The following is a 49,785-nucleotide window of genomic DNA, read 5'->3' as shown; positions in this document are numbered from 1 at the left end:
CCACCGAGCACGAAATCGTCGGCCCCGCTTTGGAAGCCGAGGACTTGGGCCACGCCACCTGCCTCACCCCGGATCTCGAACCCACGATCCGTGCCCTGGCCGACCTCGAGCCGCGGATTCTGGCCACCATGCACGCACCGACGTACTACGGTGACTGCGTCACCACGCTTCACGATCTGGCCGACTCGTACGCAACACGTTTCGCGGCCGAAACCGAAAAATGGAAGTCAGACTAGAGCTTGCGCCTTCGACGTGATTCGCGCTGCCACGGACAGCGCAACGTGCTCGCGGAACGGTCTCGCCACCACCTGCACCCCGATCGGTAACCCGTTGGGGGAGAGCCCTACCGGAACAACGACCGACGGGAGGCCGAGCACACTGATCGCCCGGCAACTCGCGAGCGCGTCCATCCAGGTGAGTTCGCGACCACCCACCTCGAAGCTCTCCACACCGAGCGGCGGAGCGAGCACCGACGCAACCGGCAGAAGCAGAACGTCTCCCATCTCGCCGAGGAATTCGCTGATCAACACCGCGCGATCCGCCCACAGCGCTTCCACCTCGGCGGAGCTCCGATCACGGCCTGCCGCAAGCATGGCGGTGATGTCCGCGTCGAAAGCGTGCGCTGAACCTTCGGTGAGAGCGTGGATGTCCGCGTGAGTCTCGACCGATCGCAACGCACCGAAAAGCGCGTTGGCCCGGGGCAGAGCCAGGCCGTCGTACTCGCTCGCGTCCAGGCTGATCGCCACCGTCCGAACCGCCGCCAGGATTTCTTCGTCGACGGGCATCGTTCCCTCGCCGGGGGCCCAGCGGATGTCGAGGTCGTCGACGTCGACCGAATCAGGCTCGGTCCACGCGAGATGCGGCATCGACAGAACGCGCAGCGCAAGCGTCGCATCCCCGAGGTTGCGGGCCACTGGGCCGATGGTCTGGATCGTGCCGTGCATCGCCACAGGGTTGGCGAGCAACCGTCCATCCGAAAGCACGCCTGGATACTGACCTTCCGGATCGACACGTCCGAGCGTCGGGCGAACCGAAGTGAGGCCGGTGCAGTGGGCGGGCCAACGCACCGAACCACCAAAATCGGTACCGAGTCCGAGCACGCTCATTCCGGCAGCAACCGACGCGGACTCGCCGCCACTCGATCCGCCGGGGGACCGGACGACGCCGTCCGGTCGCACCGGGCTGGCCGTGGTTCCGAACAGTTCGTTTCGAGTCAGGCCGCACGCGCCGAATTCCGGGGTGTTGGTCTTGCCGATCAGAATCGCACCGGCAGCCTTGAATGCCGCGACGGCCGGGGCGTCGACGGTCGGCACGTTGTCCGCCAGAGTGCGAGAACCGGCAGTGGTGCGCACGCCGGCAGTGGCGATCAGGTCCTTGACCGTGAACGGAACCCCGGCAAGGGGGCCGAGTGTCTCACCGAGCAGGCGTCGTTCGTCCAGGGCATCCGCGGCCGTGCGAGCCTCCTCGGCGCACACGGTGACCAGTGCGTTGAGTTCGCCATTGCATTCCTCGACCCGTGCGAGATGTTCTTCGACGACGGTCCGCGCCGACACCTGACCCGACCGCACGGCCTCGGCGATGGATCGGGCATCACGGCCCACCCAGCTCTCACGACTCATCGCACGCCTCTCCTTGCCAGTACCCTCTGCCGAGCGTAAGGACAACGAGCAAGCCGAGAAACGACCACAATGCACATACCGACGGCTCCGGCGATGTGAGGTTTTGCCACAACGTCTGCAGCCCCGAGTGATCGGTCAGGTGCCGGTATCTACAAACCCTGCCTGATGAATGCAGCAAGCTTCTCGATCTGCTGCTCGTTTCGTTTGTAGTGCCTCCACTGGCCGATTCGTGTGGTGGTCACCAGATCCGCAGCCTGGAGTGCGGCCATGTACTGCGACGCCGTCGATTGCGACACCTTCGCCCTCGCCTGAATGTGCTTGAGGCACACTCCGACCTCCTCGGCAGGCTCGAGCTGAGGTGGAAAGCTTCCCGGGTCTTTCAACCACTGCAGGATTTGCACACGCATCGGGTTGGCCAGCGCCTTGAAGGCCGTTTCCCACTCGGTTGCTGTGTCTTCCATGCTCGTCAGCATACCGCTAGATCGCGAAATGCCGATATGTGTGGTTCACTCCCTATATCGCAACATCGCGATATACCAATGGGAGGCTGAAATGGTGCAGCACGACAAAGTGGCACTCGTGGTCGGAGCCCGAGGCGTGATCGGTGGGAACTTGATCGATCACCTCGAGTCGACCGGCGAATGGAAGATCGTCGGACTATCGCGGCGAGGCGGTACGGATACCGACCGGGTCAAACACATCGCAGTCGACCTGCTCGATCCTTCACAGACCGCGGCAGCATTGAGCGGACTGGACGGCGTCACCCACGTCTTCTACGCCGCTTATCAAGACCGCCCGACGTGGGCCGAGCTGGTTCCGCCCAACTTGGCGATGCTGGTCAACACTCTCGACGCCATCGAGCCCGTTGCGGGCGGACTCGAGCACGTCAGCCTGATGCAGGGTTACAAGGTTTACGGGGCACATCTCGGGCCGTTCAAAACTCCGGCCCGCGAGAGCGATCCCCCGCACATGCCACCCGAGTTCAACGTCGACCAACAGCAGTTCCTCGAACGCAGGCAGCTCGGCAAGGCATGGACGTGGTCGGCGATCAGACCCTCCGTCGTCTCCGGATTCGCATTGGGTAACCCGATGAACCTCGCGATGGTCGTCGCCGTCTACGCAACCATCTCGAAGAGATTGGGTGTCCCACTCCGATTCCCCGGCAAACCCGGCGCGTACACCAGCTTGATCGAAATGACCGACGCCGGACTCCTCGCCGAAGCGACGGTCTGGGCCGCTACCAACCCCGAGTGCGCAAATCAGGCATTCAACATCAACAACGGCGACCTGTTTCGCTGGCAGGAGATGTGGCCGAAGATCGCCGCATTCTTCGACATGGACGTCGCACCTCCGCTCCCGATGTCCCTCGATGTCGCAATGGCAGACAAGGAATCGGTCTGGGATGAACTCGTCGAGGAGCATCAGCTTGCTCGGACCCCGTATTCCGATGTCTCGTCCTGGGGGTTCGGTGACTTCGTATTCGGATGGGACTACGACTTTTTCGCCGACGGATCCAAAGCTCGGCGGTTCGGATTCCATCGCCACGTCGACACCGAAGCGATGTTCCTGGACATCTTCGCCAATCTGCAGGCTCGGAAGTTAATTCCCTGACTAGGAACACGGTCACGCCTTGCCCGTACAAACATCTGCACTGTCGGACCCCACGACTAACGTCGTAGGCGGGGTTTGAAAAGCAGGGGTTTCGGCGAGTCGTCGGTAGGGCCCCATGCGCCCCCGGACCAGAGGAGCGACGATGTCGGACAATACTTTCGATCTGGAAATCCTGAGTGCCTGGACTACTTTCGAGACTCATCTCGCTCGCTACATCTCCGTGATGGAGGACGATGACACCCTCGTGGTGGAGTCGCATTACGACAGCATGGACGAGCTGGCCGACGCACCCGCGTGCATCCAGTTCTTCGCATGGAACCAGACCTCCGTGCGCTGCGAAGTTCCGTCCAACAGGTTTCTGCATCCCCTGCGGATGCTCGAACCGGAAGACCATTCAGCACTGCTCGACATGGGTTTCAACGCTCCCGACCTGTGCGAGCACGAGCCCGAGGGCAACGGGTCCATGTCCTTCTACATCGACGTCGACCGCGCTCATCCCGAGGAATTGGTGACGAAGGTGCTGCGCGTCTTCCGCGAGATGTGGAGCATTGCGCACCCGTCGTTCCTACGTGCCAGCACCAGCGGACGCGAGTCGACGCCTGCGTTCGCCACGACGCCGTCGCACGCACCCTCGGGTTCGGGCGACATGCTGCGGATCCTGGTCGACGGGGCCGTCGAGCGCCTTCTCGGTCACCCGCCCAAGCGTGACGACGACGGCGACATCCCGTTGGTCCGCGGTGAGCAGGTCACCTATGTGCGCGTCCTCGAAGACGACGAGTACGTGGAGGTGTTCTCGCGGGTCGTGCATTCGGTCGAGAACCTCGACAACGCTGCTGTTGTTCTTGCACAGCTCAATCGGCAGTGGCCGACCATCAAGCTCATTCTCGTCGAGCAGAGTGTGCTCGGCGTGGTCCGCGTGGACGGTGCACCCTTCGTCGCCGAGCACCTCCTCCGGGCTCTGCGCTCGTTCGCCGAATTGGCCGAAGCTTCGGACGAACTCGCCGAAGAACTGGGCGGGCAACCTATCCGCGCAACCGGAGACACTGCCTTCAACGACGGTATGGCCTCCGAGCACGAAGATCCCGGTGCCGAATACGAATCACACGAGTGCCACGAATTTCCGCCGGCTCTCATGGCGCTCCTCGAACTCGACGCGGACGGAACGGGTGAGCTCAGCGCCGAAGAGGTGGCCGTGATCTGTGAGCACGACCGCGACACCATTCTCGACTACCTGCGGATCAGTCAGGAGCAGGAGACGGCGTGGCACGAGGCGTTGACCGAGTCCATCCGGCGCAAGGACGACGACACCGACCTGTGTGCGGGCGAGAAGCGCGCGTGGACGCACGCGATCCGCAACCTCAGGCGCGGACTGCGCGTCGTCGTACTTCCCGCCAAGGATGCAGCGCCGACCCAGCTCGGCCTCTTCGACGATCAGGCCTGAGAGCCGGAAAATCGAGCGCTGCTTGTCAGCCCGGTAGCGGAATGACGATGCCAGGCAGGATCTCGATCTGACGCGGCAACTGGGGGAGCGGCGGCACTTCGATCGGGGGTAAGCCCGGAATCTCGATGGGCGCCGGGGGAGCGGCCGCGCCCGTCGTGGGTGTGCCCGTCCCGTCACCCGAGGTCACGCCGGAGTTGGCGGGAACACCAGCCTGACCACCGATGGGGTCCGGCCACGGGAAGCTCTCCCAGTCGGAACCCTTCAGCGCGCCGTCCATCGTGCTCTTCCAAATATCGGCAGGCACTCCGGAGCCGTAGATCAAACCACCGTAGGAGTTGGTGATGGCTTGCGCGTCGGAAGTTCCGATCCACACCGCAGTGGACAGCGACGGCGTGTACCCGACCATCCACGCATCCTTGTTCTGGCCCGTGTCACCGAGCTGCGCGGTACCGGTCTTGGCGGCAGACGGGCGTCCACCGGCAAGCGCGTGACCGTTCGAGTACGACGCAATCGGCATCATCGCCTGCGTGACGTTGTCCGCGACGGCCGCATCGAGACGACGCTCACCGGGAGACACCGGGCGATCGAGCAGGACTTCACCTTCAGCCGTCACGACCTTCTGGATGAAGTGCGGCTGCTGGTACACGCCTGAGTTGGCGAGCGTCGCATACGCGGACGCCATGTCGATGACGCGAGACTGATACTGGCCGAGCACGATTCCGTTCTCCGGCGGACCACCCTCTTGCGTGAGCGTCGGGTAGTCGAGTCCGGGAATGTGTTCGGGTAGTCCGGCCAGGTGAGCGGCGTCGGCGATCTTCTGGGGACCGTTCTCCATCGAGAGCATCAACCGGTAGAAGCTGGTGTTCAGCGAGCGCTTGAGTGCCTCGGCAATGGTGCAGCGGCCACAGGATTCGCCGCCGACGTTTCCGATCGTCACACCGTTGATCGTGAGCGGTGAACTGTCGAACCGCGCGGACAGCGGAATGTCTTCCATCAATGCTGCGACCAGACCGAAAACCTTGAACGCGGAACCGGTCTGCAGCGGCGCCTGGGCGTAGTCGAAGCCGGCTCCGTCGTCACCGCCGTAATAGGCGTCGACGCCACCGGTCTTGGGGTCGATGGACACTACTGCGGTCCGCAGGTCTTCCGGCTCGCCCTCGAGATTCCGCCTGACGGCGTTCAGCGCAGCTTCCTGCGCAACCGGGTCGATGGTCGTCGTGATCTGCAGACCGGCAGTGTTCAACGTCTGATCGCTGATACCGGCCTCGGCCAGTTCCTTGAGTACCTGGGTCTTGATGTGACCTTCGGGTCCGGGCGCCTGGTTCAGATCGGTCGGCCGATTGGCGGGGGCGACGGCCGGGAACTGCATCGCGTCGCGATCCGTCTTGGTCAGGCTGCCCAGTTCGACCATGCCGTTGAGAACGTAGTCCCAGCGTGCTTGCAGCGCGGACAGATTGGTCTCGGGGTCCAGGAACGAGGGGCTCTGGATGACGGAGGCAAGAACAGCGCCTTCCTCGACGCTCAGCTCACTGACCGGCTTGTCGAAGTACGCGTTTGACGCGGCGGCGATGCCGTACGCACCGCGGCCGAAGTAGATGGTGTTGAGATACGCGGCAAGGATGTCGTCCTTGGACCACTCGCGCGCCATCTTCGCGGAGATGACGAGCTCACGCAGCTTCCGGTCGATACTGCGCTTGTCGCCCACCAACACGTTCTTCACGTATTGCTGTGTGATCGTCGAGCCACCGCCGGCGCTTTCCTTGCCCATCACGTTGTCGCGGGCAGCGCGAGCAAATCCGGAGATCGAGAACCCGGGGTTGGTGTAGAAATTGCGATCCTCCGCCGAGAGCACCGAATCGCGGACGTGAATCGGGATGGCCGACAACGCGACCTCGGTCCGGTTTCCTTCCGCCGGCACCACTTTGCCCAGTACGGTCGTGCCGTCGGCCATGTAAATGGTGGACACCTGATTGGTCTGCATGTCAGAGGGGCGCGGGACGTCGGTCCGGCTGTACGCGACAGCAAAAACCGACGCAGGCACGATGATCATCAAGAGCACGAGAACGTAGATGGTCCGCCGGACGTACCGCCACTTCGAGCGCTGCTTCTTCGCGGGCTTGGCCGACTTGCTTGACCGGGGCGAATTAGCCGACTTGCCCGATCGAGCCGACGACTGATCGCCACCCGTCGCACTCGATCTGTTCGATGGACTCACTCAACACTCCCGGTCGTGGATCCGGACTTACCGGCACCATTCCACCAGGGTGATATCTCGATCAGATAACTCCCGGCAACTGCGATACCGAAATGTCACCCTACCGGGCTGGCTACTCGCGACGTTCTGCTCGGACCGCGTTCCGGTATCCGCGGAACGCCAGCCCGAGAGCGACGACGCAACCGAGCAGCACCAAAGACGGCATCACGCCGGGGTCACCCTTGGCGATCGCGACCACAGCGCCGATCAACGCCATGAGGGCGAAGACCGAGATGAAGCCGGCGATCAGCTCCATGCGCTGGGCGCGCGAAGCCCGCCTCATGTGAACCGCGCGCAGGCGCGCATCACGACTTGACGCCGCCTGCGGTCAGACCGGCGATGATGCGTCGCTGGAAGATGAGAACCATGATGACCAGCGGGACCATCACGAGGGTGCCGCCGGCCATGATCGAGGTGTACGGCGTGACGAATGGGTCCGTTCCGGAGAACTTGGCCATCGCCACGGTGACGGGTGCGGTCTTGTCACTCGAGAGTTGGAGCGAGAGCAGGTACTCGTTGACCGTTGCGATGAAAGCCAGGATCGCGGTGGTGAACAGTGCCGGCGCGGCGAGCGGCAGCATGATCAGCCGGAAGGCCTGGCCACGGGTTGCGCCGTCGATACGCGCCGCCTCTTCGAGTTCCCACGGGAGTTCGGAGAAGAACGACGTCAGCGTGTAGACCGTCAGCGGCAGCACGAACGAGATGTTCGGGATGATCAACGCTTTGTAGCTGCCGATCCAGCCGATGTCGGTGAACAACTGGAACAGCGGGGTCACGAGGGCGACGACCGGAAACATGGACGCGCCGAGGATGATTCCGGTGACGAAGTATTTGCCACGGAAATCGAAACGCGAGAGCGCGTACGCCGTGAACACGCCGATGACCAAGGCGATCAGCGTGGTCGCACCCGCGATGACGAGGCTGTTCATCAGTGCACGGGTGAAGTTCACCTTGGCGTCGGGATCGAGCGCCGCGGTGAAGTTTGAGAGCGTGAGATTGGTGGGCCACAGCGACGTCGAGAACGTGTCAGCCGGATCGCGCAACGCCGTCACGATCATCCAGTAGCAGGGAGCGAGTCCCCACACGATGATCAGTACGACGCCGATGTAGGTGCCGATCTTGCCGCGTAGTGCCTTGTTCATACCGGCTCCCCCTTCCGCTGCTTTTCCTGCGTGCTGACCGCATTGGCTCCGAGGAATCGGACCAGGATGAAGGCCACGGCGAAGATGATGAGGAACGTGATGGTGGACAGTGCCGACGCCGAATTGGCGCCGACGCGCATCTGATCGACCACCAGAACCGAGATGGTGGACGTGGCGGGATTGGATCCCATCATGATCGCGGGCAGGTCGTACATCCGCAGCGCGTCCATCGTGCGGAAGAGCACCGCCACCATGAGTGCTGGCTTGACCAGCGGAAGCGTGATCATGCGGAAACGCTGCCACGCCGTCGCACCGTCGACCTTGGCGGCCTCGTAGACGTCGGCGGGAATCATCTGCAGACCCGCGAGGATCAGCAACGCCATGAACGGCGCCGTCTTCCAGACGTCGGCGACGACGATCGCGAATCGTGCCGGCCAGGGATCGGCCGTCCACAGGATGTTGGTGCCGAGAATCTTGTTGGCGATGCCGTCGTTGGCGAAGATGAAGAACCAGAGCTTCGCGGTGACGGCGGTGGGGATGGCCCAGGGAATCAGCACGGAGGCGCGGAGCAAACCGCGTCCGCGGAACGTCTTGGCCATGATCAGCGCCATCGACAGACCGATCACCGTCTCGAGCAGGACGGTGACGACGGTGAAGCCGAACGTATTTCCGATCGACTGCCAGAACTGCGATCCGAGTGTGCCGGGCGGGCAGGGAATCGAGCCGTTGGCGGTGTTGCAGGACTGGGTGATCCAGTTCTTGTAGTTGTCGAACCACGTGAACTGACCGGTGACGAACATGCCGGTCTCGGGGTCGAGCTTCTTGCCGTCGCTGTGCATCGACATCCAGATCGCTCGTCCGAGCGGATACAGAATGATGACGGCGAGAACGATCAGCGACGGTGCGACGAACGCCCACACGGGAACTCGTCGACGCTTCTTCGGCTTGTCGGCCGACGCAGGCGGGGGCGAGGTCGGTGGGGGTGGAGTAGCTGCAAGGTCAGGCAGAACCTTGGTCAGGGAAATCCCTGCTGCCTCGGATGCCGACGGCTCTTCTAGCGGTTCCGGTGCACGGTGTCTCCCACCAACGCCCGAACGGTCGGGACCGGTTGAACCGGCCCCGACCGTGGGGTTGGTAGGCACAGCCGCGGAAGGATCCTGCGGTTCTGCCATTGCTTATTGCTCCTGGTAGATCAGTTACCGGCGGTTTCGATGCCGGCCTTGGTGTCCGCCAAAGCCTGCTCGACGGTCTTCTCGCCGCGAATAGCAGCGTAGGTGTTGTCGGAGATCGACTTCGACACCTGCGTGTAGTACGGCGTGACGGGACGCGGCTGAGCGGTAGCGAGTGCTTCCTTCAAGGTCGCGAAGTACGGGAACTGAGCGAGCACGGCCGGGTCGTCGTAGACAGCCGAGAGGACGGGTGCGCCGCCGACCTCGGTGAAGTACGTCTGCGACTTCTTGGTCTGCATGAACTCGAGGAAGTCACGAGCCGTTGCCGGTGCGTCCGAGTACGCGCTGATGCCGACGTTGTAGCCACCGACCGTCGAAGCACCCGGTCCGTCGACACCCGGAAGGACGGTGTAGCCGTACTTGCCGGCAACCGAGGTCTTCTCACCGTCGACCGAGAAGCCGGACCACGTGCGCATGAAGAGTGCCTTGCCGTCGCCGAATGCGGTCTGCGACTCGCCCTCGGAGTAGGTCAGTGCTTCCTGCGGGATGGTGTTGTCGGCGAAGTTGTCGACGATCGACTGAACGCCAGCCTTCGTCTTGTCGTCGATGGCCGGGGTGAGTCCGTCCGGGCCGACCCACGGGCCGTCGAAGGCGTTGGTGATCTCGGTGGTGTTCACCGTCAGGCCCTCGTAGTTCTTGAACTGACCGATGTAGCAAGAGATGCCGGCTTCGACAGCCTTCGGGCAGTTTTCCTTGAGCTCGGCCCACGTGGTGGGGGCCTTCTCAACGAGGTCCTTGCGGTAGTACAGGAACGCGGCGTTGGTGTTCTTCGGCGCTGCGTAGAGCTTGCCGTTGTAGGTGCCCGAAGCGACGGTCGACGGCAGGAGGCCGGACTCGTCGATCGCGAGGTCACCCTCGAGCGGCAGCAGCCAACCGTTTGCGGCGAACTGGGCGGTGTTGACGACGTCGACACCGATGAGGTCGTACTCGTCGCTCTTGGCCTGCATGCGCTGGGTGATGTCGTCGACCTGCGCGTTGGCTTCCTTGGCCAGCGGCTTGAGCGTCACCTTCTCGTCCGGATGCTCGGCATTCCAGTCGGTGATGATGTTTTCGAGCGCCTCGTTCAGGGCATCCTGCCCCTCGACGATCGTGATGGGTCCGCGGCCTTCGCTCGAGGACGATCCCCCGGATGCGGCCGTCGTGCTGGTTCCGCTGTCCTTGTCCGAATCGGACGAGCAGCCCGCCAGTACCAGCATGGACGCTGCCGTGGCTGCAATTGCAGCGCGGCGCATCGCCTTCGAGTTCAGAACCATGGATTCGCTCCCCGTATGTGTATGACAAATAGACGGTCACCGAGAGCCTGCTCACGGCATGCGCCATGAGTGCCGGCTCCCGGCATCGGCCCCTACTGTGGCACGAGACACCCGTACTTGTGGGTATTACGCCGAACCTGAATCGGTCATGTGTCGTTTGACAGGTCCACCTAACCCAGGCGACGCCCGTCGGTGGTGGCAAAAATGTGCACCTTCTCGGGGTCGACGCGCAGGTTGACGCGCTCGCCCTTCTGCGGCGGATTGCGCCAGTCACCACGCGAGACGATCTGCTGCAACCGTCCGCCGATCGTGGTCCGGCCGTAGACGTAGGCGTCCGAGCCGAGTTCCTCGACGACGTCGACCTCCATCGGCAGGCCTTCGGCGGCGATCTCGAGGTGCTCGGGGCGAATACCCAGGACAACCTCGGTTTCGACGACGCCGTTCATCGTCTCGCGCGGAACCGGAACGATCCCGTCACCGAATGCGACGCCGCCGTCGACGACCGGGAGGGTGAAGAGGTTCATCGCGGGTGAACCCATGAAGCCGGCGACGAAGACGTTCTTGGGCTTGTTGTAGAGCTCGCGCGGCGAGGCGCACTGCTGCAGGATTCCCTTTTCGAGGACGGCGACGCGGTCACCCATCGTCATGGCCTCGACCTGGTCGTGGGTCACGTAGACCATCGTCGTCGCGAGGCGTCGTTGCAGCTGAGCGATCTGCGTACGCGTCTGCACACGGAGTTTCGCGTCGAGGTTCGAGAGCGGCTCGTCCATCAGGAAGACCTGCGGCTGGCGGACGATGGCGCGGCCCATCGCGACTCGCTGACGCTGACCACCGGACAGCGCTTTGGGCTTGCGATCGAGGTACGGCTCGAGGTCGAGCATCTTCGCGACCTCTTCGACGCGGGCGCGGATCTCCGTCTTGTTGGTTCCGGCGAGCTTGAGCGCAAAACCCATGTTCTCGGCCACCGACATGTGCGGGTACAGCGCGTAGTTCTGGAAGACCATCGCGATGTCGCGCTCTTTCGGCTCCTGACCGGTGACGTCTCGGTCGCCGATGAGGATGCGTCCGCTGTGGACGTCTTCGAGCCCGGCGAGCATGCGCAGGGTTGTCGACTTTCCGCAGCCGGAGGGTCCGACGAGGACGAGGAACTCGCCGTCCTCGATCTCGAGGTCGAGCTTGTCCACTGCCGGAGTGTTCGATCCGGGGAACAGGCAGGTGGTGCTCTCGAAAGTCACTGAAGCCATGACGGGGTTGATCCCTTCTACCGGCAGGAACGTGCCGGACGATCCAAGTTGAGGGTGAGCGTGTGCGCTAGCAGCATAAACGTCCGTGTCGGCGCGCGAGCGTAGTCTTTCACGGTGAGTTCGGAGAAGATGCTGACCCGCATCGGTGCGCTGCTTCGCCAAGCGGAGTCCACCGACAATCCACACGAAGGCGAAGCCTTCATGGCCGCCGCGCAGCGGTTGGCCACCAGTTCCGCCATCGACCTGGCGGTCGCGCGTGCGCACACCGCGTCCTCGGAAAAACGTGCGACGCCCACGCAACGGCTCATCACCATCGGCGAACCGGGCAAGCGCGGACTGCGAACGTACGCCCAGTTGTTCATCGCGATCGCCGCTGCCAACGACGTGCAGTGCGACATCGCTCAGACGTCGGCCGTCATCTACGCCTACGGCTTCGCCGGGGACATCGACGTGTGCGAGGCCCTGTACTCGAGCCTGCTCTTCCAGATGGTGCGTGACTCCGACGCGTACGTGCGCTCCGGGGCGTACCGCGGCGAAACGTCCGTGCGGACCGTCGTCGAAACTCGTGGACGACGCCGCGTCAGCACTCAGGTCCGCAAGCCGGTCGCCGGAGTGACGGCGCGGCTGAACTTCCAGATGGCGTACGCGTCCCGCATCGGTGCTCGGTTGGCCGAGACGAAGCAGGAGACGGAGAAGGCCGCGATCGCCGAATCTGGCGCGTCGTCTTCCGAAACCGCACTCGTTCTGCGTAACAAGGAAATCGAGCTCAAGGATTACTACTCGTCCAACTCCAAAGCGCGTGGGACGTGGCGGGGCGGTGGCCGCGCGAGTGCTGGGCATTCCTCGCACGCTCGACGAGCGGGTGATCGGGCGGCACGCGCCGCACGTCTGGGTAACCTGCCGGAGATCGGCGGGGTGCGCGGGCAAATCGACTCATGAGGGATACCCAGCGCAGTGCGGTCTACGAGGCAGAGACGTTGGTACGCACCATGTTCGATCGCGCCGACGAGCGCGGACTCCGGAGCGTCGAGGTCATGGGTTCCACCTTCACGCTGCCGGTCGAGCGCAAATTCGGCTCCGTGGAGTCGGTACAGACGTACTGCGATCAGCTACTCGGATTGAACTGGGTACGGGAGACCTGGCCTCGCGCAACCGTTTCGGTGTCCGTGCGATCCCGAGCCGGCAACGCTGCCGCCCACTACTCGAACGATGTCATCGCCGTTCCGGACGACCGTGACGGCCGGTGGGCACTGCGCGAATTCGTTGTCTTGCACGAACTCGCGCACCACCTCGGCGACCCCGCCTCCGACGAGGCTTCCCACGGGCCCGAGTTCGTCGACCGCTATACGAACCTGGTCGGCGAGATCATCGGACCCGAGGCGGCCTTCGTTCTTCGCGCGATGTTCCTTGCCGGTGGTGTCCGGACACGTTGAGGGTTGTCAGCCCTCGGCGAACCCGGTGGCGTCCGAACCGGTCGGCTGGAATACTCGGCCTATGGATGCGCCGCGCAGATTAGTCCTGGTCGAGGATGGATCCGAACATCCCGATCCAGCTGTTGCCGTGCGCAAACCCCCACTGATTCGTGAAGCCTACGGACGAGTCCTGCGGGAGGTTCGACGCGATCAGGACCGAACTCTCGACGACGTAGCCGCCAAGGTCGGGATGTCGAAGCAATACCTCTCCGAGATCGAACGGGGCAAGAAGGAACCGTCGTCGGAAATTCTGCGCGCAATCTGCGAAGCGCTCGGGATGCCGCTCGAGCATCTGCTGTTCCGAGCGGGCAACAGGATCGTTGCGCTCAACTCCCTCACCTTCGGGCACTCTCCCGCACCGATCTCGGGTCCCGTCCTGATGGCGGCCTAGTCAGTATGGCGCCTGGTCAATTCCCTTCGATGAGGGTGTCAGCCAATCCGTAGGAGATCGCGTCGTCGGCGGTGAAAATCCTGTCTCGATCGGTGTCCTTACGCAGTCGCTCGACGCTCTGACCGGTGTGCTTACTCAAAATCGCCTCGGTCTGCTCCCGGATTCGCAGGATCTCGGCTGCTTGAAGCGCGAGGTCCGAGATGGTGCCACTACCTTGCGTCGACGGCTGGTGCAGCAGCACCCGCGAATGGGCGAGAACATGCCGATGGCCGGGAGTACCAGCGGCGAGAAGCACTGCAGCAGCCGACGCCGCTTGCCCCATGCAGTACGTGGAAATAGTGGGTTTCAAGAACTGCATCGTGTCGTAGATCGCGAGCATCGCCGTGGTGGAACCGCCGGGAGAGTTGATGTACAAACCGATTTCGCGATCCGGGTTATCGGCCTGCAGATGCAGCATCTGAGCCATCACGACATTGGCGACGCCGTCGTCGATCTCCGTGCCGAGAAAGACGATGCGCTCGTTGAGCAGCCTGCTGAAGATGTCGAAAGACCGCTCACCCGTTGGTGTTCGCTCGATGACACTGGGAATCGTGTACTGGGACATGACGTCACAATCCGATCTTGGGGAAGGTCGCTTGGGGTGCTATCTCGGCGAAGGACGTCACGACGCGGTCGACGATTCCGTACTCGCGCGCCTGTTCGGCGGTGAACCAGCGATCCCGATCGCTGTCGGTCTCGATCTCCTCGACGGTCCGGCCCGTTTCGGCGGCAAGGATTTCCTGCGATTGGCGCTTCATCAGTTCGAGGCTCTCGGCCTGGATCGCGATGTCCACCGCAGTCCCACCGATACCTGCGGAAGGTTGATGCATCATGATGCGGCTGTGCGCCAGGCTGATTCGCTTGCCGTGGGTGCCGGAGCAGAGGAGCACCTGGCCCATGCTGGCCGCGAAGCCCATCGCGACCGTCACGACGTCGTTGGGGATGAGCTTCATCGTGTCGTAGATGGCCAGCCCGGCAAACACCGATCCGCCAGGTGAATTGATGTAGAGCACGACGTCGCGCTTGGGGTCGGTGGTGGCGAGGAGCACCAGTTCCGAACACACACGTTCGGCCATGGCGTCGTTGACCTCGCCGGTGAGTAGGATGGTTCGCTGTCGGAAAAGCCTGTCTGTCAACAGGTCACGGTAGCCGGTATCTGTGGGCGCTTCGGTAGTCATGAATCCATTCCTACCGGCGAAGCGATACCGGGGCCCCGCCTGTCTGCTGTGGGCAGACCGTGCGCACGCGACCAGATTCGGACCAGCCTGAACCAAACCCCTGAACTGGGCTTTCCTGCCGGAACAACGGCACCGACGATTGCCCGTCACCATCCGTGGGGGTTATATGGGGTTATGCACATCAGTGCAGGTCAAGCGGTCGAGATCAGGTAGAAGAGGAAGAATCGATGCCGAAGGTCAACATCTATCTCCCGGATGACCTCGCTGCTGCTGTACGCGCACGCGGACTGCCTGTCTCGGCAATCTGCCAGATGGCACTCCGCGGAACACTCGATCGCGAAATTCCTGATTCTGCCGTGCGTATCACCGAGCATATCGACACCGATCTACCCTTCAGCCCACATCTCGCGTCGGTAATTTCTCTGGCACCCGCGGCGGCTGCTGGAAAGGGCTCACGGACAGTCGATTCCGAACACTTGTTGCAGGCGCTGCTAGACGAGGAAGAGAACCTGATATTGCGAGGCCTCGACCACCTCGGCCTGACACGGACGTCGGTCCAGAAGACTCTCGACCTGGTGGTGCCCGACGGTACCCCACTCGACGACAACGACGTGACGTTCGGCCCCGAGGCGAGAGCCATCCTCGAGGCGGCTGTGACCGACGCGCAACTCGTCGGCAATTCCATCGTCAACGGAGCAAATCTTGTGTGGGCGTTGGCCAACGCGACAACGGGATACGCGGCGGAAGTCTTGGATCAGCTCGGTTTCTTCCAAGTAACCACCCATCAAGCCTTGGGGTTGATCGAGGTAGGCGTTGCACACGCCAATCGGTACGCACCGGCCGGGCAAGCCGGAATCCTCACGGAATTGGCAAAGATCACCGACCGACTCGAACGCCTCGAGGCCTCCCTCTCACCGTCGTGTAGCTAGAGCGAACATCTCGTACTTCTCTCTCCCAACGCATTCCAGATCGGAGGTGCGCTGTCATGGCGCGCTCACTCCCTCGTTTTCGCGGGCACGTGGTCACTGACGATGTCGAAAACCTTCTCGTGTCGACTGACGTCCTCGTCGTCGGCGGGGGTCCGGCCGCTACGTGGGCGGCCGTCGCCGCCACCGAATCCGGCGCGGCCGTCACGTTGGTGGACAAAGGCTATGTCGGTGCCAGCGGAGTCGCCGCTACTGCGGGAGTCGGCCATTGGCTCGTGCCGCCAGTGGCCGAGCGCCGCGACGAGGAGATCTCGAAGCGTGAACGCTCCGGTGGATACATCACCGATCGCATCTGGGCTGAAGCGGTACTCGACGAGGCTTGGACGCGAACCGCTCTCATTCCCGAATGGGGTTACAAACCCAGGACGAAGCCGCGCGGTTCCGGAACACTTTTCGGCGCCCGCCCCGGTGAGCGATCGTTCTCCGGTGCAGCTCCGGACTACCTTCGATTCCTTCGGGGGAAGGTGAAGAAGTCCGGTGTACTCGTACTCGATCACAGTCCGGCACTAGAACTTCTCGTAGATGCCGGTGGGACGGTGTCCGGTGCAACGGGTTACCAGCGCCAAGTGAAACGGCCGTGGCGTGTCGATGCCGGCGCGGTGATCCTGGCAACCGGCGGAACGACGTGGAAGAGCCATTCCCTCGGCGGAGACGTCAATACCGGAGACGGGCATCTGATGGCCGCGGAGGTGGGCGCGCACCTCTCGAGCATGGAGTTCTCCAATTTCTACGGAATGGTGCCGTTCGGAACCAGCATGGACAAGAACGGATTCTTCGTCACTGCCTCGTACTGGGATCATCTCGGTGAACCGATTCACTATCACGACCTACATCAAAGCCGCGCAGAGCTTCTCGGCGCATCGCTGAGGGGCACGATCACCGCACAGTTCACACAGTTCGGCGAGGAAATGCAACCGGCATTGCGAGCCGCCATGCCCAATTTCTTCATGGTCACGGACAAGTTGGGGGTCGATCCGTTCAACGAGCGCTTCCCGATGGACTGGGTTCAAGAAGGAACGGTCCGAGGCACCGGTGGGATACATATCCTCGACCATGACGCATCCACCGGAGTTTCCGGACTCTACGCCGCTGGAGACATCGCCGCACGGGATCGCATCGTCGGCGCAGCCACCGGAGCGGGTGGCCCCAACCTGTCGTGGGCCATTGCGACCGGCACCTGGGCGGGACGAGCAGCCGCGTCCTTCTCCGATAGCCGAAGAGCGACAGACCTATCCGACACTCGATCGTCAGGAACGCTCGGTGTGAGAGATCGAGGTTTCGACGACGTACGCGGCTCTGTTCGCGCCATTCAGTCCGAGATGCTCCCGATCGACAAGTCCGTGTTCCGAAGCAACGACGGATTGATCGATTCGGCTACTCGACTTGATCGTCTCTGGGAGAGCGCATCTCGCGACCTCGACCACACAACCGCCGGAACAGAGGCAATCGCGCAACGCGAAGCGGCCGGGATGCTCGCGATGAGCCGCTGGGCGGTTCGTTCGGCCTTGGTACGGACCGAAACTCGCGGCATGCATACTCGCATCGACTTTCCCGCCACCGACGTGGACCAAACCCATCGCTTGCTCAGTGGCGGCTTGAACGACATCTGGGTTGCCCCCGATACCGAGTTGCCCCGCGTCGGCAGTGCATTGGCTCAGCAGGGAAGTGCATCATGATCGAGTTGATCAGCACCGACCGGTGCACGACGTGTGACATCTGTGTCCGCATCTGTCCGATGAACGTCTTCGAAGCCGTAGCGGATTCACCACCCGCGATCGCACGGCATTCGGACTGTCAGACATGTTTCCAGTGTGAGGCGTACTGCCCCGCCGACGCCATCTTCGTCTCACCGTCGCGTACTCCTGAGCCTCAGGACTCCGAACTACGCGATGAGGAGCATCTGATCGGGCAGAACCTGCTCGGGATGTACCGCGAACGGGTCGGATGGCGCAAATCGTCCCCTCGTCCGACCCAATCCACAGCCGACTATCACCAGCTCGCCCAGAACGCCAGGAGAACACCATGAAAACCCGATCTCGCGCCAAAGGCTTGACAGCCCTACTCACGATTGCGCTTTTCGCAACGACAGCGGCATGCTCGTCCACCTCCGCGGCTTCCGACAGCGGTTCGAAAGATCTTGTCCCACTGACGGTCGGGGCGCCCTGGAACGGTGCTGCAGGCAAGAGTCCTACCGACACCACCTCGTTCGGGTACGCCGTGCACGAAGGCCTCGCGCAACCCATCCTCGAGAAGTACGGCTTCGAGTACAAAGCCTTCGTGGGCTTCAACAACGGCCCTCCTGTGGTGCAGGCGCTGCAGACCGGTGACGTGCAGGTGGGATTGATCGGGGATACCCCCGCGGTTCAGGCCAAGGCCAGCGGAATCGACGTGCCCGCCCTCGTGATCGACAAACCGTCGTCGGATATCTGGTTCCTCGGCCGTGAGGGCGGAGTATCAAAGATCGAAGACTTGGCAGGCAAGAAGGTAGGACTGCAGTTCGGGTCGAACTTCGACAAGTACGGCCGGGCGGTCCTCGAACGATCCGGTGTCGCGGACAAGGTGGAGTTGGTCAATCTGCTCTTTGCCGATGCACTCCCCGCTCTGCAACGTGGTGACATCGACGCCGTGCCCCTTCCGGCCACGACAGCCGGCATCTGGAGGAAACAAATCGACTTTCCTGTCCTGTCCAAGGCCAGCGTCGACGATCCGGATCTCCTCGCGACCAGCGTGGCGCTGACGTCGCGAGAGACGCTGAACTCGAATCCCGATCTGGGCAAGGCTGTTTGGGAAGTCATTCAAGCAGGCGACAAGGCGATCGATGCTGATCACGACGCCTACGCACAGTTCGTTTTCGACGCAACGGGATCACCGGTGGACGTTGTCAAGGAAGCAACGCTTTGGAACTTTCAGAGTGAGCCTGTCGACCCTGACGGATTGAACACCGTCCGTTCGACTCTCGACTTCTTGGTCAAGTCCGGAAAGGCTCCCAACGCATTCGACGTCACGACCTGGGCTGTCTCGTGAGCGTCGAGGCACCCCAGTTACCTGCAGCGGCAGCGGCGGGCTCGGATGCAGACAGAATCGCGCCTCGCACTGCCAAGCGTCGACGAAGCCGGCTCTCCGATACTGCGCTTCGCGCGAGTGTTCCGGTCGCATTGGTCACCGTGTGGGCACTCGGATCAGCGACGGGCCGAATCGACGAAAAGGTCTTCCCGTCTCCCTGGTCCGTGTGGTCGGCGTTTGTCGAACTCGTGACGACTGGTGTTCTGTGGGAGAATCTTTCGGTCTCACTTGTGCGAGTAGCCATCGGGTTTGCCATCGGCGGCGCCCTCGGACTCTCGCTCGGTATTGCGTCGGGATTGTTCGCTCTCGCCGACAAGCTTCTGGACCCCACGCTCCAGATGCTCCGCACGATCCCGTTTCTTGCGATCACACCGCTGTTGATTCTGTGGTTCGGCATAGACGAGCGTCCCAAAATTATTATCATCGCGGCCGCAGCATTGTTTCCGCTGTACATCAATACTCACAGTGGAGTCCGCAATGTCGACCGCAAGGTCATCGAGGCCGGACGTGTGTTCGGACTGCGCGGTCTCGGGCTGATTCGCCAGGTGATTCTGCCGGAGATGATTCCGTCGGTGCTCGTCGGATTGAGAGTCTCGTTGTCGGTGTCACTTCTCGCACTCATCGTCGCCGAATTGAGTAATGCACCAAAGGGTCTGGGATTTCTCATGACTTCTGCGCAGCAATATTTCCAGACCGACGTCCTCGTGGTCGTCGTCATAATCTACGCAATCTGGGGGTTGTCGGTCGACCTCCTCGTTCGGGGTATCGAGCGAATCCTGATGCCCTACAAGCAATGGGGGAATAGCGCATGACCGTCCGACATACGGATTCGGGTGTCCATGCTGTCGACGTCGTGAAGACTTTCGGGGATCGGACAATTCTGGACGGTTTCTCACTCGACGTGAGACCGGGGGAGTTCGTGGCACTTCTCGGAGCCAGTGGTAGCGGCAAGACGACCTTTCTGCGGATCCTTGCCGGACTGGAGGATTTCGATGCCGGTGAGGTCCGTGCACCGGAAGCCCGGACCGTCGTCTTCCAAGAGCCTCGTTTGATTGCGTCGAAGCGAGTCCAGGACAACGTCATACTCGGACAACGCTCCACCCGGAAGAACCGTGAAGCGGCTGCGGCCGCGCTGGCAGAAGTGTCGCTCGCCGGGCGTGAACGCGCTTGGCCCACGACCCTGTCCGGTGGTGAAGCCCAGCGCGTGGCCCTGGCACGAGCACTGGTGCGTAACCCGCGGCTTCTTCTGCTGGACGAACCCTTTGCTGCACTCGATGCGCTCACGCGTCTCCGCATGCAGGCATTGGTTGCGGAGCTGTGCCGCAAACATCGCCCCGCGGTCCTTCTGGTGACTCACGACATCGACGAGGCAATCCTGTTGGCCGATCGTATTGCGGTGCTGCGGGACGGCCGGGTCAGCACTCTCGAGACCGTGTCGTTCGTGAAGCCGCGCAGTCCCTCGCAGCCGGGATACGCCGCGCTGCGGACTCGACTCCTCGAAGAGTTGGGAGTACACGAAGCTGTCGGCGCGTGATCGCTCCGCTGACCCTGCGGCGGTAGCGGTACCGCGCACACCCGGCCATGATGGGAGAAGACAACCATTCCTCTCGTCAGGAGCGTGGCATGACTCGTCCGGTACGCATCGGTGTTCAACTCCAACCCCAGCACGCACCCGATTACGGGTTGATACGCGACGCCGTCTTGCGGTCCGAGGACGCTGGAGTGGACATCGTCTTCAACTGGGACCACTTCTACCCGTTGACCGGCGATCCTGACGGAGCCCACTTCGAATGCTGGACCATGCTCGGCGCCTGGGCCGAGCAGACAGAACGCGTCGAGATCGGCGCCCTGGTCACCGGCGGTGGCTACCGCAATCCGGATCTGCTGGCCGACATGGCGCGAACCGTCGACCACATCAGCGGTGGACGGCTGATCCTCGGCATCGGCGCCGGCTGGTTCGAGAAGGACTACGACCAGTTCGGCTACGACTTCGGCACTCCTGGTTCACGGCTGAAACTGCTGGGCGAATACCTCCCACGCATCACGGGCCGCCTGGCGAAGGGCAACCCGCCGCCGACGCGCAACATCCCGGTCCTCATCGGCGGTGGCGGTGAGAAGAAGACCTTGCGCCTGGTCGCCGAGTACGCCGACGTCTGGCACAGCTTCGGCGACCGTGAGACACACCTGCGCAAGTCGGACATCCTCTCCGACCATTGCGCCGACGTGGGCCGGAACCCGCTGGAAGTAGAGCACTCGGTTCCGTGGCCTGGGCTCGAAAATGCAGCCGACCTGGTCGCCGACGGTGTCTCGCTCTTCACCGTCGGCGTCAGCGGGCCTGACTACGACCTGACGACGCTTGTCGAGGCCATCGGCTGGCGCGACGACAACACGGCACCTGCATTGAGCGGGCTGGCCTGAGCGGTACCAAGGACTTCGTCGTTGTCGGCGCCGAGAACGGGCGGCGCCGACGTCAGACGTGGCCTCTGGCCGGAGAAGTTGACCGGAAAGGCTACTTGCTTCAACGATCCGAGCGTCGGATGGTCGACGGTTCCGACCATGCCGAGTGCAGCGGTGTGTGGATCGGAGTAGATCTCGTCGAGATGCCGGATCGGTGAAACCGGTACGGTGCGCTCGGCGAGCAGAGCGCACCAGTATTCGACGGTTCCGGACGCGAAAGCGCTGGTGAGTTCTCGTTCCAGACTCTCGCGGTTCTCCACCCGCTCGCGGTTGTGGACGAAACGAGGATCGGTCGCCAGTTCGCCTCGACCGATCGCCTCGCACAGCGACGCCCACATCGAGTCGTTGCCGACGGCGATGACGAAGTACCCGTCGCTGGCAGGAAATGCTTGGTAGGGAGCAAGATTCGGGTGACCGGAGCCCAACGCCGTCGGGCGCTCACCGGTGGCGAAGTAGCTGGTGGCCCAGTTTACGTGCATGGCGAGTTGGCACTCGTACAGCGACGTGGTCACGTACTGTCCGCGCCCGGTCCGGCCCCGCTCGACCAATGCAGCCAGCACCCCGACCAGCCCGAACAGTGCTGCACCCAAGTCCCCCAACGCAAACCCGGACTTCATCGGAGCGCCACCCGGTTCACCGGTGAGCGACATGAGCCCACCCGCGGCTTGCGCGATCATGTCGTACCCCGGTTCGTCGCGCAACGGCCCTTCTTCACCGAAGGCAGAGATGTGCAGGGTGATCAGATGTGGGTATCGCTCGGACAGTGCCTGGTAGTCGAAGATCTTCTGTAATCCACTGCCCGGCTTGAAGTTTTCCACGACCACGTCGGTCTCTTCGAGCATGCGGTGGATGATCTCCTGTCCTTCGGCAGACTTGAGGTCGATCGTCACCGACTTCTTGCCGCGGTTGATCGCGAGATAGTAGGCGGCATCGACCCCGACGAAGGGAGGCCCCCACGAACGTGTGGGGTCGCCGCCCTCGGGGTGCTCGATTTTGGTGACGTCCGCTCCGAGATCGGCAAGCGACATAGTTGCGTACGGTCCGGCAAGGATCTTCGAGAGATCGAGAACGCGGACACCGGCGAGAGGTGCGGGTCCTTGGGGAGAATTCACCGGTGAACTCCTGCCACAGAGAGGAACTCGGCTATGACGTCACGTGCATCATCCAGCTCGACGTCGCCGCCATCGGTAATCACGTCGAGATTGCCGAGCGCAGCCGACGGCACCTTCCCGGCAAGACCGGCCAGGTAGGAATTAGCCACCAGCAATGACCGGTACCCGTTACCTTCTCGAATGCCGTGATCCGCAAGATCGAAGAGCAGGCTCGCCATGACGGCACGAGCCAACTCGTCGGCATATTTTGCACTGGCGGCCTGGGCGGCATCGTCAGATCCGGCGATCAGACGATCTCCCTCCTCGACCAGTTCCTCCCAGCGCTGCAACAGAACTCCGGCCCCGGCGTCACAGTCAGGTCCGACAGTGGACAGGACGTCCGTCATCGCTGCCGCGACCGTGCGATGCGAGCCGAACTTGCGCAGGCACCGAAGCACGTCCAGCGCGATGACATTGCTCGAGCCCTCCCAGATCGAGCCGAGGTGGGCGTCTCGCACGAGTCGCGCGTTCACCCATTCCTCGATGTAACCGTTGCCGCCGCGCACCTCCATCGCTTCACCGGTGACCACCCGCGCACGTTTACAGACAAAATGTTTGGCGATCGGTGTCAGCACCCTGATCAGCGCTCGCGCCTGTTCGTCTCCGCCGTCTGCAGCCTGAAGACACTGCGCGCTGTACGCGACCAGAGCCAGCGAGGCTTCGGCATCGAGCGCAAGAGGAAGAAGAGTCGCCCGCATCAACGGCTGATCGAAGAGCTTCTTACCGAACACGACTCGGCTCTTCGAATGTTCGACGGCTTCGCGGACTGCTCGGCGCATGAGAGCGCTCGACCTCATCGCATTGGACAGCCGCGACGTGTTGACCATCTCCGCCATCTGGCGGAATCCTCGATCGAGTTCGCCGACCTGGAGTGCGTGCGCGCGGTTCAGCGTCACCTCGCCGCTCGGCATGGAACGCGTGCCAAGCTTGTCCTTGAGTCGATCGATCGTGAGGTTGTTGCGTTCGCCGGATTCCAAGGTCTTGGGAACCATGAACATTCCGACTCCACGCGTCGAACCATCCTGTCCGCCTGGGAATCGTGCGAGGGTGATGATCACGTCGGCGTCAGGGTTGGAGGCGAACCACTTCTTACCGGTGAGGACCCATCCGTCACCGTCGCGTTCGGCACGCGTTTCGGTGCAGGCGATATCGGTGCCGGCCTGGATCTCGGTCATGAACATCGCACCCGTCTTCGCCTGCTCGGGGTCCGTCGACGTCAACGCGTCGATCCAGGGCGAGAACACGGCCGGATCACCGAACATACGCAGGGTCCGCGCAGCCGCATCGGTCATCGACACCGGGCAAGCAAGCCCGAACTCTGCCTGCACGAAGATGTACGACGCCAGGTACTTCGCGAGTGGAGCGGGCACGGAGTCCCATCCGTGCAAGCCTTTTCGATGCGACATCGCGGAAAGGCCGTACTCGTTGTATGCCGCCCGGCACAGTTCCAGGTAGGCCGGGTGATAGGAAATCCGGTCGACGCGGTCACCGGCCTTGTCGAATTGCTGCAGCACCGGCGGGTTCTTGTCTGCGATGTCGGCAAGCTCGGACAAACGGCCGGCGGCATCTCGGCCCAGTCGGTCGAGCAATCCGTTCAACGTCTCTCGGTCCGCCCCGGCGGTCCATCTGTCCACTACCGCTGTCAGAGCGGGGTCGGTGTGTGCAAAGTTCATCAGTGGTCAACGCCTTTCAGGGTGGAAGCATCAGTCATGTTCGAGGAGCTCGTCGACTCCAGCCCTTGCCCGTGCAGCGCACTTCTGCGCAACAAAGCCGTCATACAGACAAGGGAGAGAACGACATACACGAGTCCTAGAGCTACGACCGGCCAGATCGAGTTGGTTCGCGTCAGCAGATACTGGCTGACCATCGGGGCCGTTCCGGCAAATACGGCGGTCGACAATTGGTACGACAGAGAGATGCCGGTATACCGAACATTGGTGGGGAAAACCTGCGCCAGGATGCCGGCCAACGCGGCGTAATACATTGCGTGAGGCGCCGTCGCGAGGACCATCCCCAGAATCGCCAAGGGCACGGAGCCCGTCTGAACCAGCACGAACATCATTGGTAGGAGCACGATCTCCGGAAGCAGCATCCAACGGACAGCTTTCGACGGATCGATCCGCGTGGCCAGCACAGCACCGAAAGGCTGTACGAGCGCCTGGGCTACCAGTGCCACGGTGATCACGAGGAGGAAGTCACTACGCTCGAAGCCGAGATCCGTTGTCGCCCAAGAGAGCGCAAAGGTTGTCTTGACGTACGTGATGGCAACACCGGCAACCACAGCGCCGACGCCGAGAGCAAGTTCGACGGGATGCGACCGCAACACTTCGACCAGCGGCATCCGTGTACGCTCCTGTGCCGCAACAGCCTTCTTCATCTCGGGTGTCTCGGAGATGTGCAACCGGATGTAGAGAGCGACGATCACCAAAGCTGCGGATCCGAGGAACGGCAGACGCCAACCCCACGACTCGAACACGGAATCCGACATCAACGTCAGGCCGAGGAAGGCCAGCGTCGCGAGCAGGTTGCCGACCGGTGAACCCTGCTGCGCAAACGCGCCGTAGAGCACCTTTTTCTTCGGGGGAGCGAACTCGGTGGCGATCAATACGGCGCCACCCCATTCGCCGCCCATGGCAATGCCCTGGAGAACACGCAGTGCCACAAGCAGTATCGGTGCCCAGATCCCGATCTGGGAGTACGTAGGGAGGAGGCCGACACCGACGGTTCCCAACCCCATGAGCGCGAGGGTGATGATCACGGCGTTCTTGCGACCGAACTTGTCTCCGAAATGACCGAACACCACTCCGCCGACCGGACGCGCCACGAATCCCACGGCAAAAGTCGCGAAGGCTGCGAGTGTTCCCACCGCCGGCGACGCATCAGGGAAGAACAGCGGGCCGAGCACCAAGGCGGATGCGGTTCCGTAGATGTAGAAGTCGAACCACTCGATGGTCGTTCCGACAAACGCCGTGATTCCGGCCTTGCGTGCCTGTTTGGTGTTGTATTCAGGCGGATTGGTGTCTTGACCTGGGTGTTGATCCACGGTTCTCCCTGATTATCGCGTCGGGCATCACCAAGGGATGCAATGTGAGGCGTGAATCACTATCGTCCGAAATCCATGTAGAGTCCAAGACTTAGTTCGACTTATTTATGTGGGAGAACCACATAATGAAACCCGGGAGGAGCGACGTGGAACTGCGTCAACTGCGCGCGTTTCTCGCAGTCGCCGACGAACTTCATTTCGGCCGGGCCGCCGAGCGACTCCACATCGGGCAGTCCCCGCTCAGCCAGACCATTCGGGCTCTCGAGCGTGAACTGGGCACCGACCTGTTCGTCCGGACCACCAGATCAGTGCAACTGACAGCCGCCGGCGAAGCCTTGGTCACGCCCGCACGGATCATCGAAGCGCAGATCGCCGTGGTAAGAGAAATCGCATCGGCCGCGTCGACTGGCGAGACGGGCCGTGTCACAGTGGGTTTCGGCGGAACAGGCGGCTACACCGTCCTGTCGGCCCTCACACGGTCCTTAGCCGACTCCCATCCGGGAATCGAACTGGAACTACGGCCGCAGATGTACTCGGGTGAGGTGCTCGACGCTCTCCGACGCGGAGCACTGGACATGGGCATAGTCGGCCTGCCCATTCCGCGCGGATTCGAGACTCACACTGTGCGGGAGGAAACCTTGATGGTCGCGGTTCCGGCCAGGCATCACCTCGGTACGCATGACTCGGTGTCACCGGAAGACCTGGCAACCGAACGATTCGTGATGTATCCCGCCGAGCACGGCTCGGTGGTGCGCGATGCAACGTTGTCCGTTTGCGCCACAGCAGGTTTCACGCCCACCATCGCACACGAAGCCCCCGATCCGTACAGCCTGTTGGCCATGGTCGGAGCGGGGGTCGGGATCGCCGTCGTCGTGGAGTCGACGGCGCATCTGTCCATGGACGGGGTCGTGTACCTGCCGATCGCCGGGGCCACGCCCACGCTGAAAATCGCGATGGCATGGCGACCCAACAATCCGACGCCGGCAGTACACACCGTCACCAGGGTACTGAGGGAGCAGCCTTAGGCTCTCGCGAGAATTCCCGCGAAATCTGTTCCCACAGGCAGAGTTCCGTACTCGTGACCACGGTCGGCGCCGAGGCGAGCGGCAATGAACGCATCGGACGAAGCGGCCGGGGAGTGGCGAACCATCAATGACGCCTGCAGCGCCAACGCCATAGCCTCGACGACGGTCCGAGCGCGGAACTGCGCGTCGGCGGGTGCCATCGTGGCGAGCTCACCGAGTTGGCGTCGTACCCGATCGAGGTGCTGATCGAGGACCGGGTTGTTGCCGCGAGCGAGGTTGACCTCGTGGTCGAAGGCGGCAACGGAATCGGGTTCACGGGTCATGGCGCGCAGGACATCGAGTGCGATGACGTTGCCCGACCCCTCCCACACGGCCATGACGGGCTGCTCACGGTAACGACGGGCGAGCGGGAAGTCCTCCGTGTAGCCGTTGCCGCCCAGGCATTCGAGCGCTTCGTAGGAGTGGTGCGGACCGCGCTTGCAGATCCAGTACTTCGCAACAGCTGTCGCGAGTCGGCGGAAAGCCTTCTCCTGCTCGTCCGCGTCCTCGTCCTGCGCACGGGCCAATCGCAGAGCGGTGATGGTCGCGGCCTCGGATTCGAGAGCCAGGTCGGCAAGCACCGACGTCATGGCCGGCTGATCTGCCAGGACGGCACCGAAAGCGCTGCGGTGCCGTGCATGCCACACTGCTTCGGCCACCGACTGACGCATACCTGCCGTGCTGCCAAGGATGCAGTCGAGTCGCGTCTGGGACACCATTTCGATGATGGTCCGCACACCGCGTCCCGGTTCACCGATCATGGTGCCGACGGTGCCGTCGAGTTCGATCTCGGACGACGCGTTGGACTTGTTGCCCAGCTTGTTCTTCAGACGCTGGATACGGAAGACGTTGCGTGTGCCGTCGGGCAGGATGCGGGGGAGAAGGAAGCAGGAAAGTCCCTCGCCGGCAGCACCTTCGGCCTGAGCGAGAACCAGGAAGGCGTCGGACATCGGCGCGGAGCAGAACCACTTGTGTCCGGTGAGGAGGTAGTCCGCACCCGGGCCGCCACGTCCGGCCGGCTTGGCGATGGTCGTGTTGGCTCGCACGTCGGAGCCGCCCTGCTTCTCCGTCATCGACATTCCGAAGATCGCGGATGCCTTTCCGGGAGCGTCCAATTCGGGGGTGTAACTCCGCGATAGGGCTCGCGACGTCCAGATGGCGGCCACGTCCGGTTGCAGCTCGAGCGAGGGGATCACGGCGTGCGTCATGGAAATGGGGCACGCGTGGCCCGGTTCGACCTGGGAGAAAAGCATGAATGCCGCGGCCCGTGCCACGTTGGCACCCGGCTTCGGGTCAGCCCACGCAGACGTATGGGCACCGTGCGCAACGGCAGCAGAGATGATCCGGTGATACGACGGATGGTATTCGACCTCGTCGATGCGGTTTCCCCAGCGATCGAAGGTCTTCAATTCGGGGATCACGGTGTTGGCCAGCTCGGCGTCGTGCTGGAACCCGGCACTGCCGACCAGTTCACCGATATCGGTGAGTTCACTGGTGGCCCAATCGGCGTCGTGGCGCGCGACGCCTTCGGCCAGGACCGTATCGAGCAGGAACTCGTTGACGTCCGTGCGCGGCACCGACTGGTTGAGCACTGCATGGGTGCGATGCGGAGCCGGGTGGGTGACGGTGTTCTCGGAAATATCAGTCATGACAGGCCTTTCAGCTCGCTGCGCGGATGAGGTGCTTCTGGATCTTGCCGGTCGGTGTGCGCGGAAGGATGGTCGCGAACACCACTTCACGCGGAATCTTGTAGCGCGCCAACTTGTCCGAGAGGTAGTCCTTGATGTCGTCGGCGCTGATGACATCCGGTTCACGCCAGACGACGTGTGCGACGACGGTCTCGCCCCATTCTTCGTTGGGTTTTCCGACAACGGCGACGTCGACGACGTCCGGGTGGCCGGAGATCACGTCCTCGACCTCCTTGGAGTAGACGTTCTCGCCGCCCGTGATGATCATGTCCTTCGCGCGGTCGACGATGAAGAGGTAGCCGTCCACATCCTTGCGCGCCAGATCGCCGGTGCGATACCAACCGCTGTCGGCAAATGCAGCCTTCGTGGCAGCGGGGTCGTCGAGGTATCCCTGCATGACGGTGTCGGCGCGCAGCCAGATCTCACCGATCTGATCGGGCTCCGTGTCAGTGCCGTCGTCGGCAACCAGGCGCAGGTCGACGCCGGCCAGCGCGACGCGCCCGATCGACCCCGCCTTGCTCAACTGCTCTTCGGGGTACAGCACAGTGCCCACGGGCCCGGTCTCGGTCATGCCGTAGACCTGCCGGAATTCGGTGGTGCCGTACGACTCCACCAGCCGCCGCGCGACATCCGCACCGATCGGCCCGCCGCCGTACAACCATGCACGAACGCTTCCGAGGTTGTAGTCGGCAAAGTTCGGCACGAGGTTGAGTGCAGTGGTGTAGATGACCGGCGGTCCGAAGCAAAGGGTAATACGTTGTTCCTGAACAGTTTCCAGGAATTTGACGGGGTGGTACTCGCGCAGCAGCACGACGGTTCCGCCCATGTAGAGCGTGGACATGAACCAGTTGTTGAGCGGGGAAGCGTGCCAGATCGGGACGGCCATGAGCAGTCGCTCGTCCCGAGTCGTCGACACGGCGAGGGCCGCGGTGACGGCAACACCGACGACGTTGCGGTGGCTGTGGACGCAGCCCTTGGGCGAGCCGGTAGTCCCCGAGGTGTAGAGGATTTCAGCCGGATCGTTCTCGTCGATGTCGATACCGTCAACACCCTCCTGGCGGGTGATGGCGTCGTCGAAGAAGTCGAAACCGTCTGCGACAGAGTCTGTGCTGATCAGTTTGGCTGTCGTCTCCAATCGACCGACAACCGGCGACAACTCGCCGTCGAAGACGCACACCGACACCTTCGCGTGCTCCAGCACGTAGGCAACTTCGGGCGTCTGCATCTTGTGATTGATGGGGACCACGACGGCGCCCAAGCGCCAGGCACCGAGCATCGCGTACACGAATCCCGGAGTGTTGTAACACATCAGCGCGACGCGGTCACCCGGCTGCACGCCCAGCGTCTGCAAATAGCCCGCGGCACGGCGACTTCCATCCTGAACCTGGGAGTACGTGTGATCGTGACCGCCTGCGATCAGGAAGGGTTTGTCCGGGGTCTTGGTGACGTTGCTGTCGAATACGCGAACGATATTCATCGAAGTCCTTGTCGGAGAATCACGCTCGAAGAGAGTTCATTCCATCGAGCTGTTGAGTACGGCGTCGGGTATCTGGAGGGTGGCGAAGATGACGGCAACCGCCTCCTCGAGGGAGTAGCCGAAGCTTTCGCCGGTGGCAGTCTTCTGGATGACGAGGCCGAAGATCGCAGACCAGAAGGCCTTGGACTCGACGTCGATGCCCGCGCGCAGCTGCCAGCCGGTGCGGATCAAGGTACGGAGGAGGGCGGTTTCGCCCGAGGAGTGCAGAGTGCGAAGCGTTTCGGAGATCAGGTCGCGAAGTTCACCACGACGACCCGTCATCATCATCGCTTCCACGAAGAGTTCGACGCTGGGAGCGCCCGAGCCCAGGAGGGATCCGACCAGCTTCTCGGTGTAATCGCCGACCGTGTCGGCGTCGGCGGCATCGACCTCGGCACGCTTGCCTGCGCGCAGAACGGCCGCGCACGCCACCTCGACGAAGAGCTTTTCTTTGGAGCCGTAGTAGTAGGTCACCTGGTTGGGATGGGCGCCGGCGGCCGTGCAGATCTGCGCGATGGAGACGCTGTCGCCGTGCTCGAGGAACAGCTCGGTTGCGGCGTTGAACAGCGCCATGCGCGTCTGCTTGCCCGACTCACGCGTCGCGCGCGCTGCGGGAACTGCCTCGGTGGCCATCGCGAACTCCTACTTGTTTGTACGACAAACAATAACTCGGCGTTGTTTGTATGGCAAACAATTTCTTACGCGATGACATGTCGACTTCTATCGACATGTCTGATGTGCGGGATTACTCTCTGAACATCGAGCACCCGAGAACTTCGGCTTTTCTGCGAGGAGGCGCCCTGCAATGCTCGCGCGATCCGGCTTCTCCCTGCCCACACGCACGACTCTCACGGGCGACTGGGCAGATTTGTTGCGCGAGCATTTTGTCGCGCTCGACGTATCCGATATCGAAGACGGCGATCGATTCAGCGGGGCCGTCCACTCGGCCCAACTCGCACACGTTCGGGTATCCGCAGTTCAATCGATGGAACAACGAATAGTCCGTAGCAACAGCCTCATCAAAAGCGACGGCGCGGACTATCTGCAGATCGGGATGATCCGCCGAGGTAGCGCGGTAGTGCGCCAAGACGACCGCGAATGCGTCCTGCGACGTGGCGACTACGTCCTGTACGACACCACGCGCCCCTTCGATTGGCAGATCGAGGGACACGCACACGACGGCATCTGGGGACTCGAGGTGTTCACCTGGCCACGGTCGTACCTGTCGCTCAGCGACGCGGAGGTCACGAGCCTGACCGCCATTGCCTTCGACGGACATGCGGGCCTGAGTGGCCTGCTTGGTCGCTTTCTTCACGATCTTGCCTCCGTCCGCATGACGTCCGACGCAAGCGGAGACGAAGAGGAAGTCGTCAACGAGATCGGCAACCTGGTCAAGTCCGTTCTTCACACAACTGCGCGACCGATCACCTCGCGGCGAACCAGCCTCTACGAATCCGCCCTGTCGGTCATAGACGCCCACATCGCAGACCCGGCCCTGTCTCCGGTGGACATCGCGGGATCGGTCAAAGTCTCCATTCGCCAGTTGCACCGAGCCTTCGCCGAACACGGCACGACGGTGTCACGGTCGATTCGCAGCCGTCGACTCGACGGTTGCCGTCGTGAGATCGTGCAACGAAACGGAGTAGAGCGGTCGCTGACCCAGATTTCTCACCGCTGGGGATTCACCGACCTGGCCGCCTTCAGTCGAGCCTTCAAGGCGGAATTCGGGATCAGCCCGCGGCGATACCGGTCGCAAGCAGCGGCCCCCACAAGTACTACCCGCTGATCTGTAACATCTTCGGACACTTACCCATTGAACATGGTGTTCAAAATTCTCTGTCGCCGAAGCGTATCCACAATTCTTGGCACGGTAGGCCAAGCATCGGGCGCTGACGGCCAAGTTTGCTCGGCTGAGCGGGCGTAGATTTTCGGCACGGCGTTGCCAAGTGCCAGGCACCCGATTCGACCACCTACATCACAGGGAGCACTCATGGAATCTGCAATCGGCGAACACCTTCAATGCCCGCGCACTCTGACCAGGCGGGTTCCGGATACCTATACGCCACCGTTTCCCATGTGGGTCGGGCGCGCAGACGACACATTGCAACAGGTCGTGATGGGCTATCTCGGCGTGCAGTTCCGCGGCGAGGATCAGCGCCCGGCAGCGCTGCAGGCGATGCGGGATATCGTCGCCGGCTTCGACTTGCCGGACGGACCGGCACACCACGATCTCACCCATCACATCGACAACCAGGGCTACGAGAACCTGATCGTGGTCGGTTATTGGAAAGATGTTTCTTCCCAACATCGTTGGAGCACATCACCTCCAGTGGCCTCCTGGTGGGAGTCCGAAGACCGCCTGTCGGACGGATTGGGGTTCTTCCGCGAGATCGTCGCACCGAGAGCCGAACAGTTCGAAACGCTCTACGCGTTCCAAGACGACCTCCCCGGGGTCGGAGCCGTCATGGACGGCATCAGTGGCGAGATCAACGAGCACGGCTACTGGGGTTCGATGCGCGAGCGGTTTCCGATCTCCCAGACCGACTGGATGCAGGCCTCGGGCAAACTGCGGGTCGTCGCCGGTGACCCCGCCGTAGGTGGACGCGTAGTAGTGCGGGGACACGACAACATCGCACTGATCAGGTCCGGGCAGGACTGGGCCGACGCGGAAGCAGACGAGCGCAGCCTCTACCTGGACGAAATCCTGCCCACTCTTCAATCGGGCATGGACTTCCTCCGCGACAACGGCCCGGCCGTCGGGTGCTACAGCAACCGATTCGTACGCAACATCGACATCGACGGAAACTTCCTCGACTTGAGCTACAACATCGGCCACTGGGCCTCGCTCGACCAACTCGAACGGTGGTCGGAATCCCACCCGACCCATCTACGGATCTTCACGACGTTCTTCCGGGTGGCCGAGGGCCTGTCGAAATTGCGTCTCTACCATGAGGTCTCGGTATTCGATGCCGCCGATCAGCTGTACGAGTACATCAATTGCCATCCCGGGACCGGAATGCTGCGCGACGCGGTGACCACCGCCGCGCACTGACCGAAGTCGCCGGAAATCTTCGGCCACGTTCTTTCCCTCGGAGGCAACTCGAGATATGTTGACGAGTGTCGACATATCTCAGTAGAGACCATCGAGGAAGCGCGGACAGCAGACAGTGACTACTCAACGAAACGAAGAGTTGGCGTTTGCTGTGCTGGCCGACCAAGTGCGTCGACAGATTCTCGACACGCTGGCTACCCACGGCGAGTGCAACGCGGGCTTCATCAGCGATCAAATTTCGACGGTCGGTCGCACCACGGTATCCACACATCTCAAGGCGCTGCGGTTGTCCGGAGTGATCGTCGAACGGCGTCAAGGACGTCATCGCCTGTTCTCGATAGATCCGTCGGGGCCCGCCAACGATGCACTCCAGTTCCTGCGCGACGTCCTCGGGCGAGCGCTGGAAGCAGGTTCGAACGCCTCCGAGTTGCCGACCACTGCGACTGAGGATTCCGACGCGGCTTCGGTGCGTCGCCGGGCGTGAGGCCCTGTTGAGCCCCAGCACCTATTTCAGGCAGGAAGTAGAACGTGCCAGGTCTCTCCGTAACGGCACAGATCGTGACGACCGACCCACCAGGGTCAGCCTTCGAGCGCCTCGAAACGGGGCAACTGCTCGAACTCGAATGTGAGCAACTTACGGTCGGGGCCGCTGCCGCCATCTCCCTTCCCGTCGGCGACGGCGCACGCGCAGATCTAGCCGGAATGCCGATCACGCTGTTGGGATACGTCGCCGGCGTGAAGCGGGGCCGATCGGTCGTAATCGTGCACCACCAACCGTGGCGCGGCCGCCTGACGATCCGGTTCTTTCCCGACGGCACCGGGACCAGGATCGTTCTCGAGTCCAGCCTCGATCAGGACGGCATTTCCTGGCTTGCCAACAAGCGCGGATTCGCTCCACCCGAACCTCCGCGTTCCGACCGACATCGGATCGGGCTGCTGGTCAGCAAATCCGGCCCGGCAGCTGTATTCGCCCAGGCAACAGAACAACTCGCAGCCCTGGCCGTGGAAGAAATCAATGCCGACGGCGGCGTCGGCGGCGTTCTCGTCGACTTGATAATAGGCGATGACGCTTCCGACTCGGCGGCCGGAGCGGCGACCGCACTGCGACTGGTGAAAAGCGGATGTCGCGCCGTTTTCGCGTGCGTGACATCGTCGACCTTCAATGCCGCTGCATCTGCCTTGCAGAACACCGGTGTGCTGTTGGTGCACACAGTTCTCAACGAGGGAGGTCGATCGCGTCCGGGAGTCCTTCGATTGGGTGAGCGACCACTCGACCAGACGCGAGCGGGTATACCCGCAATGATGTCCGAGACCGGTTCTCGCACTTGGTTCCTGGTCGGCCAGCAGTATTCGTGGTCGTTCGGAGCACATTGGGCGGCCCGGCGTGTGATCGCCGAATCCACAGGTTCGGTGGCCGGCGAAATCTACGTACCGTTGGGGACAACCGACTTCTCACGCATCATCGAGTCGATAGCCGACTCCGGGGCCGAACTGATTCTTTCCACCCTGGTCGGCCATGACGAGGTCTTCTTCGAACGACAATGCGCCCAGCACGGACTGCGGGCCACCACGCGGACGTTTGCATTGGTCCTCGACGAGGCCACTCAGCAGCTCATCGGCAATTCCGATGCCGACGGAGTCTGGGCGGCATTCGGCTACTTTCAATCCGCAGCCGGCGATCACGACCTCGAAAAGCGATACAGCGCGAGCTCGAACGAACTCCTGCCTCCGCTCAGTTCCCTGTCGGAGACAACGTACGAAGCGATCATCGCTTACGCACGCGCAGCCGAAGGAACGTCGGCAGGCGATCCGGAAACAGTACTTCGGCAGCTTGTCACGACGTCGAAAAGCTCTACGAACACCGGTGTTCCACTGCATCGACCGATTTTGCTCGCTGAATCACGCCGTGGGCGCCTGCACCCCCGCTCTCTCTGAGCGCGCGTAACCCGAACTTAACGAGTCAATATGTCGATACCTATTGACGCAATTATGGGTCCGGCCCTAGTCTGAAAGACAAGTGAAGCCGATCACATCAGGAGCACACTTCTCATGGCGACAATCCGACCTGACGACAATGCAATAGACACCGCCGCAAAGCATTACGGCATCACTCTCGACCAATCAGCCCGGCTCGAGTGGCCGGCACTGATCGACGGAGCACTGGGCTCCTACGACGTCGTCGACCAGTTGTACGCCGACGAGGCAACCCCGCCGACCACGTCACGCGAGCACAAGGTGCCAACTGCGAGCGAAAATCCTTTGAGCGCTTGGTATGTGACCACAAGCATCCCGCCGACGTCGGACGGCGTCCTGACCGGCCGAAGCGTGGCGATCAAGGACAACGTGACCGTGGCCGGAGTTCCGATGATGAACGGGTCTCGGACAGTAGAAGGGTTCACCCCGTCTCGCGATGCAACTGTCGTCAGTCGGCTACTGGCGGCCGGGGCGACCGTCGCAGGCAAAGCCGTGTGTGAGGACCTGTGTTTCTCCGGCTCGAGCTTCACGCCGGCAAGCGGGCCGGTTCACAACCCATGGGACTCGCAGCGCGAAGCAGGGGGATCATCCGGTGGCAGTGCGGCTCTCGTCGCAAACGGTGACGTCGATTTTGCCATCGGTGGGGATCAGGGCGGATCGATCCGGATCCCGGCGGCATTCTGCGGCGTCGTCGGACACAAGCCGACGTTCGGGCTCGTCCCGTATACCGGGGCATTTCCCATCGAGCGAACAATCGACCACCTCGGCCCCATCACACGCACGGTCCACGATGCCGCACTGATGCTTTCGGTCATCGCCGGCCGCGACGGCAACGACCCACGTCAGCCGGACAGTGTCGAAGCAGGTGACTATTTGTCCACCCTCGACTCCGACGTGGACGGCCTGCGAATCGGAATCGTTCGAGAAGGTTTCGGGCACGCGGTCTCACAACCCGAGGTCGACGACGCAGTCCGCGCAGCGGCACACAGTTTGAGCGAAATCGGCTGCACGGTAGAGGAAGTAAGCATCCCGTGGCACCTGCATGCTTTCCATATCTGGAACGTGATCGCCACGGATGGTGGTGCCTACCAGATGTTGGACGGCAACGGATACGGCATGAACGCCGAAGGTTTGTACGATCCGGAACTGATGGCACACTTTGCTTCTCGACGCATTCAGCACGCCGATGCTCTGTCCGAAACCGTCAAACTAGTGGCGCTGACCGGCCACCACGGCATCACCACCCTCGGCGGCGCGAGCTACGGCAAAGCTCGCAACCTGGTACCGCTCGCCCGCGCCGCCTACGACACTGCCTTGAGACAGTTCGACGTCCTGGTGATGCCCACACTGCCCTACGTCGCATCCGAATTGCCGGCGAAGGACGTGGACCGCGCCACCTTCATCACGAAGGCCCTCGGGATGATCGCCAACACTGCACCATTCGACGTGACCGGACATCCGTCCCTGTCCGTTCCGGCCGGCCTGGTGAACGGACTTCCGGTCGGAATGATGATCACCGGCAAAACCTTCGACGATGCGACGGTCCTCCGGGTCGGGCGCGCATTCGAAAGGCTCCGCGGCGTGTTTCCGACACCTGCCGACCGCTCCTCCGATTCTGCACCACAACTCAGCCTCGCCTAGTTCTGTATCCGCACTTGCACAACAAATTCCACCGATTCACACATGATCAGCCCGCATAGAAAAGGTGAACCAGATGTCAGTAACGATCGACCACACAACGGAGAACGCCGCACCGGCCCAGGCGCCGGTCTCCGACCGGGCGTGGGCACTGTTCCGCGCACTCGACGGTAAGGGATTGGTACCCGACGGTTACGTCGAAGGATGGAAGAAGACCTTCGAGGAGGACTTCAGTCCAAGGCGCGGAGCGGAATTGGTCGCGCGGGCGTGGACCGACCCCGAGTTCCGGCAGTTGCTTCTCACCGACGGTACCGCCGCGGTTGCCCAGTACGGATATCTGGGCCCCCAGGGCGAATACATCGTGGCAGTCGAAGACACCCCGACCCTCAAGAACGTGATCGTGTGCTCGCTGTGTTCATGCACCGCGTGGCCCATTCTCGGCCTGCCCCCTACCTGGTACAAGAGTTTCGAATACCGTGCGCGAGTGGTGCGTGAGCCACGGAAGGTTCTCTCCGAGATGGGAACCGAGATAGCGTCGGACGTCGAGATCCGCGTCTACGACACCACCGCCGAAACTCGCTACATGGTTCTTCCGCAACGTCCCGCAGGCACCGAAGGCTGGAGCCAGGAACAGCTTCAAGAGGTCGTCACCAAGGACTGCCTGATCGGCGTCGCAGTCCCGCAGGTCCCCACCGTCTGATCACCCCGACAAGAAAGAAGCACACCATGGATGGAGTACACGATCTTGCCGGAGTTCAAGGCTTCGGCAAAGTCCCGCATACCGTCAACGCCGACATCGGCCCCACCTTCCACGCCGAGTGGGAACACCTGCCGTACAGCCTGATGTTCGCCGGTGTCGCCGAACTCGGAGCATTCAGCGTCGACGAAGTTCGATACGTCGTCGAGCGGATGGAGCCCCGCCACTACATGATGACCCCGTACTACGAGAGATACGTCATCGGCGTCGCAGCACTGATGGTCGAAAAGGGAATCCTGACGCAGGAAGAGCTCGAAAGCCTTGCGGGAGGCCCCTTCCCACTCTCACGCCCCAGCGAATCCGAAGGGCGACCGGCTCGCGCCGACACAACAACCTTCGAGGTCGGTCAGCGAGTACGCGTGCGAGACGAATACGTTCCCGGGCATATTCGAATGCCTGCGTACTGCCGAGGACGCGTGGGGACCATCGCTCACCGGACCACCGAGAAGTGGCCGTTCCCCGACGCAATCGGTCACGGCCGCAACGACGCCGGTGAAGAACCCACGTACCACGTGACGTTCGCTGCGGAGGAACTGTTCGGCAGCGACACAGATGGCGGGAGCGTCGTGGTCGACCTCTTCGAGGGTTACCTCGAGCCGGCGGCCTGATCTTCCAGCATTCCGGGCGGCGGTCATGCGATCACAGCGTTTTGCGTGACCGCCGCCTGATCACAGCGATTCTCTCATTCGGAAGGACACTCGAAATCATGGTCGACACACGACTTCCGGTCACGGTGCTGTCAGGTTTCCTGGGCGCCGGGAAGACGACACTACTCAACGAGATCCTGCGCAATCGGGAGGGTCGTCGGGTCGCGGTGATCGTCAACGACATGAGCGAAATCAACATCGACAGTGCAGAAGTCGAGCGTGAGATCTCGCTCAGTCGCTCCGAGGAGAAACTGGTCGAGATGACCAACGGCTGCATCTGCTGCACTCTGCGAGAAGATCTTCTCTCCGAGATCAGCGCCTTGGCCGCTGACGGCCGATTCGACTACCTACTCATCGAATCTTCGGGCATCTCCGAACCGCTGCCCGTCGCAGAAACGTTCACATTCATCGATACCGACGGCCACGCCCTCGCCGACGTCGCCCGACTCGACACCATGGTCACCGTCGTCGACGGCCACAGTTTTCTGCGCGACTACACGGCTGGGGGCCGCGTCGAAGCCGATGCCCCGGAAGACGAACGAGACATCGCGGATCTGCTTGTCGATCAGATCGAATTCGCCGATGTGATCCTGGTGAGCAAGGCCGATCTGGTCTCACGGGAGCATCTGATCGAGCTGACCGCGGTCCTACGATCTTTGAATGCAACTGCCTCGATAGTGCCGATGACGCTCGGACGCATCCCACTCGACACGATTCTCGATACCGGTTTGTTCTCGCTCGAGAAAGCGGCGCAGGCCCCCGGATGGCTACAAGAACTCCAGGGTGAACACATCCCCGAAACCGAAGAGTACGGAATCAGTTCGGTGGTGTACCGCGAGCGCGCACCCTTCCACCCCCAACGGCTGCATGATTTCCTCAGCAGCGAGTGGACCAACGGAAAGTTACTTCGGGCCAAGGGCTACTACTGGAATGCCGGCCGGTTCACCGAGATCGGGAGTATTTCTCAGGCCGGTCATCTCATTCGCCAGGGATACGTCGGCCGTTGGTGGAAGTTTCTACCCCGCGACGAGTGGCCGGCCGACGATTACCGTCGTGACGGAATCCTCGACAAGTGGGAAGAACCCGTCGGAGACTGCCGACAAGAACTCGTCTTCATCGGCCAAGCCGTCGACCCGTCTCGACTGCACCGAGAACTCGACGCGTGTCTACTCACCACAGCCGAGATCGAACTCGGGCCAGACGTGTGGACCACCTGGAGCGACCCCTTGGGCGTCGGCTATACCGACCAGACCGTCTGATCTCGATCACTTCGGAATGAGTTTCCCCGACCTGGCGATACTTAAAATCACGCTGATTTGAAGGCAAGCCCGCAGCGCAACCGCCGCTTGTCCGAAAACTGTCAACAGTTCTACACGGAGAAATGGCTACCCTTAGGTTTACGCTGCTGGCATGTTTTCTTCCGTCGCAGCGAAGATCCGCCTGGTGGTGGCACTGCTCCTCACTGCCCTCCTGGCGCTGACTCTGTCATCGTGCTCGAGTGGCTCGGATTCGTCGGCAGCCCCCACAGACCTGTGTGCACCTCCAGGAGTGGGAGCCGCAACCGCGGCGCCCACCAACCTGGATGCGGCAGCGGGTGCGGGCGCCGAAGACCGCTACACCACGGCCACCGTCACACCGGTCAATCAGATCGACACCTCGAAGCTGAATCTGATCAAACCCGGGGTCATCACGGTCGGCACGCTCGGTGACGCGCCCCCGAGCATCTGCGTCAACTCCGAGAACCAGTACACCGGTTACGACAACGAACTCCTCAAGGCCGTCGCGGACAAGCTGGGCTTGAAGGTCGAGTTCGTCGGCACCGAGTTCGCCGGTCTACTCGCTCAGGTTGCCGGTCGACGCTTCGACGTCGGCTCGTCGTCCATCACCACCACAGACGACCGTCGCAACACCGTCGGCTTCACCAACGGTTACGACTTCGGTTACTTCTCCCTCGTGGTCCCCAACGGCAGCGCGATCACCGGCTTCGGCGACCTGGACGCATCCAAGCGCATCGGCGTCGTGCAGGGAACCGTTCAGGACGACTACGTCGTGAACACGCTCAAGCTCGATCCCGTGAAGTTCCCCGACTACGCCACGGCGTACGCGAACCTCAAGTCCGGACAGATCGACGCCTGGGTAGCTCCGTCTCAGCAGGCCGAAGGCGCGATCGCTCCCGGTGATCCGACCTCGATCATCCAGAACACCTTCTCGGTCAACAACTTCGTCGGCTGGGCGGTGAACAAGGAGAACCAGCCGCTGATCGACGCCCTCAACTCCGGCCTCGACGCAGTCATCGACGACGGAACCTGGTCTCAGCTGTACGCCGACTGGGTACCGCGCCAACTCCCCGAAGGCTGGAAGCCCGGATCCAAGGCCGCGGCCACTCCGGAACTGCCCGACTTCGCAGCCATTGCCGCGGAAAACGCCGCCAACGGCGACGGTGGCGATACCGCGTCGTACCAACCTAAGTCGACGCTCGAACAGCTCAAGGACACGTTCTTCGACTGGGATCTGTACAAGAAGGCCTTCCCCGATCTCCTCAAGACCGGTCTTCCCAACACCCTGATCCTCGCGCTCGCGTCGGGCATCATCGGCACGATCCTCGGCATGCTGCTCGCTGTCGCCGGTATCTCGCGCACTCGTTGGCTACGCTGGCCGGCCCGCGTCTACACCGACATCTTCCGTGGCCTGCCCGCAGTCGTCATCATCTTGATCATCGGGCTCGGCGTCGGACCGATCGTCAAGGGAATCACCGGCAGCAATCCGTACTGGCTCGGTGTCGCAGCGCTGTCACTGCTCGCGTCGGCATACATCGGTGAGATCTTCAGATCCGGTATCCAGAGTGTCGAGTCCGGGCAGCTCGAAGCCTCCCGTGCCCTCGGCTTCAGCTACCGAAAGTCCATGTCGCTGGTCGTCATCCCACAGGGTGTACGACGCGTTCTGCCGGCGTTGATGAACCAGTTCATCTCGCTGATCAAGGACTCGTCGCTGATCTACTTCCTCGGTCTGCTCGTCACCCAGCGGGAACTCTTTGCCGTCGGACGCGATCTCAACGCCCAGACCGGCAGCCTGTCCCCGCTCGTCGCGGCAGGCTTGTTCTACCTTGCTCTGACCATCCCGCTGACGCACCTCGTCAACTACATCGACAACCGACTCCGGACTGGACGCGCCGACACCTCAGGCACGTTGGATCCGCTCGAGCAGGCCATCGTCGTGGAAAGGGGCTGAGGACATGACCACCAGCTCTGAACTGAAGTCCGTATCGCTCACCGGCAAGGACCTGCATCTGTCCTTCGGTACCAACAAGGTGCTTCGCGGCGTCAACCTGCACGTCGACGCCGGAAACACCGTCACCGTCATCGGGCCCTCCGGTTCGGGCAAGTCGACGCTCCTGCGCGTGCTGAACCGTCTGCACGAGCCTGAGCAGGGTGACGTACTGCTCGACGGGAAGTCCGTCTTGAAGGACAACCCCGACGAGCTTCGCCAGCGAATCGGCATGGTGTTCCAGCACTTCAACCTGTTCCCGCACAAGACCGTCGCCGAGAACATCGCACTGGGGCCGAACAAGCTCAAGGGGTTGTCCAAGGAACAGGCTCGGGCGCTCGCACTCGAGCAGCTGGATCTGGTGGGGCTCAAGGAGAAGGCCGACTCGCGGCCCGGCAACCTTTCGGGAGGTCAGCAGCAGCGCGTCGCCATTGCCCGCGCCCTGGCGATGAAGCCCGAGGTCATGTTCTTCGACGAGGCGACGTCAGCTCTTGACCCCGAACTGGTCAAGGGTGTTCTGGCATTGATGGCCGATCTCGCGAAGTCCGGCATGACCATGGTCGTCGTGACGCACGAAATGGGCTTCGCGCGTTCCGTTTCCGACAAGGTGCTCTTCATGGATCGTGGCGCCGTTGTCGAAACCGGTACTCCGGAACAGCTTTTCGACGATCCCGAAACAGATCGACTGCAGGCGTTTCTCTCACAGGTTCTCTGACTCAGGGGCGCTTGCAGGAGATCGACGGGCGTTGATCCTCGACGCCTGAAGCATCAGATGGTCACGTTCGGCGAGGTTGGATGCCTTGTGCGCTGCATCGGCATACAGCCTCGCCGCCGTGTCCAGGTCTCCGTCGCGTTCACGCAGATAGGCCTCGACTGCGGCATGGCGTGGAAGTGAATCATCTAGCGCTGCAAGAGCTGCCAATCCAGCGCGTGGTCCGTCTGCCTCGCCGACGGCCACCGCTCGGTTGAGCCGGACAATCGGGCTGTCGGTCAAGGCTGCGAGTTCGTCGTACCACTCCACGATCTGCACCCAGTCGGTCTCGTCTGCTGTGAAAGCGTCGGCATGGAGTGCGGCAATGGCGGCCTGGGCCTGGAACTCACCGAGCCGGTCGCGGGCGAGAGCTGACTGGAGGATTGCGACTCCTTCGGCAATCGAATCGGTGTCCCACCGGCTGCGATCCTGCTCGGCTAGCGGAACCAGACTGCCGTCCGCGGCAGTTCGCGCGGCTCGACGAGCGTGATGGAGCAGCATCAGTGCGAGCAACCCTGCGACTTCGGGGTGATCGATCGCGTCCGCCAACTGCCGGGTGAGCCGGATGGCCTCGGCAGCCAGGTCGACGTCGCCGGAGTACCCCTCGTTGAAGACCAGATAGAGGACACGCAGGACGGTGGCGACATCGCCGGGTTGCTCGAACCGGACGCCGGAGACCGTGCGCTTGGCCCGGCTGATGCGCTGAGCCATCGTCGCCTCGGGCACCAGGTAGGCCTGCGCAATCTGGCGGGTGGTCAGCCCGCCGACAGCGCGCAGCGTGAGTGCGACGGCGGACGACGGCGTCAACGACGGGTGCGCGCACAGAAAGTAGAGCTGGAGTGTGTCGTCCACTGCCGGCGCGGGCCCGTTCACTTGCGGCTCGCCTGGCTGCTCGTCGACAAGAAACTCCCGCTTGCGACGAGCCGCATCCGACCGGATCCCGTCGAGGAACCGCCGCCAGGCCACCGTGACCAGCCAGCTCTTCGGGTCCCGCGGCGGGTTCTCCGGCCAGACCCTGACCGCGTCGAGCAGAGCGTCCTGCACGGCATCCTCGGCCGACGCGAAATCTGCTCCGCGGCGAACGAGGATGCCGAGCACGCTCGGAGTCAGACTCCGAAGCAAGGCGTCGTCCATGACAGCTGTCAGTCCGTGATGGTCGGCGGCTCGGTCAGGAACGGGCGCAGTTCGAGCCATTCGTGAATCGGCTTCCCGCCGGCGCCGGGTGCGGCCGAAAGCTCACCGGCCAATTGGACGGCTCGGTCGTAGTTGTCGACGTCGATCACCATCCAGCCGGCAATGAGGTCCTTGGTCTCCGCGAACGGACCGTCGGTGACCGGGGGACGACCCTCGCCGTCGTACCGGACAAAGGTGCCCTCAGGAGCGAGAGCCTGACCGTCGACGAACTCGCCCGCCTTCTCGAGCCGATCCGCGAAGTCCTGCATGTACTTCACGTGGGCCGTGATCTCTTCCGGTGTCCACTGGTCCATCGGCACGTCGTTGACTGCAGCCGGAGCGCCGCGGTAGTGCTTGAGCAGCAAGTACTTGGCCATCGTGAATCTCCTCTGTGTCGGTGCCACCCATTCTGGTCGCACGTCACTACAGGGACGAAGCAAGTTGGGGATTCTCGACATCGCGGGGCTATTCTCGACATCGCGGGGCTTCGGGGCCCTAGATCCACCCCTGCCGGCGGGCGATCACTGCAGCTTCGTGCCGATTGGCAGCACCGAGTTTGGTGACAGCTGACGACAGATAATTCCGCGTGGTTCCTGCCGAGAGATGCGCGCGGGAAGCGATCTGCTCGATGGATGCTCCGTCGGCCGCGTACTCGAGGACGTCCGCTTCACGCGGCGTAAGCGGTGAGTCGCCTGCGCCGATTGCCTCGGCAGCCAACGACGGATCGACGTACCGCCCGCCCGCATGGACGCTGCGGACCACCTCGGCGAGCGTCGCCGCAGGCGTCGTCTTCGGCAGAAATCCTCGGACGCCTGCTGACAGTGCCTTCTTCAGATACCCGGGACGCCCGTGGCTCGTCACGATGATCGAGACGCACCCCGAGACCGTCTGCGCAATCTGTTGCGCCGTCTCGATGCCGTCGATACCTGCCATTTGAAGGTCCAGCACGGCTACGTCAGGTTGATGCTTCGCAGCAGCGATCACGGCGTCCTCGCCGGATTCGGCTTCCGCCACGACAACGATGTCGTCTTCGAGCGACAACATCATGGCCAGAGCCGAGCGGATCAGGTTCTCGTCGTCGGCCAGCAGTACCTTGATCGGCTCGGTCACCGAGACTCCTTCGTTCGGGACGGAAAGTGGGCGGTGAGGGTGAAGCGATCTTCGTCCTGGACGGTTTCAACAGTTCCTCCGACGGCGCCGACGCGCTCGCGCAATCCGTTCAGGCCGGTTCCGTTGTTCGGCTCTGCGATACGTGCGCCGTCGTTGGCAATCACGACGCCGTCCGCGAACACCTCGATGCTGCAATTCTCGGCACTGGAGTGCCGGAGAATGTTGGTCACTCCTTCACGAACGACCCAGGCAGCGGCTTCGGCCAGTTCCACCGGCAGTTGATCTGCCGATCCACGTATCGCGGTGGAGATTCCGGCGGCCTCGAGCAGCGACTGCGCACCGGCCAATTCGGACGCCAAGGCGATGGACCGGTATCCCCGAACCAACTCGCGCGCTTCGTCGAGTGAATCTTGCGCAAGTTCGCGTACTTCGTCCATCTGCGCGGCGGCACGATCGTCGCCGCGTCGTGAAAGCGTGGCTGCAAGTTCACTTTTCACCGCAATTGCAGACAGTGCCCGCCCGACGACGTCATGCAGATCACGCGAAAATCGCAACCGCTCCTCGGCGACGGACAGAGCAGCGGCGGCTCCGCGTGCCTCGTCCAATTCGGTAACCATCCGCAGCAGCCAGACCGACATGTAGACGGTCAGCCCCATGAAGCCGGCAACGATTCCGACGGACACGCCGCTTTCCGGACCCGCAAGCAGTCCCAAGACAACCCCGGCGACCACCGAGCCCACGATCAGCCAGCGCAACGACGTCAACCCGGCAAGGGGAACCACAAGGATTGCCGCCAGCCAGAAGTACGGGCCGTTCTCGCCATTGCTTCCCAAGGCAATTCCCGCCGAACAGAACGCCGACAACGTCATCACGGCAAGGGGAATCTGGACGGGCTTGACCACGATCCCGCCCAGATCAGGCATCCGAGACACGGCGATGACGCACGCAACGGCACTGATTCCGAGGAACACACCCGACAGATACCGATCCGCAACGACCTCGGTGACCGCACCGAAGCCACCGAAAACCACTGCGACCATGATGAACGATTGCCGCGTGTAGAGGCGAACCTTGTCGACGTTCGACGCGGTTCGCCACGTCCGTCTCGGATTCCAGCGTCCGAAGTTCTGCGCGATCATGCCCACTACCTTCTCAGAGTTCTACGAACGCGGTTCCCAGCGGAAGTGGACGTTCGCGATCAGAACCGAACCGACGATCCACGCCAGCATGACCAACAGCGGTTGCGCAGCCGAACCGAAGGTGTCGACAAATCCCGCTGCCGCACCGGGCGCATCGCCCAGATCAGCCAGTTCGCCAGTGGTCCGCCCCAGCCATCCGAGATTGAGAAGGTCGACTACCGCGGCCAGCGGAGTGAAATCGAGAATGCGAGCAACGTTGTCCGGCACGACATTCCTGATCGAAGACATACCTGCCGTCGCCAGAATCAGAATCGGCATGCAGGTGATCTGCGCCGCCTCTGCATTTCGCGTGACAGCCGAAGTGATCAACGCCAGCGCCGTGAAGAGCGCGGCGCCGCCGATCACCGCGACCAGCACCAGGACCGGATTGACCGGAGCACTACCGCCCAGAACCATCACGGCGATTCCTATCACCACCGTCAACAGGCCGGTGAGAACCCACGACGGTACTGCCGGGCCCGCGAGGATCTCGGCGTCGCTGCATTCCCCGGTCCGTAGTCGCTTGAGAACCAACTCGTCACGACGCGTCGCGTACACCGACAGGAGGTTGTAGAAGACCACGAACACGAGCAGGAAGAGTGCAAACACCTCGAGGCCTGCCGACACCGACTTGTCGGACAACCCGCCATCGCGTGAGAGGTACAGCATCCCCACGGGAAAGATCAACGGGAGGACGATTGCGTTGAAGAGCAACAGTCGATTTCGTCCCAGGAGCGTGAACTCCGAACGAGACAGGGTAGCTATGCGGTTCATGCCGACGCTCCTTCGAGAGTTGCGTGATGATCGAATTGGTCTGCAATGGAGAGGAATACGGTCTCCAGGGATGCCGCGCGGGCATCCAGCCCGGTCAGCAGGATGTTGTTGTGCTGTGCCCACAGCAGCAGTTCCGTCAGAGTCTCCTGCACTGTGCGAGTGGTGATCAGCACCAGATCATTTTCGACGCGCACCTCGGCGCCGGCCAGCGCTGGGAGCGGAAGACCTGGGCGGTGCAGTTTGATCTGAGCGGGATGATCCGCGACGACGTCCGCCACGGTTCCGCTGCGCACCACCGATCCTCGGTGCATGATCGCCAACTGGTCACACAGGGACTCGGCTTCGTCCAGGTAGTGCGTCGTCAACATGATGGTGACGCCCGAGGCTTTCAAGTCAGCGATCAATTGCCAGGTGTTACGACGACTTTCGGGGTCCAGTCCGGTAGTCGGTTCGTCGAGAAAGAGGACGAGGGGACGGCCGATGATCGCGCACGCCAGGTCCAGACGGCGGGCTTCACCTCCCGAGAGGAACTTCACGCGGGTATCGCCACGGTCACGCATGTCCACGCGCTCGAGGACCTCGTCGACGGGAAGTGGATTCGAGCAGGTTCCTGCCCACATCGCCAAACTCTCGCGGGCAGTGAGATCTTGGGGAAGACCGCCCTTCTGAAGCATGATGCCCAGTGACGGGCGAATCTGCTTGCGGTTGCGCACCGGATCCATCCCCAGAACGCGCACGGTACCCGCACTGGCCCGCGAAAGACCCTGAATCACTTCGAGAGTGGATGTCTTGCCGGCACCGTTAGTTCCGAGGAGGCCGAACAACTCGCCTTCCTGGACACTCAGATCAAGATTGCGGACAGCATCGAACGCATCCTTGCCCGAGCCGTAGCGCCGCGACATTCCGACAACGTCGATCACGGGATCGCCCTTCATCGCTGCGCCTCCTCTCGGTTCCAGCCGCGCAGCCCGATCACGAATCGGATACCCGCATAGACAGCGAGAGCGGCAACAAGAATCCAGAACACGGGATTGGAGCCGATGATCGCGAACAGCACTCCGATGATCGCGATATTCACGACGGTCACGACAAGTTCGCGACCCATCGTGGGTGCGGGTCCGATGTCCATCAGGTCCGTCAGGAGGCTTCCCTCATGTGGTTCTCTCATGCATTCAAGCTTCGCGGGAAGTCGGAGCCGAAAACAGTGCACAGCGTCATCACCTGCGGTGACACCGTCATGGATCGGCGATGACAAATGTCATGCGACGTCCCCGCGGGGACGCGTCGTAAACCGCGGGTAAGGGTCACCTCGTTGTTTTGCCGTTCATTTTTACGTTCCTTTACCCTTGCTTAGAGCTTCTACGGTTCCCGAAGTCCGTACATCGAATCTCGGGAGTTCACGGTGGCTATCAAGCCTTTGGCCTTGTTCGTCAAACACGACGGCGTGTCTGCACGCGCGTCGATCACCTGCCAGTACAAGTGCGGAAACGCGTGCTCTCACGAGGTCCCCAACACCTCGGGCGGCGAGTACTTCCGCGACATCGCACGCACGGCACTGACTCGTCGCGGCATGCTCCGGGGCAGCGGCATGGCGGTCCTCGCGGTGGGGGCCGGCAGTGCCCTCGTCGCCTGTTCGGACGAATCTGCAAGCGCCGAACCGGGAACCGGTTCGGCGAGTGGCAGCAGCAGCGGATCGACACCGGCGGGAACGAACTTCAGCGCTGTCGCTCCCAACAAAGAAGACAAGGTCACCGTCCCTGACGGATACGATCAGGCCGTCGTGATTCGCTGGGGTGACGCCGTTCTCGCCGGTGCCCCGGCTTTCGACTTCGACAAGCAGACTGCGGCAGCGCAGGAACTGCAGTTCGGATTCAACAACGACTTCGCCGGATTGCTTCCGGTCGACGGACAGCCCAACACCTACCTACTCGTGGTCAACCACGAATACTCCACCGAGCCCGCGATGTTCCGCGGCTACGATGCGGAGAACCCGACTGAGGAGCAGTTCAAGATCGGCTTGGCCAGCCACGGACTGTCGGTCGTCCAGGTCAAGGGAGAATCCGACAACGGCAAGCTGGTGCCGGAGATCGGATCGAACAACCGCCGCATCACCGGAACCACGGAATTTGTCGTGACCGGCCCCGCTGCCGGTAGCGACTTCCTCAAGACGAGCGCCGATCCCACCGGAACCAAAGTGCTCGGCACCCTCAACAACTGCGCGGGCGGCGTCACACCTTGGGGCACAGTGCTTTCCGGCGAAGAGAACTTCAACCAGTACTTCGCGAATGCCGAGGGAGTCACCGATCCCACAGTCGCCGCGCGGCTGAAGCGCTACGGTCTTGCCGGCGCCGCTTCCGAGCGCAAATGGGAACGCTTCGACAAGCGGTTCGATCTGGTCGCAGAACCCAACGAGGTCAACCGATTCGGATACGTCGTCGAGATTGATCCCTGGGATCCGTCGTCCACTCCGATCAAGCACACAGCGCTCGGACGTTTCAAGCACGAAGCCGCCACCATTTACATCACGTCGGACGGCACCGTCGTTGCTTACAGCGGCGACGACGAGCGCTTCGACTACATGTACAAGTTCGTCTCCAGCCGAAAGATGCAGGACGGCAAGAGTCAAGCAGCCATGCGTCACAACATGACTCTGCTCGACGCCGGAACGCTGTACGTCGCAAAGCTCAGCGGAAACTCTGCCGGCGAGATCGACGGCAGCGGCAAGCTCCCCGCCGACGGCAAGTTCGACGGAAGCGGTGAGTGGGTGGCCATCCTGCGCACCGGCGAAGACGGCAAGGGCGAATCGCTGGTCGACGGCATGAGCGCCGAAGAGGTAGCCGTCTTCACCCGCCAGGCCGGTGACAAGGTCGGGGCAACAAAGATGGATCGCCCCGAGGACTTCGAGGCAAACCCGAAGAGCGGCAAGGTTTACGTCGCACTGACCAACAACACCAAGCGCGGCGTCGACGGCGGCGCAGCGGCCGACGAGGCGAACCCGCGCAACAACAACAAGAACGGCCAGGTCCTCGAAATCACCGACGACCACGCCGGCACCACCTTCGGCTGGAACCTCCTACTCGTCTGCGGAGATCCAGCCACAGCCGATACCTACTTCGGTGGATTCGACAAGAGCAAGGTCAGCCCGATCTCGTGCCCGGACAACCTTGCCTTCGACCCGCACGGAAACCTGTGGATCTCCACCGACGGCAACGCACTCAAGTCCAACGACGGACTGTTCAGTGTTGTTCTCGAAGGCGAAAATCGTGGTGAGACAAAGCAGTTCCTCACCGTCCCCGTCGGCGCCGAAACCTGCGGACCGATTGTGGACGAGAAGCGCGTCATCGTCTGCGTCCAGCACCCCGGCGAGACCGACGACGCCAGCATCGAAAGCCCCGCATCCCATTGGCCCGACGGTGGTTCCTCCCAGCCTCGCCCGTCGGTAGTTGCAGCCTGGAAGAAGGACGGATCTCGGCTCGGCTCGTAATACGCACGAAAACGACGTGGGGCCGTTAGCATTATTTGGGATGTGGCCCACCGCGGTTTACACAGATTGTCAATGGGATAACTTTTGACCAAACACGCGACGCGTAAGCGGCAGGGGGAAAAAAACCCGTACCAGCGCCCGC

At 62.5% G+C, this 49,785-nt stretch carries 47 protein-coding genes and 1 pseudogene; 25 read left to right on the top strand and 23 right to left on the bottom strand.

Going from position 1 to position 49,785, the window contains the following annotated elements; translation table 11 throughout:
* Positions 1-236 (top strand): annotated as a pseudogene (locus tag ACFQ6H_RS25320) (MBL fold metallo-hydrolase); the annotation flags it as partial.
* Here ACFQ6H_RS25320 and ACFQ6H_RS25315 read toward each other — a convergent pair.
* Together ACFQ6H_RS25315 and ACFQ6H_RS25310 are read right to left on the bottom strand one after the other, a co-directional pair.
* The gene (locus ACFQ6H_RS25315) at positions 228-1,619 is read right to left on the bottom strand and encodes an amidase (protein ID WP_378649317.1); all 1,392 of its coding nucleotides are present in this window, start codon (positions 1,617-1,619) and stop codon (positions 228-230) included. The pseudogene ACFQ6H_RS25320 and the gene ACFQ6H_RS25315 sit on opposite strands and share 9 nt — an antisense overlap.
* 149 nt (positions 1,620-1,768) lie before the next feature.
* On the bottom strand, positions 1,769-2,080 hold the full coding sequence (locus ACFQ6H_RS25310) for a helix-turn-helix transcriptional regulator (RefSeq protein WP_230817715.1): 312 nt from the start codon (positions 2,078-2,080) through the stop codon (positions 1,769-1,771).
* A 91-nt stretch (positions 2,081-2,171) separates the two neighbouring features.
* Here ACFQ6H_RS25310 and ACFQ6H_RS25305 point away from each other — a divergent pair, with 91 nt between their 5' ends.
* The gene (locus ACFQ6H_RS25305) at positions 2,172-3,230 is read left to right on the top strand and encodes an SDR family oxidoreductase (protein WP_378649315.1); all 1,059 of its coding nucleotides are present in this window, start codon (positions 2,172-2,174) and stop codon (positions 3,228-3,230) included.
* Positions 3,231-3,372: 142 nt separating this feature from the next.
* Positions 3,373-4,671 (top strand): hypothetical protein, encoded by a 1,299-nt coding sequence (locus ACFQ6H_RS25300; protein WP_317553928.1) that lies wholly within the window; start codon positions 3,373-3,375, stop codon positions 4,669-4,671.
* A gap of 25 nt (positions 4,672-4,696) precedes the next feature.
* Here the strand turns inward: ACFQ6H_RS25300 and ACFQ6H_RS25295 are convergent, their stop codons facing one another.
* The 6 genes from ACFQ6H_RS25295 to ACFQ6H_RS25270 form a co-directional block, all read right to left on the bottom strand.
* The gene (locus tag ACFQ6H_RS25295) at positions 4,697-6,886 is read right to left on the bottom strand and encodes a transglycosylase domain-containing protein (RefSeq protein ID WP_378649313.1); all 2,190 of its coding nucleotides are present in this window, start codon (positions 6,884-6,886) and stop codon (positions 4,697-4,699) included.
* Positions 6,887-6,998: 112 nt separating this feature from the next.
* Complete coding sequence (locus tag ACFQ6H_RS25290) at positions 6,999-7,208, bottom strand: hypothetical protein (RefSeq protein ID WP_378530039.1); 210 nt, start codon at positions 7,206-7,208, stop codon at positions 6,999-7,001.
* A gap of 22 nt (positions 7,209-7,230) precedes the next feature.
* On the bottom strand, positions 7,231-8,067 hold the full coding sequence (locus tag ACFQ6H_RS25285) for a carbohydrate ABC transporter permease (protein ID WP_378374740.1): 837 nt from the start codon (positions 8,065-8,067) through the stop codon (positions 7,231-7,233).
* On the bottom strand, positions 8,064-9,239 hold the full coding sequence (locus ACFQ6H_RS25280) for a carbohydrate ABC transporter permease (protein ID WP_378449995.1): 1,176 nt from the start codon (positions 9,237-9,239) through the stop codon (positions 8,064-8,066). Before ACFQ6H_RS25280 ends, ACFQ6H_RS25285 begins: the two co-directional genes overlap by 4 nt.
* A gap of 20 nt (positions 9,240-9,259) precedes the next feature.
* Complete coding sequence (locus tag ACFQ6H_RS25275) at positions 9,260-10,549, bottom strand: ABC transporter substrate-binding protein (protein ID WP_003946022.1); 1,290 nt, start codon at positions 10,547-10,549, stop codon at positions 9,260-9,262.
* 170 nt (positions 10,550-10,719) lie between these two features.
* Positions 10,720-11,793, bottom strand: a complete 1,074-nt coding sequence (locus ACFQ6H_RS25270) for an ABC transporter ATP-binding protein (RefSeq protein ID WP_003946073.1) — start codon at positions 11,791-11,793, stop codon at positions 10,720-10,722.
* A 114-nt stretch (positions 11,794-11,907) separates the two neighbouring features.
* Here ACFQ6H_RS25270 and ACFQ6H_RS25265 point away from each other — a divergent pair, with 114 nt between their 5' ends.
* The 3 genes from ACFQ6H_RS25265 to ACFQ6H_RS25255 all read left to right on the top strand — a co-directional run bounded on the left by ACFQ6H_RS25265 (position 11,908) and on the right by ACFQ6H_RS25255 (position 13,656).
* Positions 11,908-12,732, top strand: a complete 825-nt coding sequence (locus tag ACFQ6H_RS25265) for a DUF2786 domain-containing protein (RefSeq protein WP_378649312.1) — start codon at positions 11,908-11,910, stop codon at positions 12,730-12,732.
* Positions 12,729-13,226: a TIGR04338 family metallohydrolase gene (locus tag ACFQ6H_RS25260; protein ID WP_378649310.1), complete on the top strand. Its 498-nt coding sequence runs from the start codon at positions 12,729-12,731 to the stop codon at positions 13,224-13,226. Before ACFQ6H_RS25265 ends, ACFQ6H_RS25260 begins: the two co-directional genes overlap by 4 nt.
* A gap of 61 nt (positions 13,227-13,287) precedes the next feature.
* Positions 13,288-13,656, top strand: a complete 369-nt coding sequence (locus tag ACFQ6H_RS25255) for a helix-turn-helix domain-containing protein (RefSeq protein ID WP_378649308.1) — start codon at positions 13,288-13,290, stop codon at positions 13,654-13,656.
* A gap of 16 nt (positions 13,657-13,672) precedes the next feature.
* Here ACFQ6H_RS25255 and ACFQ6H_RS25250 read toward each other — a convergent pair whose 3' ends face one another.
* Both ACFQ6H_RS25250 and ACFQ6H_RS25245 read right to left on the bottom strand, forming a co-directional pair.
* Positions 13,673-14,260, bottom strand: coding sequence for an ATP-dependent Clp protease proteolytic subunit (locus tag ACFQ6H_RS25250; protein ID WP_003945993.1), 588 nt, complete (start codon positions 14,258-14,260; stop codon positions 13,673-13,675).
* A 4-nt stretch (positions 14,261-14,264) separates the two neighbouring features.
* Positions 14,265-14,873, bottom strand: a complete 609-nt coding sequence (locus ACFQ6H_RS25245) for a ClpP family protease (RefSeq protein ID WP_007735229.1) — start codon at positions 14,871-14,873, stop codon at positions 14,265-14,267.
* 227 nt (positions 14,874-15,100) lie between these two features.
* Here ACFQ6H_RS25245 and ACFQ6H_RS25240 point away from each other — a divergent pair, with 227 nt between their 5' ends.
* The 7 genes from ACFQ6H_RS25240 (at position 15,101) to ACFQ6H_RS25210 (ending at position 21,340) form a co-directional block, all read left to right on the top strand.
* Positions 15,101-15,802, top strand: a complete 702-nt coding sequence (locus ACFQ6H_RS25240; RefSeq protein WP_378649306.1) for a Clp protease N-terminal domain-containing protein — start codon at positions 15,101-15,103, stop codon at positions 15,800-15,802.
* A 56-nt stretch (positions 15,803-15,858) separates the two neighbouring features.
* Positions 15,859-17,535 carry an FAD-binding protein gene (locus ACFQ6H_RS25235; RefSeq protein ID WP_378649304.1) on the top strand — a complete coding sequence of 559 codons (1,677 nt, stop codon included), beginning with the start codon at positions 15,859-15,861 and terminating at the stop codon, positions 17,533-17,535.
* Positions 17,532-17,885, top strand: coding sequence for a 4Fe-4S binding protein (locus ACFQ6H_RS25230; RefSeq protein ID WP_378541320.1), 354 nt, complete (start codon positions 17,532-17,534; stop codon positions 17,883-17,885). The genes ACFQ6H_RS25235 and ACFQ6H_RS25230 overlap by 4 nt, the downstream gene beginning before the upstream one ends.
* On the top strand, positions 17,882-18,883 hold the full coding sequence (locus ACFQ6H_RS25225) for an ABC transporter substrate-binding protein (protein ID WP_378649302.1): 1,002 nt from the start codon (positions 17,882-17,884) through the stop codon (positions 18,881-18,883). Before ACFQ6H_RS25230 ends, ACFQ6H_RS25225 begins: the two co-directional genes overlap by 4 nt.
* Positions 18,880-19,734: an ABC transporter permease gene (locus tag ACFQ6H_RS25220; protein WP_378649300.1), complete on the top strand. Its 855-nt coding sequence runs from the start codon at positions 18,880-18,882 to the stop codon at positions 19,732-19,734. Before ACFQ6H_RS25225 ends, ACFQ6H_RS25220 begins: the two co-directional genes overlap by 4 nt.
* Entirely contained in the window at positions 19,731-20,456 is a 726-nt protein-coding gene (locus ACFQ6H_RS25215) for an ABC transporter ATP-binding protein (RefSeq protein ID WP_378541314.1), read from the top strand. The genes ACFQ6H_RS25220 and ACFQ6H_RS25215 overlap by 4 nt, the downstream gene beginning before the upstream one ends.
* A gap of 89 nt (positions 20,457-20,545) precedes the next feature.
* Positions 20,546-21,340, top strand: a complete 795-nt coding sequence (locus ACFQ6H_RS25210) for an LLM class F420-dependent oxidoreductase (RefSeq protein ID WP_378530029.1) — start codon at positions 20,546-20,548, stop codon at positions 21,338-21,340.
* On the opposite strand, the gene ACFQ6H_RS25205 is transcribed toward ACFQ6H_RS25210, so the two are convergent.
* The 3 genes from ACFQ6H_RS25205 to ACFQ6H_RS25195 are packed head-to-tail and all read right to left on the bottom strand — an operon-like array spanning position 21,262 to position 25,573.
* Positions 21,262-22,491: a CaiB/BaiF CoA transferase family protein gene (locus tag ACFQ6H_RS25205; RefSeq protein ID WP_378649298.1), complete on the bottom strand. Its 1,230-nt coding sequence runs from the start codon at positions 22,489-22,491 to the stop codon at positions 21,262-21,264. The two genes, ACFQ6H_RS25210 and ACFQ6H_RS25205, sit on opposite strands and share 79 nt — an antisense overlap.
* The gene (locus tag ACFQ6H_RS25200; RefSeq protein WP_378649296.1) at positions 22,488-24,203 is read right to left on the bottom strand and encodes an acyl-CoA dehydrogenase family protein; all 1,716 of its coding nucleotides are present in this window, start codon (positions 24,201-24,203) and stop codon (positions 22,488-22,490) included. The genes ACFQ6H_RS25205 and ACFQ6H_RS25200 overlap by 4 nt, the downstream gene beginning before the upstream one ends.
* Positions 24,203-25,573 carry an MFS transporter gene (locus tag ACFQ6H_RS25195; RefSeq protein ID WP_192712615.1) on the bottom strand — a complete coding sequence of 457 codons (1,371 nt, stop codon included), beginning with the start codon at positions 25,571-25,573 and terminating at the stop codon, positions 24,203-24,205. The genes ACFQ6H_RS25200 and ACFQ6H_RS25195 overlap by 1 nt, the downstream gene beginning before the upstream one ends.
* Positions 25,574-25,719: 146 nt before the next feature.
* Between ACFQ6H_RS25195 and ACFQ6H_RS25190 the strand changes: the two genes are divergently transcribed.
* Positions 25,720-26,598 (top strand): LysR family transcriptional regulator, encoded by an 879-nt coding sequence (locus ACFQ6H_RS25190; protein ID WP_030537644.1) that lies wholly within the window; start codon positions 25,720-25,722, stop codon positions 26,596-26,598.
* Here the strand turns inward: ACFQ6H_RS25190 and ACFQ6H_RS25185 are convergent.
* Genes ACFQ6H_RS25185 through ACFQ6H_RS25175 form a run of 3 tightly spaced genes read right to left on the bottom strand, consistent with a single transcriptional unit; the run spans position 26,595 to position 30,474 of the window.
* Positions 26,595-28,286: an acyl-CoA dehydrogenase family protein gene (locus tag ACFQ6H_RS25185; protein ID WP_378649293.1), complete on the bottom strand. Its 1,692-nt coding sequence runs from the start codon at positions 28,284-28,286 to the stop codon at positions 26,595-26,597. The two genes, ACFQ6H_RS25190 and ACFQ6H_RS25185, sit on opposite strands and share 4 nt — an antisense overlap.
* Before the next feature lie 10 nt (positions 28,287-28,296).
* The gene (locus ACFQ6H_RS25180; protein WP_378649291.1) at positions 28,297-29,802 is read right to left on the bottom strand and encodes a class I adenylate-forming enzyme family protein; all 1,506 of its coding nucleotides are present in this window, start codon (positions 29,800-29,802) and stop codon (positions 28,297-28,299) included.
* 36 nt (positions 29,803-29,838) lie between these two features.
* Positions 29,839-30,474: a TetR/AcrR family transcriptional regulator C-terminal domain-containing protein gene (locus tag ACFQ6H_RS25175; RefSeq protein WP_030537647.1), complete on the bottom strand. Its 636-nt coding sequence runs from the start codon at positions 30,472-30,474 to the stop codon at positions 29,839-29,841.
* 172 nt (positions 30,475-30,646) lie between these two features.
* Between ACFQ6H_RS25175 and ACFQ6H_RS25170 the strand changes: the two genes are divergently transcribed.
* From ACFQ6H_RS25170 to ACFQ6H_RS25125, 10 genes are all read left to right on the top strand, one after another.
* Positions 30,647-31,627 carry a helix-turn-helix domain-containing protein gene (locus ACFQ6H_RS25170; RefSeq protein ID WP_378639655.1) on the top strand — a complete coding sequence of 327 codons (981 nt, stop codon included), beginning with the start codon at positions 30,647-30,649 and terminating at the stop codon, positions 31,625-31,627.
* Positions 31,628-31,831: 204 nt separating this feature from the next.
* The gene (locus ACFQ6H_RS25165) at positions 31,832-32,893 is read left to right on the top strand and encodes a phenylacetaldoxime dehydratase family protein (protein WP_378639652.1); all 1,062 of its coding nucleotides are present in this window, start codon (positions 31,832-31,834) and stop codon (positions 32,891-32,893) included.
* Positions 32,894-33,008: 115 nt separating this feature from the next.
* Complete coding sequence (locus ACFQ6H_RS25160) at positions 33,009-33,377, top strand: helix-turn-helix transcriptional regulator (RefSeq protein ID WP_020909773.1); 369 nt, start codon at positions 33,009-33,011, stop codon at positions 33,375-33,377.
* Positions 33,378-33,421: 44 nt separating this feature from the next.
* Entirely contained in the window at positions 33,422-34,828 is a 1,407-nt protein-coding gene (locus ACFQ6H_RS25155; RefSeq protein WP_378639647.1) for a substrate-binding protein, read from the top strand.
* 114 nt (positions 34,829-34,942) lie between these two features.
* A complete protein-coding gene (locus tag ACFQ6H_RS25150) occupies positions 34,943-36,508 on the top strand; it encodes an amidase (RefSeq protein ID WP_378649289.1) in 1,566 nt (521 codons plus the stop codon).
* A 73-nt stretch (positions 36,509-36,581) separates the two neighbouring features.
* On the top strand, positions 36,582-37,205 hold the full coding sequence (gene nthA, locus ACFQ6H_RS25145) for a nitrile hydratase subunit alpha (RefSeq protein WP_378649287.1): 624 nt from the start codon (positions 36,582-36,584) through the stop codon (positions 37,203-37,205).
* 26 nt (positions 37,206-37,231) lie between these two features.
* The gene (gene nthB, locus ACFQ6H_RS25140) at positions 37,232-37,870 is read left to right on the top strand and encodes a nitrile hydratase subunit beta (RefSeq protein WP_378649285.1); all 639 of its coding nucleotides are present in this window, start codon (positions 37,232-37,234) and stop codon (positions 37,868-37,870) included.
* Between the two features lie 98 nt (positions 37,871-37,968).
* Positions 37,969-39,168: a zinc metallochaperone GTPase ZigA gene (gene zigA, locus ACFQ6H_RS25135; RefSeq protein WP_378649283.1), complete on the top strand. Its 1,200-nt coding sequence runs from the start codon at positions 37,969-37,971 to the stop codon at positions 39,166-39,168.
* 151 nt (positions 39,169-39,319) lie between these two features.
* The gene (locus ACFQ6H_RS25130; RefSeq protein WP_378541284.1) at positions 39,320-41,137 is read left to right on the top strand and encodes an ABC transporter substrate-binding protein/permease; all 1,818 of its coding nucleotides are present in this window, start codon (positions 39,320-39,322) and stop codon (positions 41,135-41,137) included.
* A 4-nt stretch (positions 41,138-41,141) separates the two neighbouring features.
* Positions 41,142-41,888, top strand: a complete 747-nt coding sequence (locus ACFQ6H_RS25125; protein WP_020909781.1) for an amino acid ABC transporter ATP-binding protein — start codon at positions 41,142-41,144, stop codon at positions 41,886-41,888.
* Here the strand turns inward: ACFQ6H_RS25125 and ACFQ6H_RS25120 are convergent.
* The 7 genes from ACFQ6H_RS25120 to ACFQ6H_RS25090 all read right to left on the bottom strand — a co-directional run bounded on the left by ACFQ6H_RS25120 (position 41,874) and on the right by ACFQ6H_RS25090 (position 47,327).
* Positions 41,874-43,058, bottom strand: a complete 1,185-nt coding sequence (locus tag ACFQ6H_RS25120) for an RNA polymerase sigma factor (protein ID WP_378649319.1) — start codon at positions 43,056-43,058, stop codon at positions 41,874-41,876. The genes ACFQ6H_RS25125 and ACFQ6H_RS25120 overlap by 15 nt on opposite strands.
* A gap of 8 nt (positions 43,059-43,066) precedes the next feature.
* On the bottom strand, positions 43,067-43,474 hold the full coding sequence (locus ACFQ6H_RS25115) for a YciI family protein (RefSeq protein ID WP_283377368.1): 408 nt from the start codon (positions 43,472-43,474) through the stop codon (positions 43,067-43,069).
* 118 nt (positions 43,475-43,592) lie between these two features.
* The gene (locus ACFQ6H_RS25110; protein WP_308371631.1) at positions 43,593-44,207 is read right to left on the bottom strand and encodes a response regulator transcription factor; all 615 of its coding nucleotides are present in this window, start codon (positions 44,205-44,207) and stop codon (positions 43,593-43,595) included.
* A complete protein-coding gene (locus ACFQ6H_RS25105) occupies positions 44,204-45,346 on the bottom strand; it encodes a sensor histidine kinase (RefSeq protein ID WP_378529991.1) in 1,143 nt (380 codons plus the stop codon). The genes ACFQ6H_RS25110 and ACFQ6H_RS25105 overlap by 4 nt, the downstream gene beginning before the upstream one ends.
* 21 nt (positions 45,347-45,367) lie before the next feature.
* On the bottom strand, positions 45,368-46,159 hold the full coding sequence (locus ACFQ6H_RS25100; RefSeq protein WP_003946064.1) for an ABC transporter permease: 792 nt from the start codon (positions 46,157-46,159) through the stop codon (positions 45,368-45,370).
* A complete protein-coding gene (locus ACFQ6H_RS25095) occupies positions 46,156-47,094 on the bottom strand; it encodes an ABC transporter ATP-binding protein (protein ID WP_378649281.1) in 939 nt (312 codons plus the stop codon). The genes ACFQ6H_RS25100 and ACFQ6H_RS25095 overlap by 4 nt, the downstream gene beginning before the upstream one ends.
* Positions 47,091-47,327 (bottom strand): hypothetical protein, encoded by a 237-nt coding sequence (locus tag ACFQ6H_RS25090; protein WP_378649279.1) that lies wholly within the window; start codon positions 47,325-47,327, stop codon positions 47,091-47,093. The genes ACFQ6H_RS25095 and ACFQ6H_RS25090 overlap by 4 nt, the downstream gene beginning before the upstream one ends.
* A 234-nt stretch (positions 47,328-47,561) precedes the next feature.
* Between ACFQ6H_RS25090 and ACFQ6H_RS25085 the strand changes: the two genes are divergently transcribed.
* Positions 47,562-49,643, top strand: a complete 2,082-nt coding sequence (locus tag ACFQ6H_RS25085) for a PhoX family protein (protein WP_378649277.1) — start codon at positions 47,562-47,564, stop codon at positions 49,641-49,643.
* Positions 49,644-49,785: the final 142 nt, after the last annotated feature.

This window comes from Rhodococcus sp. NPDC056506 (assembly GCF_042794945.1).
Lineage (GTDB): Bacteria > Actinomycetota > Actinomycetes > Mycobacteriales > Mycobacteriaceae > Rhodococcus_F.
The sequence above is the reverse complement of the archived record's forward strand: the minus strand, read 5'-3'. Positions and strand labels throughout refer to the sequence as shown.

Excerpts from the sequence above, each read along its gene's own strand:
- ACFQ6H_RS25315 (WP_378649317.1), bottom strand. The coding sequence starts at position 1,619 with ATGAGTCGTGAGAGCTGGGTGGGCCGTGATGCCCGATCCATCGCCGAG.
- ACFQ6H_RS25310 (WP_230817715.1), bottom strand. The coding sequence starts at position 2,080 with ATGGAAGACACAGCAACCGAGTGGGAAACGGCCTTCAAGGCGCTGGCC.
- ACFQ6H_RS25305 (WP_378649315.1), top strand. The coding sequence starts at position 2,172 with ATGGTGCAGCACGACAAAGTGGCACTCGTGGTCGGAGCCCGAGGCGTG.
- ACFQ6H_RS25300 (WP_317553928.1), top strand. The coding sequence starts at position 3,373 with ATGTCGGACAATACTTTCGATCTGGAAATCCTGAGTGCCTGGACTACT.
- ACFQ6H_RS25290 (WP_378530039.1), bottom strand. The coding sequence starts at position 7,208 with ATGAGGCGGGCTTCGCGCGCCCAGCGCATGGAGCTGATCGCCGGCTTC.
- ACFQ6H_RS25285 (WP_378374740.1), bottom strand. The coding sequence starts at position 8,067 with ATGAACAAGGCACTACGCGGCAAGATCGGCACCTACATCGGCGTCGTA.
- ACFQ6H_RS25280 (WP_378449995.1), bottom strand. The coding sequence starts at position 9,239 with ATGGCAGAACCGCAGGATCCTTCCGCGGCTGTGCCTACCAACCCCACG.
- ACFQ6H_RS25275 (WP_003946022.1), bottom strand. The coding sequence starts at position 10,549 with ATGGTTCTGAACTCGAAGGCGATGCGCCGCGCTGCAATTGCAGCCACG.
- ACFQ6H_RS25270 (WP_003946073.1), bottom strand. The coding sequence starts at position 11,793 with ATGGCTTCAGTGACTTTCGAGAGCACCACCTGCCTGTTCCCCGGATCG.
- ACFQ6H_RS25260 (WP_378649310.1), top strand. The coding sequence starts at position 12,729 with ATGAGGGATACCCAGCGCAGTGCGGTCTACGAGGCAGAGACGTTGGTA.
- ACFQ6H_RS25255 (WP_378649308.1), top strand. The coding sequence starts at position 13,288 with ATGGATGCGCCGCGCAGATTAGTCCTGGTCGAGGATGGATCCGAACAT.
- ACFQ6H_RS25250 (WP_003945993.1), bottom strand. The coding sequence starts at position 14,260 with ATGTCCCAGTACACGATTCCCAGTGTCATCGAGCGAACACCAACGGGT.
- ACFQ6H_RS25245 (WP_007735229.1), bottom strand. The coding sequence starts at position 14,873 with ATGACTACCGAAGCGCCCACAGATACCGGCTACCGTGACCTGTTGACA.
- ACFQ6H_RS25240 (WP_378649306.1), top strand. The coding sequence starts at position 15,101 with ATGCCGAAGGTCAACATCTATCTCCCGGATGACCTCGCTGCTGCTGTA.
- ACFQ6H_RS25235 (WP_378649304.1), top strand. The coding sequence starts at position 15,859 with ATGGCGCGCTCACTCCCTCGTTTTCGCGGGCACGTGGTCACTGACGAT.
- ACFQ6H_RS25230 (WP_378541320.1), top strand. The coding sequence starts at position 17,532 with ATGATCGAGTTGATCAGCACCGACCGGTGCACGACGTGTGACATCTGT.
- ACFQ6H_RS25225 (WP_378649302.1), top strand. The coding sequence starts at position 17,882 with ATGAAAACCCGATCTCGCGCCAAAGGCTTGACAGCCCTACTCACGATT.
- ACFQ6H_RS25215 (WP_378541314.1), top strand. The coding sequence starts at position 19,731 with ATGACCGTCCGACATACGGATTCGGGTGTCCATGCTGTCGACGTCGTG.
- ACFQ6H_RS25210 (WP_378530029.1), top strand. The coding sequence starts at position 20,546 with ATGACTCGTCCGGTACGCATCGGTGTTCAACTCCAACCCCAGCACGCA.
- ACFQ6H_RS25200 (WP_378649296.1), bottom strand. The coding sequence starts at position 24,203 with ATGAACTTTGCACACACCGACCCCGCTCTGACAGCGGTAGTGGACAGA.
- ACFQ6H_RS25185 (WP_378649293.1), bottom strand. The coding sequence starts at position 28,286 with ATGACTGATATTTCCGAGAACACCGTCACCCACCCGGCTCCGCATCGC.
- ACFQ6H_RS25180 (WP_378649291.1), bottom strand. The coding sequence starts at position 29,802 with ATGAATATCGTTCGCGTATTCGACAGCAACGTCACCAAGACCCCGGAC.
- ACFQ6H_RS25175 (WP_030537647.1), bottom strand. The coding sequence starts at position 30,474 with ATGGCCACCGAGGCAGTTCCCGCAGCGCGCGCGACGCGTGAGTCGGGC.
- ACFQ6H_RS25170 (WP_378639655.1), top strand. The coding sequence starts at position 30,647 with ATGCTCGCGCGATCCGGCTTCTCCCTGCCCACACGCACGACTCTCACG.
- ACFQ6H_RS25165 (WP_378639652.1), top strand. The coding sequence starts at position 31,832 with ATGGAATCTGCAATCGGCGAACACCTTCAATGCCCGCGCACTCTGACC.
- ACFQ6H_RS25150 (WP_378649289.1), top strand. The coding sequence starts at position 34,943 with ATGGCGACAATCCGACCTGACGACAATGCAATAGACACCGCCGCAAAG.
- nthA (WP_378649287.1), top strand. The coding sequence starts at position 36,582 with ATGTCAGTAACGATCGACCACACAACGGAGAACGCCGCACCGGCCCAG.
- nthB (WP_378649285.1), top strand. The coding sequence starts at position 37,232 with ATGGATGGAGTACACGATCTTGCCGGAGTTCAAGGCTTCGGCAAAGTC.
- zigA (WP_378649283.1), top strand. The coding sequence starts at position 37,969 with ATGGTCGACACACGACTTCCGGTCACGGTGCTGTCAGGTTTCCTGGGC.
- ACFQ6H_RS25130 (WP_378541284.1), top strand. The coding sequence starts at position 39,320 with ATGTTTTCTTCCGTCGCAGCGAAGATCCGCCTGGTGGTGGCACTGCTC.
- ACFQ6H_RS25125 (WP_020909781.1), top strand. The coding sequence starts at position 41,142 with ATGACCACCAGCTCTGAACTGAAGTCCGTATCGCTCACCGGCAAGGAC.
- ACFQ6H_RS25120 (WP_378649319.1), bottom strand. The coding sequence starts at position 43,058 with ATGGACGACGCCTTGCTTCGGAGTCTGACTCCGAGCGTGCTCGGCATC.
- ACFQ6H_RS25115 (WP_283377368.1), bottom strand. The coding sequence starts at position 43,474 with ATGGCCAAGTACTTGCTGCTCAAGCACTACCGCGGCGCTCCGGCTGCA.
- ACFQ6H_RS25105 (WP_378529991.1), bottom strand. The coding sequence starts at position 45,346 with ATGATCGCGCAGAACTTCGGACGCTGGAATCCGAGACGGACGTGGCGA.
- ACFQ6H_RS25100 (WP_003946064.1), bottom strand. The coding sequence starts at position 46,159 with ATGAACCGCATAGCTACCCTGTCTCGTTCGGAGTTCACGCTCCTGGGA.
- ACFQ6H_RS25095 (WP_378649281.1), bottom strand. The coding sequence starts at position 47,094 with ATGAAGGGCGATCCCGTGATCGACGTTGTCGGAATGTCGCGGCGCTAC.
- ACFQ6H_RS25090 (WP_378649279.1), bottom strand. The coding sequence starts at position 47,327 with ATGAGAGAACCACATGAGGGAAGCCTCCTGACGGACCTGATGGACATC.